This is a genomic window from Clostridium algidicarnis DSM 15099 (genome assembly GCF_002934235.1).
Classification (GTDB): Bacteria; Bacillota; Clostridia; order Clostridiales; family Clostridiaceae; genus Clostridium_L; species Clostridium_L algidicarnis.
This window is the reverse complement of the sequence record NZ_PTIS01000001.1, coordinates 403,700-460,000: the sequence shown is the minus strand read 5'-3', so window position 1 is coordinate 460,000 and position 56,301 is coordinate 403,700. Positions and strand designations below refer to the sequence as shown.

At 28.3% G+C, this 56,301-nt stretch carries 66 protein-coding genes and 1 tRNA gene (1 of these 67 running past the window's edge); 3 read left to right on the top strand and 64 right to left on the bottom strand.

Annotated elements, in window-relative coordinates; all coding sequences use genetic code 11:
* The 38 genes from BD821_RS02285 to dapF form a co-directional block, all read right to left on the bottom strand.
* The coding region (locus BD821_RS02285; protein WP_207655260.1) for a UPF0236 family transposase-like protein at nucleotides 1–207 on the bottom strand (207 nt) is incomplete at its 3' end.
* A gap of 153 nt (nucleotides 208–360) precedes the next feature.
* Complete coding sequence (gene spoIIM, locus BD821_RS02280) at nucleotides 361–987, bottom strand: stage II sporulation protein M (RefSeq protein ID WP_104409097.1); 627 nt, start codon at nucleotides 985–987, stop codon at nucleotides 361–363.
* 236 nt (nucleotides 988–1,223) lie between these two features.
* The gene (gene spo0A, locus BD821_RS02275) at nucleotides 1,224–2,036 is read right to left on the bottom strand and encodes a sporulation transcription factor Spo0A (protein ID WP_104409096.1); all 813 of its coding nucleotides are present in this window, start codon (nucleotides 2,034–2,036) and stop codon (nucleotides 1,224–1,226) included.
* 209 nt (nucleotides 2,037–2,245) lie between these two features.
* Nucleotides 2,246–3,457 carry a SpoIVB peptidase gene (gene spoIVB, locus BD821_RS02270; protein WP_104409095.1) on the bottom strand — a complete coding sequence of 404 codons (1,212 nt, stop codon included), beginning with the start codon at nucleotides 3,455–3,457 and terminating at the stop codon, nucleotides 2,246–2,248.
* Between the two features lie 201 nt (nucleotides 3,458–3,658).
* A complete protein-coding gene (gene recN / locus BD821_RS02265; RefSeq protein WP_104409094.1) occupies nucleotides 3,659–5,350 on the bottom strand; it encodes a DNA repair protein RecN in 1,692 nt (563 codons plus the stop codon).
* A 41-nt stretch (nucleotides 5,351–5,391) separates the two neighbouring features.
* On the bottom strand, nucleotides 5,392–5,838 hold the full coding sequence (locus BD821_RS02260) for an arginine repressor (RefSeq protein WP_029453177.1): 447 nt from the start codon (nucleotides 5,836–5,838) through the stop codon (nucleotides 5,392–5,394).
* Nucleotides 5,835–6,695 carry an NAD(+)/NADH kinase gene (locus BD821_RS02255; RefSeq protein ID WP_207719887.1) on the bottom strand — a complete coding sequence of 287 codons (861 nt, stop codon included), beginning with the start codon at nucleotides 6,693–6,695 and terminating at the stop codon, nucleotides 5,835–5,837. The genes BD821_RS02260 and BD821_RS02255 overlap by 4 nt, the downstream gene beginning before the upstream one ends.
* A 21-nt stretch (nucleotides 6,696–6,716) precedes the next feature.
* A complete protein-coding gene (locus tag BD821_RS02250; RefSeq protein WP_029453179.1) occupies nucleotides 6,717–7,523 on the bottom strand; it encodes a TlyA family RNA methyltransferase in 807 nt (268 codons plus the stop codon).
* A gap of 28 nt (nucleotides 7,524–7,551) precedes the next feature.
* A complete protein-coding gene (gene dxs / locus BD821_RS02245) occupies nucleotides 7,552–9,417 on the bottom strand; it encodes a 1-deoxy-D-xylulose-5-phosphate synthase (protein ID WP_104409120.1) in 1,866 nt (621 codons plus the stop codon).
* A 102-nt stretch (nucleotides 9,418–9,519) separates the two neighbouring features.
* Nucleotides 9,520–10,389, bottom strand: coding sequence for a polyprenyl synthetase family protein (locus BD821_RS02240; RefSeq protein WP_185158485.1), 870 nt, complete (start codon nucleotides 10,387–10,389; stop codon nucleotides 9,520–9,522).
* A 4-nt stretch (nucleotides 10,390–10,393) separates the two neighbouring features.
* Nucleotides 10,394–10,606 carry an exodeoxyribonuclease VII small subunit gene (locus BD821_RS02235; RefSeq protein WP_029453182.1) on the bottom strand — a complete coding sequence of 71 codons (213 nt, stop codon included), beginning with the start codon at nucleotides 10,604–10,606 and terminating at the stop codon, nucleotides 10,394–10,396.
* Between the two features lie 51 nt (nucleotides 10,607–10,657).
* Complete coding sequence (gene xseA / locus BD821_RS02230) at nucleotides 10,658–11,854, bottom strand: exodeoxyribonuclease VII large subunit (RefSeq protein ID WP_104409092.1); 1,197 nt, start codon at nucleotides 11,852–11,854, stop codon at nucleotides 10,658–10,660.
* The gene (locus tag BD821_RS02225) at nucleotides 11,844–12,692 is read right to left on the bottom strand and encodes a bifunctional 5,10-methylenetetrahydrofolate dehydrogenase/5,10-methenyltetrahydrofolate cyclohydrolase (RefSeq protein ID WP_104409091.1); all 849 of its coding nucleotides are present in this window, start codon (nucleotides 12,690–12,692) and stop codon (nucleotides 11,844–11,846) included. Before BD821_RS02225 ends, xseA begins: the two co-directional genes overlap by 11 nt.
* A gap of 22 nt (nucleotides 12,693–12,714) precedes the next feature.
* Nucleotides 12,715–13,119, bottom strand: coding sequence for a transcription antitermination factor NusB (gene nusB / locus BD821_RS02220; RefSeq protein WP_029453185.1), 405 nt, complete (start codon nucleotides 13,117–13,119; stop codon nucleotides 12,715–12,717).
* A gap of 252 nt (nucleotides 13,120–13,371) precedes the next feature.
* Complete coding sequence (locus BD821_RS02215; RefSeq protein ID WP_029453186.1) at nucleotides 13,372–13,761, bottom strand: Asp23/Gls24 family envelope stress response protein; 390 nt, start codon at nucleotides 13,759–13,761, stop codon at nucleotides 13,372–13,374.
* Between the two features lie 80 nt (nucleotides 13,762–13,841).
* Complete coding sequence (locus BD821_RS02210; protein ID WP_029453187.1) at nucleotides 13,842–14,360, bottom strand: SpoIIIAH-like family protein; 519 nt, start codon at nucleotides 14,358–14,360, stop codon at nucleotides 13,842–13,844.
* Between the two features lie 37 nt (nucleotides 14,361–14,397).
* The gene (spoIIIAG, locus tag BD821_RS02205) at nucleotides 14,398–14,982 is read right to left on the bottom strand and encodes a stage III sporulation protein AG (protein WP_029453188.1); all 585 of its coding nucleotides are present in this window, start codon (nucleotides 14,980–14,982) and stop codon (nucleotides 14,398–14,400) included.
* A 93-nt stretch (nucleotides 14,983–15,075) separates the two neighbouring features.
* The gene (spoIIIAF, locus tag BD821_RS02200; RefSeq protein ID WP_104409090.1) at nucleotides 15,076–15,645 is read right to left on the bottom strand and encodes a stage III sporulation protein AF; all 570 of its coding nucleotides are present in this window, start codon (nucleotides 15,643–15,645) and stop codon (nucleotides 15,076–15,078) included.
* A 10-nt stretch (nucleotides 15,646–15,655) separates the two neighbouring features.
* Entirely contained in the window at nucleotides 15,656–16,858 is a 1,203-nt protein-coding gene (gene spoIIIAE, locus BD821_RS02195) for a stage III sporulation protein AE (protein ID WP_029453190.1), read from the bottom strand.
* Nucleotides 16,859–16,866: 8 nt separating this feature from the next.
* Nucleotides 16,867–17,250 carry a stage III sporulation protein AD gene (gene spoIIIAD / locus BD821_RS02190; RefSeq protein WP_029453191.1) on the bottom strand — a complete coding sequence of 128 codons (384 nt, stop codon included), beginning with the start codon at nucleotides 17,248–17,250 and terminating at the stop codon, nucleotides 16,867–16,869.
* Between the two features lie 8 nt (nucleotides 17,251–17,258).
* On the bottom strand, nucleotides 17,259–17,456 hold the full coding sequence (gene spoIIIAC / locus BD821_RS02185) for a stage III sporulation protein AC (RefSeq protein ID WP_104409089.1): 198 nt from the start codon (nucleotides 17,454–17,456) through the stop codon (nucleotides 17,259–17,261).
* 13 nt (nucleotides 17,457–17,469) lie between these two features.
* Nucleotides 17,470–17,988: a stage III sporulation protein SpoIIIAB gene (gene spoIIIAB, locus BD821_RS02180; protein ID WP_169993906.1), complete on the bottom strand. Its 519-nt coding sequence runs from the start codon at nucleotides 17,986–17,988 to the stop codon at nucleotides 17,470–17,472.
* Complete coding sequence (spoIIIAA, locus tag BD821_RS02175) at nucleotides 17,981–18,910, bottom strand: stage III sporulation protein AA (protein WP_104409087.1); 930 nt, start codon at nucleotides 18,908–18,910, stop codon at nucleotides 17,981–17,983. Before spoIIIAA ends, spoIIIAB begins: the two co-directional genes overlap by 8 nt.
* 167 nt (nucleotides 18,911–19,077) lie before the next feature.
* Complete coding sequence (locus BD821_RS02170; RefSeq protein WP_104409086.1) at nucleotides 19,078–19,482, bottom strand: hypothetical protein; 405 nt, start codon at nucleotides 19,480–19,482, stop codon at nucleotides 19,078–19,080.
* Between the two features lie 43 nt (nucleotides 19,483–19,525).
* On the bottom strand, nucleotides 19,526–20,083 hold the full coding sequence (gene efp, locus BD821_RS02165; RefSeq protein ID WP_104409085.1) for an elongation factor P: 558 nt from the start codon (nucleotides 20,081–20,083) through the stop codon (nucleotides 19,526–19,528).
* A 48-nt stretch (nucleotides 20,084–20,131) separates the two neighbouring features.
* Nucleotides 20,132–20,587, bottom strand: a complete 456-nt coding sequence (aroQ, locus tag BD821_RS02160; RefSeq protein ID WP_104409084.1) for a type II 3-dehydroquinate dehydratase — start codon at nucleotides 20,585–20,587, stop codon at nucleotides 20,132–20,134.
* A 126-nt stretch (nucleotides 20,588–20,713) separates the two neighbouring features.
* The gene (locus BD821_RS02155) at nucleotides 20,714–21,232 is read right to left on the bottom strand and encodes a shikimate kinase (protein ID WP_104409083.1); all 519 of its coding nucleotides are present in this window, start codon (nucleotides 21,230–21,232) and stop codon (nucleotides 20,714–20,716) included.
* 13 nt (nucleotides 21,233–21,245) lie between these two features.
* Nucleotides 21,246–21,692, bottom strand: a complete 447-nt coding sequence (locus BD821_RS02150) for a hypothetical protein (RefSeq protein ID WP_104409082.1) — start codon at nucleotides 21,690–21,692, stop codon at nucleotides 21,246–21,248.
* Between the two features lie 9 nt (nucleotides 21,693–21,701).
* Nucleotides 21,702–22,163 carry a hypothetical protein gene (locus tag BD821_RS02145; RefSeq protein ID WP_104409081.1) on the bottom strand — a complete coding sequence of 154 codons (462 nt, stop codon included), beginning with the start codon at nucleotides 22,161–22,163 and terminating at the stop codon, nucleotides 21,702–21,704.
* On the bottom strand, nucleotides 22,153–22,860 hold the full coding sequence (locus BD821_RS02140) for a hypothetical protein (protein ID WP_104409080.1): 708 nt from the start codon (nucleotides 22,858–22,860) through the stop codon (nucleotides 22,153–22,155). The genes BD821_RS02145 and BD821_RS02140 overlap by 11 nt, the downstream gene beginning before the upstream one ends.
* Entirely contained in the window at nucleotides 22,847–23,314 is a 468-nt protein-coding gene (locus tag BD821_RS02135) for a hypothetical protein (protein WP_104409079.1), read from the bottom strand. Before BD821_RS02135 ends, BD821_RS02140 begins: the two co-directional genes overlap by 14 nt.
* Entirely contained in the window at nucleotides 23,290–23,751 is a 462-nt protein-coding gene (locus BD821_RS02130; RefSeq protein ID WP_104409078.1) for a hypothetical protein, read from the bottom strand. The genes BD821_RS02135 and BD821_RS02130 overlap by 25 nt, the downstream gene beginning before the upstream one ends.
* Before the next feature lie 3 nt (nucleotides 23,752–23,754).
* The gene (locus BD821_RS02125) at nucleotides 23,755–24,189 is read right to left on the bottom strand and encodes a hypothetical protein (protein ID WP_104409077.1); all 435 of its coding nucleotides are present in this window, start codon (nucleotides 24,187–24,189) and stop codon (nucleotides 23,755–23,757) included.
* Nucleotides 24,173–24,631 (bottom strand): type II secretion system protein, encoded by a 459-nt coding sequence (locus tag BD821_RS02120; protein ID WP_104409076.1) that lies wholly within the window; start codon nucleotides 24,629–24,631, stop codon nucleotides 24,173–24,175. The genes BD821_RS02125 and BD821_RS02120 overlap by 17 nt, the downstream gene beginning before the upstream one ends.
* A 12-nt stretch (nucleotides 24,632–24,643) precedes the next feature.
* Nucleotides 24,644–25,813, bottom strand: a complete 1,170-nt coding sequence (locus BD821_RS02115) for a type II secretion system F family protein (RefSeq protein WP_104409075.1) — start codon at nucleotides 25,811–25,813, stop codon at nucleotides 24,644–24,646.
* Nucleotides 25,806–27,284, bottom strand: a complete 1,479-nt coding sequence (locus BD821_RS02110) for a GspE/PulE family protein (protein WP_104409074.1) — start codon at nucleotides 27,282–27,284, stop codon at nucleotides 25,806–25,808. The genes BD821_RS02115 and BD821_RS02110 overlap by 8 nt, the downstream gene beginning before the upstream one ends.
* A gap of 127 nt (nucleotides 27,285–27,411) precedes the next feature.
* Nucleotides 27,412–28,473 carry a hypothetical protein gene (locus BD821_RS02105; RefSeq protein WP_146076369.1) on the bottom strand — a complete coding sequence of 354 codons (1,062 nt, stop codon included), beginning with the start codon at nucleotides 28,471–28,473 and terminating at the stop codon, nucleotides 27,412–27,414.
* Between the two features lie 17 nt (nucleotides 28,474–28,490).
* Nucleotides 28,491–29,321, bottom strand: coding sequence for a diaminopimelate epimerase (dapF, locus tag BD821_RS02100; RefSeq protein WP_104409072.1), 831 nt, complete (start codon nucleotides 29,319–29,321; stop codon nucleotides 28,491–28,493).
* Between the two features lie 178 nt (nucleotides 29,322–29,499).
* On the opposite strand from dapF, the gene BD821_RS02095 reads away from it, so the two are divergent.
* On the top strand, nucleotides 29,500–31,221 hold the full coding sequence (locus tag BD821_RS02095) for an Rqc2 family fibronectin-binding protein (RefSeq protein WP_104409071.1): 1,722 nt from the start codon (nucleotides 29,500–29,502) through the stop codon (nucleotides 31,219–31,221).
* 99 nt (nucleotides 31,222–31,320) lie between these two features.
* Here the strand turns inward: BD821_RS02095 and uraA are convergent, their stop codons facing one another.
* From uraA to mraZ, 24 genes are all read right to left on the bottom strand, one after another.
* Nucleotides 31,321–32,586, bottom strand: coding sequence for a uracil permease (gene uraA, locus BD821_RS02090; RefSeq protein ID WP_104409070.1), 1,266 nt, complete (start codon nucleotides 32,584–32,586; stop codon nucleotides 31,321–31,323).
* A gap of 110 nt (nucleotides 32,587–32,696) precedes the next feature.
* Nucleotides 32,697–33,239: a bifunctional pyr operon transcriptional regulator/uracil phosphoribosyltransferase PyrR gene (gene pyrR / locus BD821_RS02085; protein WP_029453212.1), complete on the bottom strand. Its 543-nt coding sequence runs from the start codon at nucleotides 33,237–33,239 to the stop codon at nucleotides 32,697–32,699.
* A gap of 152 nt (nucleotides 33,240–33,391) precedes the next feature.
* Nucleotides 33,392–34,306 carry an RluA family pseudouridine synthase gene (locus BD821_RS02080; protein ID WP_104409069.1) on the bottom strand — a complete coding sequence of 305 codons (915 nt, stop codon included), beginning with the start codon at nucleotides 34,304–34,306 and terminating at the stop codon, nucleotides 33,392–33,394.
* Nucleotides 34,306–34,752 (bottom strand): signal peptidase II, encoded by a 447-nt coding sequence (gene lspA, locus BD821_RS02075; protein ID WP_029453214.1) that lies wholly within the window; start codon nucleotides 34,750–34,752, stop codon nucleotides 34,306–34,308. Before lspA ends, BD821_RS02080 begins: the two co-directional genes overlap by 1 nt.
* 71 nt (nucleotides 34,753–34,823) lie before the next feature.
* Nucleotides 34,824–36,128, bottom strand: coding sequence for a 3-phosphoshikimate 1-carboxyvinyltransferase (gene aroA / locus BD821_RS02070; protein WP_104409068.1), 1,305 nt, complete (start codon nucleotides 36,126–36,128; stop codon nucleotides 34,824–34,826).
* 13 nt (nucleotides 36,129–36,141) lie between these two features.
* Complete coding sequence (gene aroF, locus BD821_RS02065) at nucleotides 36,142–36,933, bottom strand: 3-deoxy-7-phosphoheptulonate synthase (protein WP_104409067.1); 792 nt, start codon at nucleotides 36,931–36,933, stop codon at nucleotides 36,142–36,144.
* Nucleotides 36,926–38,017, bottom strand: coding sequence for a 3-dehydroquinate synthase (gene aroB / locus BD821_RS02060; protein WP_104409066.1), 1,092 nt, complete (start codon nucleotides 38,015–38,017; stop codon nucleotides 36,926–36,928). The genes aroF and aroB overlap by 8 nt, the downstream gene beginning before the upstream one ends.
* 52 nt (nucleotides 38,018–38,069) lie before the next feature.
* On the bottom strand, nucleotides 38,070–38,678 hold the full coding sequence (locus BD821_RS02055; RefSeq protein ID WP_104409065.1) for a DivIVA domain-containing protein: 609 nt from the start codon (nucleotides 38,676–38,678) through the stop codon (nucleotides 38,070–38,072).
* 14 nt (nucleotides 38,679–38,692) lie between these two features.
* The gene (locus BD821_RS02050) at nucleotides 38,693–39,457 is read right to left on the bottom strand and encodes a YlmH family RNA-binding protein (protein ID WP_104409064.1); all 765 of its coding nucleotides are present in this window, start codon (nucleotides 39,455–39,457) and stop codon (nucleotides 38,693–38,695) included.
* Between the two features lie 5 nt (nucleotides 39,458–39,462).
* A complete protein-coding gene (locus BD821_RS13840; RefSeq protein ID WP_226104278.1) occupies nucleotides 39,463–39,687 on the bottom strand; it encodes a YggT family protein in 225 nt (74 codons plus the stop codon).
* Between the two features lie 60 nt (nucleotides 39,688–39,747).
* Complete coding sequence (locus BD821_RS02040; protein WP_029453221.1) at nucleotides 39,748–40,197, bottom strand: cell division protein SepF; 450 nt, start codon at nucleotides 40,195–40,197, stop codon at nucleotides 39,748–39,750.
* A gap of 18 nt (nucleotides 40,198–40,215) precedes the next feature.
* Nucleotides 40,216–40,869 carry a YggS family pyridoxal phosphate-dependent enzyme gene (locus BD821_RS02035; RefSeq protein ID WP_104409062.1) on the bottom strand — a complete coding sequence of 218 codons (654 nt, stop codon included), beginning with the start codon at nucleotides 40,867–40,869 and terminating at the stop codon, nucleotides 40,216–40,218.
* 80 nt (nucleotides 40,870–40,949) lie between these two features.
* Complete coding sequence (locus BD821_RS02030; protein WP_029453223.1) at nucleotides 40,950–41,687, bottom strand: DUF881 domain-containing protein; 738 nt, start codon at nucleotides 41,685–41,687, stop codon at nucleotides 40,950–40,952.
* 59 nt (nucleotides 41,688–41,746) lie between these two features.
* Nucleotides 41,747–42,085 (bottom strand): small basic family protein, encoded by a 339-nt coding sequence (locus BD821_RS02025; protein WP_029453224.1) that lies wholly within the window; start codon nucleotides 42,083–42,085, stop codon nucleotides 41,747–41,749.
* Nucleotides 42,086–42,099: 14 nt separating this feature from the next.
* Nucleotides 42,100–42,822: a DUF881 domain-containing protein gene (locus BD821_RS02020; protein WP_029453225.1), complete on the bottom strand. Its 723-nt coding sequence runs from the start codon at nucleotides 42,820–42,822 to the stop codon at nucleotides 42,100–42,102.
* Between the two features lie 14 nt (nucleotides 42,823–42,836).
* Nucleotides 42,837–43,613, bottom strand: a complete 777-nt coding sequence (locus tag BD821_RS02015) for a cell division protein FtsQ/DivIB (RefSeq protein ID WP_104409061.1) — start codon at nucleotides 43,611–43,613, stop codon at nucleotides 42,837–42,839.
* A 144-nt stretch (nucleotides 43,614–43,757) separates the two neighbouring features.
* A complete protein-coding gene (gene spoVE / locus BD821_RS02010) occupies nucleotides 43,758–44,864 on the bottom strand; it encodes a stage V sporulation protein E (RefSeq protein WP_029453227.1) in 1,107 nt (368 codons plus the stop codon).
* Nucleotides 44,865–44,885: 21 nt separating this feature from the next.
* Nucleotides 44,886–45,848 (bottom strand): phospho-N-acetylmuramoyl-pentapeptide-transferase, encoded by a 963-nt coding sequence (mraY, locus tag BD821_RS02005; RefSeq protein WP_029453228.1) that lies wholly within the window; start codon nucleotides 45,846–45,848, stop codon nucleotides 44,886–44,888.
* Between the two features lie 37 nt (nucleotides 45,849–45,885).
* A complete protein-coding gene (locus BD821_RS02000; RefSeq protein WP_104409060.1) occupies nucleotides 45,886–47,274 on the bottom strand; it encodes a UDP-N-acetylmuramoyl-tripeptide--D-alanyl-D-alanine ligase in 1,389 nt (462 codons plus the stop codon).
* Between the two features lie 8 nt (nucleotides 47,275–47,282).
* Entirely contained in the window at nucleotides 47,283–48,755 is a 1,473-nt protein-coding gene (locus BD821_RS01995) for a UDP-N-acetylmuramoyl-L-alanyl-D-glutamate--2,6-diaminopimelate ligase (protein ID WP_104409059.1), read from the bottom strand.
* A 146-nt stretch (nucleotides 48,756–48,901) separates the two neighbouring features.
* Nucleotides 48,902–51,082, bottom strand: a complete 2,181-nt coding sequence (locus BD821_RS01990) for a stage V sporulation protein D (RefSeq protein ID WP_104409058.1) — start codon at nucleotides 51,080–51,082, stop codon at nucleotides 48,902–48,904.
* Between the two features lie 36 nt (nucleotides 51,083–51,118).
* A complete protein-coding gene (locus tag BD821_RS01985) occupies nucleotides 51,119–51,607 on the bottom strand; it encodes an FtsB/FtsL family cell division protein (RefSeq protein WP_104409057.1) in 489 nt (162 codons plus the stop codon).
* A gap of 16 nt (nucleotides 51,608–51,623) precedes the next feature.
* Nucleotides 51,624–52,565, bottom strand: coding sequence for a 16S rRNA (cytosine(1402)-N(4))-methyltransferase RsmH (rsmH, locus tag BD821_RS01980; RefSeq protein ID WP_104409056.1), 942 nt, complete (start codon nucleotides 52,563–52,565; stop codon nucleotides 51,624–51,626).
* An 11-nt stretch (nucleotides 52,566–52,576) separates the two neighbouring features.
* Nucleotides 52,577–53,005 carry a division/cell wall cluster transcriptional repressor MraZ gene (mraZ, locus tag BD821_RS01975; RefSeq protein ID WP_029453234.1) on the bottom strand — a complete coding sequence of 143 codons (429 nt, stop codon included), beginning with the start codon at nucleotides 53,003–53,005 and terminating at the stop codon, nucleotides 52,577–52,579.
* A gap of 181 nt (nucleotides 53,006–53,186) precedes the next feature.
* Between mraZ and BD821_RS01970 the strand changes: the two genes are divergently transcribed.
* Nucleotides 53,187–53,283: transfer RNA gene (locus BD821_RS01970), tRNA-Sec, on the top strand.
* 139 nt (nucleotides 53,284–53,422) lie between these two features.
* On the opposite strand, the gene ychF is transcribed toward BD821_RS01970, so the two are convergent.
* Nucleotides 53,423–54,520, bottom strand: coding sequence for a redox-regulated ATPase YchF (gene ychF / locus BD821_RS01965; protein ID WP_104409055.1), 1,098 nt, complete (start codon nucleotides 54,518–54,520; stop codon nucleotides 53,423–53,425).
* 291 nt (nucleotides 54,521–54,811) lie between these two features.
* Here ychF and pdaA point away from each other — a divergent pair, with 291 nt between their 5' ends.
* A complete protein-coding gene (pdaA, locus tag BD821_RS01960) occupies nucleotides 54,812–55,651 on the top strand; it encodes a delta-lactam-biosynthetic de-N-acetylase (RefSeq protein WP_104409054.1) in 840 nt (279 codons plus the stop codon).
* Between the two features lie 57 nt (nucleotides 55,652–55,708).
* Here the strand turns inward: pdaA and BD821_RS01955 are convergent, their stop codons facing one another.
* Nucleotides 55,709–56,301, bottom strand: the 3' portion of a protein-coding gene (locus tag BD821_RS01955; RefSeq protein WP_104409053.1) for a CD0519/CD1768 family membrane protein. The gene runs 580 nt beyond the window's last position; 593 of the gene's 1,173 nt are visible here — the last part of the coding sequence; its start codon lies beyond the right edge, outside the window; it ends in the stop codon at nucleotides 55,709–55,711.

Genomic DNA, 56,301 nt, shown 5'->3' with positions numbered 1-56,301 from the left:
AACATCCCCCATAATCGTTCTTAAACAAGTCTTTTTAAGTCCCTTATTTCTATATACTTTAATATCTCTTTCTTTAAGTATCTTTTCATCTAAAGTTTCCAACACACTTTTTAAAACATTGCAGGCTTCATCACAAACCATCTTATAAATTTTTTTCTCTATCTCCTTGAAAGTTAAGCCGTTTTCATTTAAACTAACATTATACATAAATTCAACTCCATTCAGTTTTGTGTTTGCAACTTAATTATAATGGATAATTTATGTATTGGGGAGATGTTTTTGCATCTCCTTTTATTTATATAGTTTTTTATACTAGTTCTGCCTACTAAAATTATACTCTAACGTATTATAGGCATTTTATTATTGTAATAAATATTTTAATATTGAAGGAGTAACATAACTTTCCATTAATATACCTAAACTTACTATAAGTATTATTGTAGCTATACTGACTATCATATTTTTATTTTCGCTAATAGCATAGCTTTTTTTACCAAAGAGGTTGTTTTTAATCTTGTCTAAAGATGTCCTCATAGATATTACCGATGCTCCCATTATACAAGGAATGTATATTATATTTTGCGGTATAACCCCAATTAAAGCTAATACTAAGCCTTTTCCCCCTAACATATCTATGGCAAATGAGATGGTAAATCCTATAGTAAATCCTTTGATTAAATTAATTAAAAGTATTAAAGGCAGTCCCACAAAAGTTATTCCTAAGAAAAATATAAGAAAAATCATAGATACATTATTTTTTATTGCTTCAAAAAATATACTTTTATTATTTATTTCTTTTGAAGTAAGGATTTCAATAAATGAATTAAAATAATTTGATAAATCTAATTTATCTACCTCTGACATATATTTCATTGCATATATTCCGAGTACTATGCCTGTACACAAAAATAACAAGCTTACAATATAAAGCCAAAAGTTGTTTTGAATATGCTGAGTAATAACATTAACGTACTTATTATCTCTCATTACTTTTTCCTCCCTAGATCTTTTTTATTATCATATGTCTTAGATATATATATGTCTATTATGGAGTTCATATTCTTATAACTTTTATATTGCCCTTCACAATAAAAAACCTCCAATATCTTTTTTAAAAATATTGAAGGTTAATATTCTAAATTTAAAATATTCATTGGAATAGTTTTATATCCATTGGTCTATAAATATAAGTCCAAGTTTTCTCACACTGTAGTACCCCTAATTTATACTACTCTATTTTGAAGTCTTAACTTGTCTGCTACCATAGCAATAAATTCAGAATTTGTAGGTTTTCCTTTTTGATTGTGCACAGTATATCCAAAAATTTTATTTATAGTTTCTATTTCTCCTCTTCCCCAAGCTACTTCAATAGCATGCCTTATTGCTCTTTCTACTCTACTTGGAGTAGTATTGTATTTTTTTGCAATGGAAGGATAAAGTTCTTTTGTTACTGCTGATAAAAGCTCCATATCGTTTACTACCATGCTTATAGCATCTCTTAGATACATATATCCTTTTATATGTGCCGGCACTCCTATTTCATGAATTATGTTAGTTATTTCACCTTCTAAATCCATGGGTTCTTTTTTTAGTGGTCTTAATTCTACACTATCTGATATTGAAACAACAGTTTTCTTTGTATCTGTAGCTAATGTATTATTAAACATTTGCCTTATTCTTTTTATGAAAACATCCATATCAAAAGGTTTTACTACATAATAATCTGCTCCCAAACTTATAGCTCGTTGTGTTATTTTATCTTGTCCTACTGCTGATAATACTATCACCCTTGGCATAGGATCTATTTTCATAATATTTAATCTCTCTAGGACACCTAATCCGTCTAAGTGTGGCATTATAATATCTAAAACAACTAAATCAGGTTTTCTTTCTTCTATTAATTTTAATGCCTCTAACCCATCCTTTGCTATACCTGCTACTACAATATCTTTTTGATTAAGTAGATAATCATTTAAAATATTGCAAAATTCTTTATTATCATCCGCAATTAGAACTGAAATCTTTGCTTCTTCCATCTTACCTTTCCCCCTTTAATATCTTATTCCAAATCTTAACAATTACTATTTCGACAAAACTAATGCTTTTCCTTCTTAAACTAAATAATTTATGTTATTTAAATGGAAAATACTAAAAAGTTTTAAATCTCTTTAGTATTTTCCATTTTATTTATATATATGATGGTAAACTTTTAATTATATATAAATTTAACAGTAAATTGTTTTTATTAGTCTAGTATACCAGAATCTTTCAACATCCACTCTATATATATGCCATATCCTGTGTCTGGCTTATTTATTAATACATGTGTTACAGCCCCAACTAGCTTATTATTTTGAATTATAGGACTTCCACTCATGCCTTGCACTATTCCACCGGTTTTCTCCAAAAGTTCTTTATCTGTAACTTTTATTACCATACTCTTAGGTCCCGGTTTATCCTGGTATAATAATTTTTCTATTTCTATTTTATATCTTTTCGGTCCTGAATCATCTATGGTTGTTATTATTTCAGCAGGTCCTTCTTTTAATTCTTCTTTTGAGGCTATCTTTAGGGGCTTATTAAACTTTAAACCTTTTATACTATCTGAAACTTCTCCAAAAATTCCGCATTCAGTGTTATTTATTATATTTCCTAAGGGTAATGTTTCTTCTATAAAGTTTCCTTTAAGTTCTCCAGGACTCCCTTTTTCCCCTCTTTTTACACTTACAATAGATGCCTTTATAATTTCGCCACTTTTTATAGTCATTATATTTCCTGTATCTTCATCTGTTACAGGATGACCTAATGCAGCAAACTTTTTTGTAGTATCATCATAAAAAGTTAGTGTCCCTACACCAGAAGTTGAATCCCTTATCCATAATCCTATTTTGTATCTTCCGCCTTTACCTTTTACAGGCGTAATACTTTTCTCAATAATATTACCCTTTCTATTAATAATAAGTGAAATTTCTTTTCCTTCACAATTATTTATTGCTTTTACCATATCTTCTGCAGTATTTATTTCCACATTATTTATTTTTAATATATTATCGCCAATTTCAATTCCACCTTTTTCAGATATACTAGGTATATTTTCTGATTCATTTTCTATTTGTGAATATGCAACTACTAACACTCCATTTGTATTGAGTTTTATTCCAAGGCTATTTCCACCAGGATAAATCTCTATTTCTGAAATACTTTTTCCATTAGGTTTTATAATACTTTTACTTTGCAAAGGATTTAAAGTGCTTCTATTTGTAAAAAATGTAGGATGGGATTTTAAGGTGTCTTTGTTTATATCATTCTTTTGTAATACTTGTTTTACATTTATGCTTTGACTTTCTTTTACTAATATTAAATTTGGCGTTTCACTAAAGCTAAAAAATATATTAGAAAAAAGAATAAATATAGGAGTTAAAATAAAGCATAACTTATTAGATATATTTTTTCTCATGCCTTTTCCTCCTTTTTTATTTCATTAGTTTTAAATTCCCCTTTTTCTTATACTAATATCCTGTAATAATAATGTTATAAGAGTAAATATATATTTTAAAGCTCTATTTATTGATAAACTTCAAAAAAATAAAACTATAAATTAATTTATAGTTTTATTTTGTGATTATATCTATTAAGTATGTATTAAATTTATGATATTTTATGATAGTGTCTCCTTTGATTTATCTGCTAAATTAATTATTTCTCTTGAATTTTTCAAAGTAACTTCTGTAACTTCAATCCCACCTATCATTTTTGCTACCTCTATTTCTTTTTCTTTAGTGGTAAGACTCGTAAGTTTCGTATAAGTTTTATTATTATTTATAGTTTTATATACTAAAAAGTGATTATCTGACATGCTCGCTATTTGAGGAAGATGAGTTATACAAAAAACTTGATGTGCTTTAGATATTAAATACATCTTTTCTGCTACTCTTTGAGCAATCCTACCGCTTATTCCAGTATCAATTTCATCAAAGATAACTGTAGGAATTTTATCATTATCTACAAATATAGTCTTTAAAGCTAACATTATTCTTGAAAGTTCTCCACCTGAAATTATCTTTTCTAAAGGCTTTAAAGGCTCGCCTGGATTAGTGGAGATTAAAAATTGCACTTTGTCTTTACCATCAATATTAAATGAGTCAGTATATTCGATAGATATATCGAAATTACTCTTTTCAAGACCAATATAATCTAATTCCACTTTAATTTTACTTTTTAATATCTTAGCTGTCTTTTTTCTTAATTCATGTATGATAGCTGCCTTTTTTTCTAATATCTTCATCAAATTTTCTTTTTTTAATTCAAGTTCTTTTAATATCTCTTCACTATTTGTGATCTCTTCAAATTGATTTTTAATATTATCTCTGTATTGAAGAATTTCATCTATAGTTTTCCCATATTTCTTTTTATAATCCGCTATTTTATATAATCTAGCGTTTATTTTTTCAAGTTCATTATCATCATATATGATATCTTCTTTTATGCCTCTAAGCTCAAGTATTATATCTTCCATAGAAAAACCTATACTTTGAAGTTGCTCTGCTAAAGTATTTATTTTTTCTGAATGCTTTTCTATATTTCTTAACTCTTTAAGGGCTGAATTTATTAAATCCTTTGTAGATGTGAAGTTTTCATCACTATCATTTAATACTCCATAGGCTATATTAATACTCTTACTTATCTTTTCTGCATTAGATAATATATTAAATCGTTCCTCTAAATTCTTTTCTTCATCTGGATCTAAATTTGCAGAATCAATATCATTAATTTGATACTCTAAGTAATTAATTAGCTTTTCTCTATCTTCTTTTCCTTTTATATCTTCAATTTTTTTAATTATATCATTTAATTCTCTGTAGCTTTTTTCATAATCCTTTTTCTTTATATCAAAATCTCTATCAGAAAAATCATCTAAATAGTTTATGTGATTGCTAGCCTCTAAAAGATTTTGATTTTCATGTTGACCATGAATATCAATAAGTGTACTTGATATATTTTTTAGTGAGGAAAGGATTACAGATTTTCCATTAACCTTTACTATACTCTTGCCATTTTGAAAGCTTTCTCTACTTATGATTATAATATCATCATACTCTATTTCTAACTCTTGTAATAATAGTAGTGTCTTTGGGTTTTCTAATGAAAAAATAGCTTCGACGTAAGTTTTTTGTTCTCCACTTCTTATTAAGTCCTTATTAAATTTACTGCCAAGAACATAATTAATGGCATCAATAATTATAGATTTACCTGCTCCTGTTTCTCCAGAAAGCACATTAAATCCACCCTTAAATGATATGCTTAGCTTTTCAATTAATGCAAAATTATATATATTTAGTTGAAGAAGCATTTTCTTACCACCTTAAATTCCTATTTAATAATTTTTAATTTTTATATAAGCTTTCTTATCTTTCTTACTAATTCTTCAGCTCTTTCTAAAGATCTTACTAAAATTAATATGGTATTATCACCTGCTATAGTCCCTGCAATTTCTGTGAGTTGTAAATTATCTATAGCTTCTGCTGCGGCTGATGCGGACCCTGAAAGTGTCTTTATAACCACCATCTTATCTATGCTTTCTATGGACAAAACAGTATTAGTTAAAACACTTGCAAGTTTATCTGATATTTGGTTTTGATCTCTAGAAATTACAACATACTTATATCTACCTTCAGAGGACAAAACCTTTGTTAGCTTTAACATTTTAATATCTCTAGATATAGTTGCTTGAGTTACATTAAATCCACTCTCTTTTAGCTCTTCTGCTAATTCTTCTTGGGTTTCGATATCTTTTAAAGATATAATTTCTAATATTTTTGAATGCCTTTTAGATTTCACCATCTATCACCTACAACCTCTTCAGTTCTCCACATTATCTTTTTTCTAAGTATATCAAAATAATCATAGCCATCTAGCCTAACTATATGACATTTATTATGGTCACCAGATATAACAACACTTGCATCATCTGAAAGTCTTAGTGAATTTTGTCCATCCGATGTAAGATAAATTTCTTCATTGTCCATTCTTACAGTAATTTTAATTTTATCTGAAGATTTAAATATCATAGTTCTTATTCCTTGTGTGTGAGGGCATATAGGGGTTACACTTATTAAATCTAATGTGGGATATATTATAGGACCTCCTGCTGATAATGAGTATGCAGTGGATCCTGTGGGTGTGGAAATTATAATACCATCACCTTTAAATGAAGAATAAAAAACATCATTTATTTCTATATCATATATAACTATTCTTGAAAGCACAGCCTTAGATATTACGATATCATTTAATGCTCTTAGTTCTTCCTTATGGTTTTGGTTTACAACACAATTTAACATTAATCTTTTTTCTATAGAATAGTTGTTTTTTGAAATAACATCTATGGCCTGTTCAAATTCTAATATCTCCACTGCTGTTAAAAAACCTAAGGTACCAATATTAACTCCTAGTATAGGCACATTAAATTGTGATACTTCTCTAGCACTACTTAACATTGTTCCATCTCCACCTAGGGATATCAACATTTCTATATTAGGGTCTTCATTTCCACCGAGTCCTTTTGAGTCTTTATATACCTTTATATCTATATGTCCTAATTTCTTTTCTATAATCTTTATTATCTCTTTAAGTGTTTTTTCATCTTTATCCTTAGAGGTATTTACATTTATACCTATGCTCTTAATTCTGCTCAAATCTACAGCTCCCTTTTTAAGTTATAAATTGCTATGAGATTTATTCACTATTAAATCAATTTGTTCCTTATTAAAATTTGTATTTCTTTCGTCTTTGCAAAAATAAACTAAATATTCAATATTACCTTCTGGTCCTTTTATTGGCGAGTAATCTAATCTTATTATAGTTAGATTATGATTAATTAAAAAATTTACTATATTTGTAATAACCTCTTTATGTACTTCAGGATCTCTAACTACGCCTTTTTTACCCACCTTTTCTCTGCCTGCTTCAAATTGTGGTTTAATTAAAGCTACAACCTCGCCCTTATCTTGTAGAAGATCTAATATAGGCGGTATAACTGTTTTAAGTGATATAAATGATACATCTATGCTTGCAAAACCACAAGACTCACCTATATCTTCTGGCTTTACGTATCTTACATTCGTTCTTTCCATGCAAGTAACTCTAGGGTCTACTCTCAATTTCCATGCGAACTGTCCGTATCCTACATCTATAGAAAATACTTTTGAGGCTCCATTTTGAAGCATACAATCTGTGAAACCTCCTGTTGAGGCTCCAATATCTAAACATACCTTATCCTTTAAATTAAGTCCGAAATCTTTTATTGCTTTTTCAAGTTTTAGGCCTCCTCTACTTACATATGGAAGCTTTTCACCTTTAAATTCAATATTAGAATCTACCTTAACTTTTTCTCCACATTTATCTACCCTTATTCCATCTACAAATATTTTACCTGCCATAATACTTGCCCTAGCCTTTTCTCTAGACTCAAATAGGCCTTTATTAACTACTAAAACATCTATTCTTTCCTTTATAACCGACATTGTTTCTCCTTAATTGTTTTATTTATTATTATAACATTTCTATTACTGAATTAACTATACCCTCTGGATCTAAATTATATTTTTTATATAAGGACTTTATATCCCCTTGATTTATAAATTCATCAACAAAGCCCAAACTCTTAAATTTAATAGAACTACCTAGTGTGCTTATGTAATTTAAAATTTCAGATCCCATACCTCCAGATATTACATTATCCTCTAGTGTAATTATTATCTTATTATTATCTACTAAATCTTTTATCATCCTTTTATCTATAGGTTTAATAAAGCATGCATTTATAATTGTTACATTTATATTGCTTTTTTCAAGAATTATTGCTGCCTTTTCTGCCATTTGAACCATTTTGCCAGTGGCTATTATAACAACATCATCACCTAATCTTAACCTTTCCCATCTTCCTTTTTTAATTTTATCTAATGTTAAAGGTTCAAAGCTTATCCCATCCATGTCCCCACCTCTAGGATATCTTATTGCAACAGGTGAATCTTGATTTAATGACCATCTTAACATTGGTCTTAATTCTTCCATGGATTTTGGTGCTAATATAGTCATATTAGGCATACATGAAAGATAAGATATATCAAAGACTCCTTGATGGGTTTCTCCATCCTCTCCAACTATACCTGCTCTATCTATAGCAAATACTACGGGAAGGTTTTGTATACATACATCATGCAGTATTTGATCAAAAGCTCTTTGTAAGAAGGTTGAATATACAGCAAATACTGGTTTAATACCTGATGCTGCCATTCCTGCTGCAAGAGTTACAGCGTGTTGTTCTGCTATTCCAACATCAAAAAATCTTTCAGGGTAAGCTTCAGCAAACTTTTTCAAACCTGTACCATCAGGCATAGCAGCTGTAATTGCTACAACATTTTCATCTTCTTTTGCAATTTTTAACAGTTCATCTCCAAAAACTTTTGAATAGTTGTTTTTACTTAAAGAAGAAAGCTCTCCACTATCTGAGCTAAAAGGTCCTATACCGTGGAATTTATTCGGGTTATCTTCAGCAAAACTATACCCCTTACCTTTTTTTGTTATAGCATGAATTAATACTGGACCTTGTATGTTTTTTGCAAGGTTCATAACTTTGCTCATTTCTTTAATATCATGACCATCTATAGGGCCTAAATATTTTATTCCCATATCTTCAAAGAGCATTTCAGGTACAACCATATGTTTTATACTGCCTTTAAATTTATCTATAGAGTATACTATACCTTTACCTACTGAAGTTCTCTCCATAGTAGAATTAAACTCATCTTTTAATTTATTGTATCTTGGATCTACTCTTAACTTACTTAAGTATGTGGACATCCCACCTACATTTTTATCTATGGACATTTGATTATCATTTAGTATAATAATTAAATTAGTTTTACTATACCCCACATCATTAAGTGCTTCTAAAGCCATTCCACCTGTTAAGGCACCATCACCTATAACAGCTATTATATTGTTTTTCTTATTTTTAAGATCCCTAGCTCTAGCCATGCCTAGTGCTGCAGATATAGACGTACTGCTATGTCCCGTGTCAAAGCAATCATATATGCTTTCATTTCTTTTAGGGAATCCACTTATTCCTCCAAGTTGTCTTAAACTATCAAACTTTTCTTTTCTACCTGTTAATATCTTATATATATAAGATTGGTGGCCTACATCAAAAACAATCTTATCTCTATCTACATCAAATGCATTAAATAAACTCAATGTAAGCTCTACAACTCCTAAATTAGAGGCTAAATGTCCTCCTGTTTTAGAAACTTTATCTATTAAAAATGTTCTAATATCTTTTGCCAAATTATCTAGTTCTTCTAAGGTCATTTTTTTTATGTCTTTATGACCGTTATATTCATCTAACATATTAACCATATTAATCATATCCTTTTTTGTTTTATATATGTTTGAAGATTCTATTATCACTTTTAAATAATTATTTTTATGTACACATAATCCTTCAAACATAAACCCATACTAAGATTTTCTGTTTAAAAGCTCCATAGTAAGCTCTTCAAGATCTTTAGTATCTAAATCTAAGTCTTTTAGACTTTTAATACATTTATGGGTTATATCATCACATAAACTTTCACACTTTTCAAGGCCATAATTGGTTATAAATGTAGACTTTTTATTTTTTATATCTTTATTTAATGATTTACCTAATAGTTTTTCATCACCAATTACATCTAAAATGTCGTCTTTTATTTGGAATGCCAAACCTAAGTTTTGTGCATACTCTTCTAATATAATTAAATGCTCCTTAGGTGCTTTTGCTGCTATAGCAGCTGATATGACTGAGGCTTTAATTAAAGCTCCGGTTTTTTTATCATGCATATATTTTAGTTCTTCGTTACTTATATTTTTCCCTTCACTTAAAATATCTACAACCTGCCCTGCAATCATACCTTCAGCTCCTGAACTTTTTGAAATATAGTAGCTAGCTTCTAAAATTTCAGGTCCCTTAGTTAAGGATAAAGAAAATAATATGCTCATTGCCTCATTAAGTAAGGCATCTCCTGCAAGAACCGCTATAGCATCTCCAAATACTTTATGGTTTGTAGGTTCTCCTCTTCTTAAATCATCATTGTCCATACAAGGTAAATCATCATGTATTAAAGAATATGTGTGTATCATCTCTATTGATGATGATAATGGTATTATTTCATTATAATTCTCTTTATATAATTTATAAATTAATATATTAAGAATAGGTCTAATTCTTTTGCCACCATTTTTAATACTATAATACATAGATTCATATATTTTATTGTTATACCCATGTTTATCTTTAAAATATACTTCCATCCATGATTCAATTTCTTTTTTTATATAATTATAACTTATCATTTTACTGTTCAAACTCCTCTAATCCATCTTTTTTTAGTATAGTTATCTTTCCTTCTATTTCATTGATTAAAGAATATAGCTTGTTACAGATCTTGACACCCTCTTCATAATTTTTCATAGACTTTTCTAAAGTTAATTCTTCACTTTCCATTTCCTCTACTATAATCTCCAATTTACTAATTAAATTTTCATAAGTATCATCTTTTTTAGCCATAAAATAGCCCCCTTACATATTAACTTAATAATATTTTATATAGTTCTAGCATTACTTAGATTCTATTTTAGCTTTTAAGCTTCCATCTCTAAATTTAATCTCAACTTGCTGCTCTCCACTTAAACTTTTACTATCTTTTACTATATTACCGCTTTCATCTTTAACTAAAGTATATCCTTTATTTAATATATTCAAGGGGTTTCTAGAATTTAACAATTCTATCATATATCCTAATTTATTTTTTTCTTCACTAACCTTTTTTTTGATACTAATATTAAGTCTATCATTGATGACTTTGATTTTTTTATGTTCATTTAATATATAAGTCATTGGGCTATTAAATTCTATAGTGTTTTTTAATAAGTTTACTTCGTTCTTTTTCCTTAGTAAGTTATCCTCCATACTCTTTTGCAACCTATTATAATTATAATCTACCTCTTTTTTTATTTCAGAATGGTTTTTAAATACAATTTCCGCTGCTGCTGACGGTGTTGGAGCTCTTAAATCACTTACAAAATCTACTATAGTATAATCCGTTTCATGTCCAACCCCTGTAACTATAGGTGTTTTAGACTCATAGATTCTTCTAGCTAAGGCCTCATCATTAAATGACCATAACTCTTCTATACTTCCCCCACCCCTAGCAATTATAATAACTTCTACCTTCTTATCTTTTTCTAAATATTCGATCCCGCGAATTACGTTACTACTAGATCCAATACCTTGAACTAATGCTGGGTAAATTATAATATCTATATAAGGATTTCTCCTTTTAGCTACGTTTATAACATCCTTTATAGCTGCGCCTGTAGGTGATGTTATTACACCTATCTTTTTAGGATAAAGGGGAAGAGGCTTTTTGTGTTCTAATTTAAAAAGCCCTTCTTTTTCTAAGGTTTCTTTAAGCTTTAAGAAGGCAAGATATAATTCACCTACTCCTTGTTTTTTTATTTCTTCACAATAAAGTTGGTAGCTTCCTTCTTTTTGGTATACCTTTATTTTGCCCCTTATTTCAACCATTAAACCATCTTCCATATTTATATCTAATAAACTTGCATAATCTTTAAACATCACGCAATTAATCTTTGATGAATCATCTTTTAATGAAAAATATAAATGTCCACTAGAATGTTTTTTAAAATTAGACACTTCACCTTTTATTTTTAAGTTATTTAATATAATATCGTTATCTAGCATCTTTTTAACGTAACTATTTACTAAAGTTACAGTTAGTGTTTTAATATACATTTTCCTTAAACGCCTCACATAAATTTTTCATTAATAAGGTAGTAGTCATAGAACCAACTCCACCTGGTACTGGACTTACAAAAGATGCTATTTCTAAAACTTCATCAAATATAACATCTCCTGTAATCTTACCATTTACAGATGAGGTTCCAACGTCTATAACTACAGCACCTTCTTTTATATAGTCTTTTCCTACAGACTGTGGTCTTCCTATAGCTACAACTAAGATATCTGCTTCTTTACATACCGCCTTTAAGTTTTCTGTTTTTGAGTGACAAATAGTAACTGTAGCATTTTCATTTAATAATAATTGTGCTGAAGGTTTACCTACTATATTACTTCTACCTAAAACCACCACTCTTTTACCTTGTATCTTTATACCAGTATTCTTTATAAGTTCTAAGGCACTATTAGCAGTACATGGTACAAATGCCTTCTCACCTTTATAAAATCTACCTAAGTTAATATCAGTTAACCCATCAATATCTTTTTTGTAATTTATTTTAGAAGAAACTTCCTTTTCGTTTATATGTTTGGGCAAAGGTAGTTGAAGCATTATTCCATCTACTGATTTATCATTATTTAACTTTTCAATAAGATTTATTAATTCTTCTTCGGTTATGCTTTCATCTAATGAAAAATGTTTTGGTTCAAGTCCTAAATCTTTACATAATTTAATTTGACTATTTACATAGTAAATAGATCCCCCATCTTGACCCACTGTTATTGTAGCAAGACATGGAACTCTATTTCCTTGGTTTTTCTTATCTTCTGCAAATTTTCTTATGTCATTTTTTAAAAACTTAGCAATTTCTTTCCCATTGATGATATTTCCCATAATCTTCTCTCCCCTTACTAATTTATTTGTTTTTGTTTATATTATCAAGTATACCATTTATAAATGATATTGACTTTTCATCGGAATATTTTCTAGTAAGTTCTAAGGCTTCATTAATTGCAACTTTATAAGGTACATCTTTTAATAAAAGTATTTCATAGCACCCTATTCTTAAGATTGCATGGTCTATTTTTGATATTCTTTGAAGTTTCCAGTTTACCATGTACTTCTCGATTTCCGTATCTAATTTTTCTTTATTTGAATCTATACCTTTTAATATTAATTTTATATAATCAAGGTCTAATTCATTTATATCATAATCAGTATTTTCAATAAAGTTTTCAATGGTCTCCTCTGAGCTTTCTTTATTTATCATCATTTGAAATGTAAGCTCTAATGCTGTTTCTCTTGATCTCTTTCTGTTCATTATATCCTCCTAAATTTAATAATAGAATTTATCCAAAGTTAAGTATTAATTATTATTAATCATTAAATATTATATATCAAAATTGATATCTATACAATTACATATAAATTATAAAAAAAACTCCTGAATTTTCAAGAGCCTTTTTATTCCTATTTATGCTTTATCATACTTCTTTAAGTAAAAAAATAACATCTTAAATTATTAATTATAAATAAATAAAACACCTTATTTATTAAATAAGGTGTTTTATTTCTACTCTGTAACGTCTACAGTAGATACTTCTTTTGGTAATATTATGTTTTGAATATATACGTTAACTGATGATACAGTAAGACCTGTCATAGTTTCAACAGCTTTTTTTACGTTTTGTTGTACTTCGCTTGCTACATCTTGTATTTTAACACCATAATCTACATTCAAAATTATATCAATAGAAGCACTATCTTCTTCTACGTTGACTTTTACACCTTTTGAATTGTTTTTCTTTCCTGTAAAAAGTTCAGTGATACCACCTGTTACTGTATGACTCATATCAGTAGTTCCTTTTATTTCTGTAGCTGCAATACCTGCGATTACACTAACCACTTCATCTGATATTTTTACTATACCAAGGTTCACATCGTCTCTTTTTATATCGTCCATATAAATTAACCTCCTACTTTTGCATAGCAATCTATTAATCTTAGGTACATTATATCAAACAATAATATGTTTTACAATTATTATTGTTTAGTATCTATCTCTACATTCTTTATTTTAGATACACTCATAACTACTTCTTGTATTTGTTTTCTTTGTTTTTCTGTTAATTCTTCTTTAGTCTTAACTATTATTCTTGCCTTGTCACCTTCTATTAAACATAGCACATCTTCAAATCCTTTACCCTTAAGTGCAATTTCTATTCTATTTTCATTATCTTGATTTAATGCAAGGTCTGTATGTTTCTTAGAAATACTATCTTTTTCCTCTTTAGATATATCTTTTTCAGACATAAGCGTCTTTAATGTTTGTACTGTTTCTGAAGTTCGTTGATCTCTAATGGTTCTTGATTCATAAAAATAATCTGACTCTGCTACTTCTTTTTCTTTCTTTTCTTTACCTAGACTTAGTGTGTTTTTACCTGTGTCTAAGTTACCAATGGCTAATTCATCAATATTTCCATTAACCTTAGTAGCCATTACTCCTGCACAAACTATTAATGCCAATAGAGCTAATATTATACCTGCTTGTTTTTTATTCATTTATATTCCCCCTATCCTTTTTCTATTGAATTATATGCTATTTTTTCATTGAATATACATTTACTTTGTTTTCAGGAATGTTATAAAAGTTGGATACTGCTTTAGTTATGTCATATTGTATCCTTTTTTCCTCTGCACCTTCTGCAACTATTATTATTCCGCTAACCTTTGGCTTATATGTTTTAATTATAAGAGGCTCATTGTCATTACCTTTGTTGCTCATAACGACTTTTGTACCATCATTATTTTGTACTATATCTCTGCTGCCTCCAACGGTATCCTTTTCTTTTGTGTTGCTTGTAGAATTATTTTTATCTAAAGCTGGAACATGTTCTTCTCCACTTTCAAAATACATCATCACATCAACCCCACCAACGCCCTCGATTTTGCTTAATATATATTTCAGTTGGTTTTTTTGTTCATCTTCATAAGATGAAATATTTTCACTCATATTTATATTTTTATCTTCCTTTTGTTTTATACTAGTTTTAGCTGATGTGCTTTTAAATAAATCGGATATTATTACTATAAATAAACCTATAAGCAATATTATTAAAATGTTAAACATAGTGTTTTTTGTTCCCTTTTTGCTGAGTCTTTCCACTATCTTTTTTAGGTCCACATTTTATCCCCTCCGTCTTAAAATTTTCTTATAGTATTTTGCCCTATAAAAATTTCTGTACACTTTTCGGTTTTATATAAGACCATTCTTTATTTATCTTATTATTTTAATACTTTTTTCCTCTATGTTTAGAATGGAGCTTAAATAAGTTTTAATTTCCTTATCTTTAGCTGTATCTAAAGAGGATTTGGCATTATCGTCTTTTACACCATTTAATTCTACCTTTTTAACCTTGTTTACATTTTTATCGTAGGCCTTTACTTCTAACCCCTTAATAGAAAACTTTTCTTCATTACTTTCTAAAAGTACTCCAACCTCAAATTTATCTTCGGGATATTTTGTTAATAAGTTTTCAATTATTTTATCTTGTAAATTCTTTTTGAAATTTTCCATGGTAGAGTCCATATTTTTACTCGTATATTCTTTTTTATTTTTTTCGAAATCTACTAAATACTTTTCGCTTTTTTCTATGTTCCATGTTAAATTTTCTTTATTTTTATCTGCAATTTTAAATATGGGATTTATAACCACAGTCATTAATATTAATCCTAAAACAAACTTTGCATATTTCTTTATAGTGTTATTTGGTAAGATAAGTTCTACAGCTGTTATAAATAAAACTGTACTACATATGTTTATAATCCAAGTTTTTAGCATGTCCATATAATCACCCCTAAACTCCTATAATAGCTTTACCGCTTGAGGCTATTATGGCTATCATTATAAAAAACATTACTGAAATACAAATAACACAAGACATTATAAGTATTATAGAATCACCTATAGAGCTAACGCACTCAATTATTCTTTTATCGCTTATAGGTTCTATAAATGCAGCTGTTATCTTATATAACATAGCCATTATAAACAACTTAAGTATAGGAGTAATTATAATAAATACTATAATTACAAGTCCCAAAACACTTACAGCATTTTTTAATAATAAGGAATATCCAGCAACCGTTGCTACTGCATCAGATAAAGCTTTCCCAACTATAGGTACAAAATTATCAACTGCAAATTTAGCTGTTTTTGCAGTTACAGCATCTAATGTACTTGATGTGGCTCCTCTTATAGTAATTATACCTATAAATATTGTCATAATTATGCCTTGCACCCATAATACAATTTGATTTGAAAGCTTAGCTAATTTAGTTATCTTATAATCTTCAGATAAGCTATTTATAAATTGTAGTACAAACCCCATAAGTATAAATGGAATTATAAAATCTACATAAAACCTTGGTATAACATTTATAGCAATTAATGTTATAGGATCCATAGTTGCAACCTGAGCTACGCCTCCAACACTTGTTAGTAGTAGCATTAAAACAGGTATAAGCGCCGCCATAAAATCTGTTAATTCCTTTATAGTACCCTTAGCTAAATTTATAGATATTAGGAAGCTTTTTGATAATATCATTATTAATATTGAGTAGCATGCAAAGTAGGCAATGTTTGTTATGTTATCATTAGTAAAAGCATCTTGAATATTTTTTAATAATGCAGTTATTAATGCAATGACTATCACCATAACTAAAAACTTTGATGAGCTAATTACCTCTTTAAATGTATAACTAAGAAGTCCTTTTAACACTTCCCTATAATTAAGGTTTCCTTTTCCTGTTTTAATATAATTTGATATATAACTTTTAATATCTAAATCATTAGAAACTTCATGATCTAATTTAATATTTCTCATATATTCATATAAATTTTCTAAGTCTTTTTCATCCATAGTATCAATATTCTTTTCTTCTACATTTTCTATCCCTCCCCCTCCATTAATATCCACCTTCTTAATTTGAGTTTCTGCTTTAGTTGTGGTGAAACTTATCATTATTATAAATAAAACCATTATTATTAATTTTTTCATATATCCACCTACATAATCTTTAGTATGGCGTCTAGAACCGCCATCAAAATTGGTATGGCTAAAAATAAAATAAGAATTTTACCTGAAAGTTCTACCTTTGAAGCTATGCTATTAGCCCCTGCATCCTTGCATATTTCAGAACAAAATGATGCTACATAGGCTATTCCTAGTATTTTCATAACTGTACTTAGATAAACTGCATCTATGTTGGCCTTTAGCGCTATAGACTGAAGAAATTGAAATATGAAATTGATTTTACTTAGCAAAAAGAAAATAATTATAACACTAGTGATTAAAGTAATAAATATTGATATATCTTCCCTTTCCTCCTTAAATATAATAAGTAAAAATAATGCTACAAAGGCGAAAGAGGTTATTTTTATTATTTCCATAAAACCACCTAAAATTGAAACATGGTTTTTACAGAATCAAATAACTTGCTTATAAGATTTATTACCATCAAAAGTATTATCACTACCCCTGCTATATTAGCAATAGTAGCTATATCTTCTTTTCCACTAGTTGTAAGGACCTTATCTAATATTACTAGCACTATACCGGCACTTCCTATTTTAAATAACAAACTTATGTCTAGCATGTCCTCTCCTCCTTTATATTAAGAAAATAACTGTCATTAGACCTATGGAGATACCAAGATACCTATATACTTTCATATCCTTTTTACTTTTTTCTAAAGCAATTTCAATTTGATCTTGGAGGTTTTTTAATGTAATTGAAAATATACTCATGTGGGACTCAATGTCAGACTCTCCAATCCCTTTAGCTAGGTCTAAAATTATATTTCTGTCCTCTTCATTAATATTTAAGGATTTCTTATGTTTTTCTAAATTCTTTTGAAAACTTTCACAGACGTCTTTAACTTTATTTTCTTTTAAGTCAGTTGCTACATCTTTAAATAAATCTTTAAATCCATATTTTCCTTTTTTAGATATATTTAAAAGTGCTTCTGGAAGTGGTGTATGTGTATAAAAAATTTCATTTTGAAGATGATTTAATGCTCTTTCTAATTCTTTTAGTTCCAAAACCCTTTTTCTAAGGGACTCTGCATACACAAATCCTGCCAAGGAACAAGAAATAATTATCATAAGAAACCCAAAATATTTAACCATAGTTTTTTTCTCCATAAATCACTTTTTTATCTTTAAAGTCATATATATAGTCTATGGTTCCAACTCCATTTCTATTACTTAATACAACAGCTCTTCTAAAAACTTCTTCTTCTAATATATCTTTGAATACTGATCTTTTTTTCATATCTTCAATACCACTTCCATGAATAGTAGTAATAATATTAACACCTGAATTCATTGCAAGTAATATACTTTCCATATCTTTTAAAGATCCAATTTCATCAGAAATTATTACTTCAGGCCCCATAGACCTGATTGCCATTATTATTCCATAACTTTTCATACAATTATCATAAACGTCCGTTCTAATACCCACATTTAACTGCGGGACACCTTCAAAACAAGCTGCAATTTCACTTCGCTCATCAATTATAACTACCTTTTTACCTTGGAGTCCTTTGTTTATATCACCATCTGATATACTTCTTGTAATATCTCTTAATATAGTGGTTTTACCGCACTTTGGTGGTGAAATAATTATAGTGTTAAGTATCTTACCTTTTTCTATTACATAAGGTAGTATATTTAACCCACATCCCCTCACTTCTTTACATATCCTTATATTTAAAGAAGAAATAGTTCTTATGGTTTTAATTCCTTCTTTTTCTTGAACACAATCCCCTGCTATTCCAACTCTATGACCACCCTTTATTGTTATATATCCTTGCCTTATCTCTTCTTCAAAAGCGTATAAAGAATAATTGCTTATTCTTTGAAGTATAGTTTTTATATCATTTTTAGTAACTAAATATGGTTTTATTATTTCCTTTTGATTTATTTGGATTATAAGTGGTCTATTTGTCCTTAATCTAATTTCCTGAATGCAATTAAAATCTTTAATTTCTTCTAGTTTTAATATAATCTCTTTAGGTAAAATATTTATAATTTCATTAGTATTCATAACATTCCTCTTTCTATCTTTTTATTAAGGTTATGCATCTCCTTGTATATTTAATTTTTATTTATATATACTCATAATTATTACAAAAATAAAAAAAACCTAAGAATAATCTTAGGTTTTTTTTATTTACTATTTAATTTGTTAAACAATAGATTAAAACATTTGTTTTAATCCTCACTTTTTATTGGTTCTAAATACTTTTCTTCTAGTCTCATAGTCTTATTGCAATTTGGACATTTTATCTTAGAGTCACTTTTAAATAGTTGCTCTTCTATAAATAGTACCTCGCCACAAAATGGGCAAGAACTTTCAACATAATCATCTTCATCATATTCATAATCTAAAGGTCCTATAACATCTTCATAATCTTCTAATGGTGAAGACATAAAATCTAGTCTTCTCTCAATATACTCGGCATATTCAGTTAGCTCTAGCATATCTTTTTCCATTGTAGTAACCTTTGCTCCTAAATCCAAAATAACTTGAAGAGCTTTATCTAAAGTTTCCTCTAATAATTTAGATGATTGTAGTTCACTTTTAATACTCTCTATATCTTTTATAATATCGCTCATAGATACACATCCCTTTCTAAAATAAAAGGTTTAATACTATGCTTTAAACTCTTTCCATATAGTCACCATTTCTAGTATCTATTCTAATTACGTCTCCTTCACTTACAAAAAGTGGAACGTTTATTACAGCACCAGTTTCAACTGTAGCTGGCTTTAATGTATTAGTTGCAGTATTTCCCTTTGCTGATGGTTCTGTATGGGTTACGGCTAGTTCAACAAAATTAGGAGCTTCAACAGAGAATGCTTCGCCTTTATAAAATTTTATTATAGCAAACATATTTTCTTTTAAAAACTTTATAGCTGTTTCTACAATTTCTAAGTTCAATGGAATTTGCTCAAAAGTTTCTTGGTCCATAAAATAATATAACTCTCCATCGGAATATAAATATTGCATTTCTTTTCTTTCAATTACGGCTTCTTGTAATTTTAAAGTTGGGTTAAAAGTTGTATCAGTAACTCCACCTGATATTACATTTCTAAGCTTTGTTCTTACAAAAGCTGCTCCCTTACCTGGCTTAACGTGTAAAAAGTCTATTACTGTAAATACTTGTCCATCTAATTCAAAAGTATTACCTTTTCTTAAGTCTCCTGCTGATATCATTAAGTATCCCTCCAAAAATCTTTTAGATTAATTTATATTACAACCTTTTCAGGCAAATATATTGTTTTTATGTATGTCTTTGTACTCGTTTAATAAAAATTCTATGGCTAAAATATAACCCTTCCATCCAAGTCCACTTATTACACCTATTGCTGCATTTGCAGTAACACTTATTTTTCTAAAGTCTTCCCTTTTATAAATATTACTAAGATGGACTTCTACTGACGGTATGCTTATTCCCTTTAATGCATCTAATATAGCAATGCTATAATGAGAATATGCTGCTGGGTTTATTACTATAGCATCGTATTTTTCGTCAGCTTCTCCTATGACACTTATAATTTCACCTTCATCATTGCTTTGAAAAAAACAAATTTCAGCTTGATTTTTAAAATGCTCAGTTATTTTTTTGTTTATTTCACCTAAGCTTAAGTCACCGTAAATGTTCACTTCCCTCTTGCCTAATCTATTAAGATTTGGTCCATTAATAACAAATATCTTCATTTATCTCACCTGTTAAACCTATTAGATTTTAAACTAATTTTTGAAAAAAATCAACCTTTAGTCTGACTATTATTTAAAAACAATATATAATTCTCATTAGTATTTTACCCTTTAATTTATATATTATTATAAATTAATCTCAAATAGTTTAATTTTATTTATAACCTCATTTATTATATCATATTTATTTTTACTTTCACAATCTATTATTATAGTTGCTTTTTTGTATATCTGAGTCCTATCTTTCAATAATGTCTCTAATTCAACTTTTATATGGTTTTGTGAAATCAATGGTCTTTTATTATCTTTTTTAATTCTTTCTACTAATTCATCAATTGGTGTATCTAAAAAGATCGTTAATCCTAATGAATTTAGCTTTTCCATATTATTGTTATATATCGGTAATCCTCCACCTGTGGATATTACCATATTAGATTTATCCTCAAAATCTTTTAATATATTTTTTTCTAAATCTCTAAAATATAATTCTCCTTTTTCTTTGAAAATATTAGAAATACTACTTCCTTCCCTAGACTCTATATACTTATCAGTATCTATAAAACGCCATTCTTTTTCCTTACTAACGGCTTCTCCTATAGTAGTTTTTCCGGCACCAGGCATACCTATAAATATTAATTTACTCATTTTAGATACTCCCCTAAATATCTTTAGATATTTTAATAATTAAATACCCTTTTATAACATTATCCTCTTTAGATAGGATACTCATCTCTTCAATATTAACATATCTTTTCTCGAGTTCTAATAGGTAATTTAAAAATTTATTTATATCCGATGTAAAATTTATAAATATATTTATATTATCTTTGCTATATTCTATTTTTTCAATTTCAAAGTCTAATTCTTCATGAAAAATCAATATGCTAGATATGGTATTTTCATTATTAATTCCTACTTTCCCCTTATCATCATATGTTTCATCTTTATTTTCAGATATTTCATTGAATAGGGGTATAGCTTCTTCATTTATTACCGTAGTATCATTAGAACTTTCTAGTAAACATTTATTTAATATATAAAAAGTTTCACCTAAAGATATAATTACTAATATTATTATAATAATCTTTTTAGTATTATTTGTCATACAATCACCTTAATAAGATAAATTAATATTGAAACTATATTTATTTTCTAAATCTTTTATATATTCCATACTCTTCACCTTTATATGATTATTTTTATTATAGTAATTTATAAATTCATCAATATCTTTATTGTCATAAAAAGTAATCTTTGAAATTACATTATCTTTAGTAATTAAAACACTATCTACTAAAAACATTTTTTCTTCAAACCCAAATAACGTCTCTAAGATATCATGTATATCTTTTGAATTACAACTTACACTCTTTTTGCTAAAATCTTCATTGACTGTGTCAACTTGCTTTTTAGAGCTTATACTTTTATTATAATCTATTATTAACATGCCTACTGATATCATAATAACCAAAGCAAGAATTATGTAATTATTATAAGACATTGATTTTTTTTTTTCTTTGCCACTTACATAGCTAGATGGAAGGTAACTATATTGATTTTTATATCTAATTAACATAAAACAACTCCTCAGTTTTAATATTAAATCTTTTAATATTAAAGTCATTAGTATGTTTCTTATCCAGATTCAAGTTTATTAAATACATATTATTTTCTATAGATAAACTTAAATGTTCTAAAGACTTAGTAATAATATTCAAAGATTCTTCGCACAGATTATTAGTATTTTTTTCATCTGCATCCTTATTAAGGATACAAAAAACTATATCACCGTATTTTAAAATTATAAAATATAAATGTTCTTTTATTAAAGCTATTACTATACCCTCTTTCACTTTAGCTTTATTTTTTATATATTTAGTTAAAACTTCTTGAATTGGTATAATCCTCAATGACTTACAGCCTGCAAAATATCTATCGATAATTTCATATTTATCTGTGTTTATGCATTTAATGCTCGTAATTAAATTTTTATCACTAGACTTTATAACTTCATAATCAAAAAGAATATCATCTTTTTTAAATAAAAGATTTACTTCCTTTTCTATATTTTTCTTTAATGATATATTATTCATCCTAGGTAAATTTAATTTTAAATTATATATTTCCTCTCCCTCTAAAATAATATTTAGTTTTTTGTTTTTAAAATATATAAAATCTATATCCTCATACTTAAATTTTTCATAACACTTTGTTCTTTTATCATAAGTATAAATTTCTCTTCCTATAATCATATAAATATTATTTGAATTCATCATGCACCTCCCCTTCATATCTTATAAGTTTAACTTTATTTTCACTTATCTTGCATTTATAACTTTCGTTACTATAAGATCCGCTAAAATCTTTGATATGTAAGTTTATACACTCTCTTAAATTATCGTATTTTATACTACAATTTTCATAAGTTATAATAGTCTTAAAGCTTTTCAAAAGTTCTACTTCACTTATCTCCTCTTCATGATTTTCACTTATATATTTGTCTAAATAACTTTGCAGTTGAAAACTCAATTTGGTTAAGAGAACTTCCTTCATTTTATTGTTTTCTCTAAATACAGCTTTATTTATTAAACTATTAGTATCTACACGTTTTTTTAATATATTTATTGTGAAGCTACTAATTGTAAATACCATAATCATAGTAATTAATGTTCCTAAAAGGATATTACCTTTTTTATGTCTTTTTATGTTTTTATCATAGGTAAACATTTTTCTATAATTTCTCCCTCCTTTAAAACTATCTTAATGAAGATTAGATCACCCTTTTGTTCTACATAGAATTCTTCTACATTTTTAATAATATTATTAGAAGTTTGAATACTATTGTTTATTTTAACAATAGACACCACCCTATTTTCTTTGTTTTTAGTTATTTCTTTTTCTATTGGATTATTTATTTTGTTTTCTTTTAATATTATAGAATTATTCTTGACCTCTACCATAAATCTTCCTGTAGATATTTCTCTATCTATTATATCTACAGCTTGTTTTAAATAAACATAATTAACATAAGATTTATTCTCTTTTTGGTTATCCTTAACACACATTAATATTAATATAAAAAGGAATGAGGCAATAGTCATAGATATGGCAAAAGAAATAATAAACTCTAAAATAGAAAATGCCTTTTTCTTTCTTTTATTCATTTGTCAGTAGTTTCCTTTATATAGTTTTATTTTCTTACTACTATATTCCTTTATAAATATAATATTCACCTCTAATATATCCTCTGTTTTAATGGTATTTATCTTAATATATGGTTTTTTAATCTGACTTTCTTCCTTCATTATTTCTAATATATTCTTATGTTTTATAAAGTCCATTTTAATATATTCATTTTCAATGTAGTATTCTTTATTACAGGTTAGCTCCCAATCCTCAAAACTTTGATTATAATATATTTCATTTTTTAAAGCCTCTAAGAACAATGTTTCTTTCATAGAATCTTCCTGATTAATTGTTTCTTTAAAATAATAGCTTCTACACATAAAGAATGTATTAATAATTAAAATTAATATAGAAAATGCAATTAATGTTTCAACAAGAATGCTCCCCTTACTATTATTATTATTTAATTTCCGCATAAAAATTACCTACCTGTATTGTAATTGAGTGTTCATTGCCTTTAGAATCTTTAAGGCTTATAGTTCCAGGTTGCACTGTGCCATCTTTGCCAACATTCAATATATTATCCAAGCTACCACCCGTTAATTTATATTCTTTTGGTATTATCATAACTTTAACAATTTTATTATCAACTGAAAAACTTATTTTATTTGCTTTCTTTTCTAATTGTATGTATCCATTTTTTTGATTACCTTTACAATATGCACTAGAGAAAGACACTAATGAAAATATAGATGTCTTGCAATGTTTAACTTCAGCATTAAATATATTATTTTTTACTAAATTTATAGGAATAAATGTTATATATGCAGTTATGCCTATAAGACTTAACGTTATTAATATTTCAATTAAAGTGAATCCTTTTTTTTTCACATAAACTTTATTAAATGCTTTTTTCATATGTCACCTGCTTCAAGATATTGATGTTAATCCATTAATCATGGGTAAAACTAAGGTTATTACAAGGGTTAAAATCATCCCACCTACAATAATTAAGGATACAGGCTGAATAATATTTAGATTTTTTTCTATTTTCTTTTCATAGTTAACTAACATTATTTCTTCTATGTGATTTAAGCTTTCTTCTAGATTACCACTTTCTTCTCCTACCTTTAAAATTGCTAAAGAAATAGAATTAAATAATCCGGATCTTTTAAATGCTTTATATAAACTTCTTCCTTTTTTTATATCTGCTACTATTAAATTTAGATCTTTTTTATAATTATTCTCTTCAAACATATTCGTACATTTTTCTATGCTATTTATAATTGTATTTCCTGATTCTATAAGTACCCTTAAACTCATGATGAATTTAATATTATAAAACTCTTTAACGGTCTTGATTCTTGAAATTAAAAAATTGCTCATGTAGCTCCGCTTATAGTTAAATAATACAATCAATACATTTAATGTAAGTATTATTACTATTAAATACCACTTAGCTGAAATGAAGCTACTAATACTTAAGATTGCCTTTGTGTACAATGGTAGTTCTTGTACATTATTTTCTAATAAAGTCATAAAGTTTGGAATTACTTTAATTGTTATAAAGAAAAACATTATAATAACAGTAATCATAAGTACAACTGGGTATGATAGTGCATTTATTAATTTACTTTTTAGTTTTTGTTGCTTTTTATAATAATCACCTAGTATTTTAAAGCTATCTTCTAACCTTCCACTATCTTCACCGACTTTTATCATTTGTATAAACATCCTTGGATATATGTTCGGATAACTTAAAAAACTTTGACTTAGACTTTTACCATCTTTTAAAGATTTACATATTTCTAAAATACTATTTTTTACTGACATATTTTCTATGCCTTCTTGTATTATATTTAGAGAACTAAGTAAGCTAACACCTGAACCTATCATAAGCTTTAAGTTAAGACATAAAATTTCTAAATCTTTATATGAAGATTTTTTAATGCCTTTCTTTAAATTAATAACCTTACGGTACCTTGATATATAATAACCCTCAGTTTTTAATGATAACCATAATGCATCTTCTCTCCCTTTAAATGTACCCATTTTACGCCTACCATTTAAGTTATATGCAATATAATAATACCTATCCATCTTTCATCATCCTTTGCTTAGTTATAATGGGTACAACTTGTTTATAATCTATTACTCCTTGCAATAGTAACTGTTTGTACTGAAATAATAGGGTATCTTCTTCTTTTATGTTTAATTCTCTTCTAAAATCCCTTATATCCTTGCAATTTTGTAGATTTATTTTCTTATCTTCATCTAAATAAAGTATTTCACTAACTAAAACACGTCCTAAATAACCTGTGTTCCTACAAATCTTACATCCCTTGGCTTCATAAAACCATTCATCTTCTTTAATATCTAAATTTAGACCTTTGTAATGTTTTTCTTTAGATTTTTGTTTGCAATGACAACATAACTTTCTTACAAGACTTTGTGATACTACACCTAATACTGCATCCATCATTATATATCTCTTTATTCCCATTTCAGACAGTCTATAAAGTGCACCTATACAATCATTAGTATGAAGTGTTGATAAAACCTTGTGTCCTGTTATAGCTGCTCTAGAAGCTATTTGAGCTGTTTCCTCATCTCTTATTTCACCAATCATTATAATATCTGGATCTTGACGTAAAATGCTTCTAAGACCTGAAGAAAAGTGTACTCCTCCTTTAGTATCAACGTTTATTTGATTAATACCTTTTATACTATATTCTACAGGGTCTTCTATAGTAGTTATATTTAAATTTTCTTTATTAAAATCATTTATCATGCCATATAAAGTAGTACTTTTGCCACTACCAGTAGGTCCTGTTACAAGTATCATTCCATACTGAGAATCTAACATAGATCGTATAAGTTTTAATTGCTCCTTTTTAAATCCTAGATTGTCTAATGACTTAAAGGCTGAATCCTTATATAAAATCCTAAGAACTAACTTTTCACCATTTATAGTGGGAATAGAAGAAACCCTTATATCATATCCTGTGCCTTTTTTAGCAAATGATATTTTGCCATCCTGTGGTATCCTCTTTTCAGCAATGTTCATATTAGATAAAAGCTTTATTCTTATAACTAGACTAGATAACACGGCCTTTGGAAGTTTTATATATTGAAATAAAACTCCATCCTTCCTAAACCTTATAGTTATTTCATTTTCTTTAGGTTCAATATGAATATCACTAGCATTAGCATCTATGGCCTCATTTATTATATCCTGTACTAACCTAGAAGCAGGAGACTTCTCTTCCCATGATATTTTTTCTCTTTTCTCCACATTATCTTTTATTAATTCTTCAATAGAATTATCCTTAACATTATTTCCATAATAAAGAGATAACTTTTGCAATATCACCTCTTCTTTAAACAGATGTATTCTAACTTCTTTTTTATATAAAAACTTCACATAATTAATTGCAAATAAATTATTTTCATCACTTATTGCTAAATCAATAATTTTATCATTTATATTAAGTGGAACCATAAAATTCTCATAAGCTATGTTTTTAGGTATTAGATTTACTAGGCTAGAGTTTAATTCAGGATTTAGCATATACCCTATTACCCCTTTCTATAGTTTAAACATATATATTTCATGATTTACTTATAATTATTGTCAAACACTAATTTTTTATACACAAAAAAAGGAATATTTCTTTTTAAGAAATATTCCTCTTTTACTATTTATCTTTTTGATATATATGATAGTTTTTTTCTTTGTCTATTATCAAATTAACTGAATTATCCTCTTTTTTTATCATATAAACCTTTGATTTTTCTTTATTAACTTCATATCCTAAAAAATATACATTACCATTTTCATCTACAGCCATTCCACCTGAAGAATTTATATTTTTAGGAAAATTAAATACTGCCTTTTTAAATGTTCTATCCAATTGAAGTTTATATATACAATCTTTTTCACTTTCATCTTTACCCATTACATATATATCTTCTCCAGATTTAAGAGAGTAAAAAACTTTTGATAACTTTAAGTCAAAGGGATTATATGTTTCTTCCTTTAAATTAATAAGAACTAATTCATAATTATCTTTACTATACTTCATAGTTATAATATTATTTTCATCTAAACTTTCTAAATACACGATGAATCCATCATTTATTTGTAAAAGTTTCTTTTCTTCATTATTATTTGTGTCTTTTAAAAATATAGCAGATTCTTTTGAATTATTCATTGCTCCATAGTAAACTATGTTGTTTTCATCTATCCAGTCATAAACATTTCCCGAAATTAAGATATCGCTAGAAACTTCACTTTCTTTATTAGTTGCCATGTTATATACCATAACACCTTTTGCACTGCTAAGACTATCCTCTTCAAATGCCCTGTAAGCTATATTATTTCCATTTTTAGATATCCTAAGATCAATATAGCTATTATATTTATCTAAACTTTGTATTTTTTTATCTTTTTTGATTATACTAATATTTGTACTTGGAAGTTCTTTGTTTTTATTTTTCTCCTTTAAATATATTAAAATATTTTCGGAGTATTTAAAATCCATTATATCTTCTATCTCATCTATATACTCTCTTTTTCCATCTTTTAAACTATATGCCTTTATATTAGTTTCTGATGATTCCATTAATGTAGCCTTTGTAAAATTTGAATAATTGTAATCCTTAATTATATCTTTTTCACTAGGGGCTCCTTTATTGCATGCAACCAAAAATAGCGTAAAAAGTAAAAGTATAAAAGCATTACACTTTTTCTTCATCATTATTCCCACCAGTCATATTAATACTCCATTAAAAGAGTTCCTTTAAATACATTTTCTGCATTTCCAATCATATATATGTTATCACCATCTTCTATTCGAACCTTTAATGTTCCACCCTCCACTGTAACTGAAACTTCATTATCTGTATATCCTAGAATATAAGACATATATGCAGAGGCACAACTTCCAGTTCCACAAGCAAGAGTCGGACCTGCTCCAACTTCCCATGTCTTAATTTTAATACTCTTTCTATCTAATACTTCGCAAAAGTTAACATTTGTTTTCATTTTGAAAAAACTGTTTTCTTCTATAAATTTACCTTCTTCTATTTTATAATTACTAAGTTTATCTATTATAACAGTATGTGTCACCCCAAGATGGAGCGAGTTTATTATATATATCTTGTTATTTATTTCTAATGGCTTATTTATTATAGGTTTTTCTGAAACTTCTGATATATTACTTGGATCTAAAGATGGTTTCCCCATATATACGGTGATTTCTTCTATGTTGTCACCTTTTAGAGTAAGACTTACCTTCTTTATTCCATCTCCTGTTTTTATATTAATTATAGTCTTTTCAACTATCTTTTCTTCATAAACATATTTTGCAAAACATCTTATACCATTACCACACATAGAAGCATAAGATCCATCTGAATTAATAATTACCATTTCTATATCAGCTTCTTTAGAATTTCGTACTATTAAAATACCATCTGCACCTATTCCAAAGTTTCTATTACAAAGTTTTAATGCTATACTACCTTCTTTTCCTAAATATTCATTATTTAAATCCTCAATTATTATAAAGTCATTTCCATTTCCATGCATCTTTTTAAAATTCAAAATTGCTCCTCCTTAACTATTCTTTCTATTACATTATTATTGCATATATATAATACTATATATATATAAATAAATTGTAAAAATTTTATTACATTTAGACAACTATATTAAATATTGGTATAATCAATGTATTATTAACGAAATTCAGTACGTTTTTTTTAAGAAAGGAAGTTTATTTATGGCTTTAGATGGAATATTTTTACACAGTATTGTTAGTGAATTAAAAAGCGAAATATTAAACGCAAAAATAGATAAGGTTAATCAGCCTGAAAAGGATGAGATTATATTAAGTATTAGATGTTCTAGCGGTAACAAAAAATTACTTATAAGTTCTAACTCTAATTATCCAAGGATACATTTTTCAGAAGAATCAAAAGCTAATCCAGCAAGTGCTCCAATGTTTTGTATGATTCTTCGGAAATATATAGTTAGTGGTAGAATAAAAGATATTACACAATTAAACAATGATAGAGTTCTAATCATAGATGTTGAAAATACAGATGATTTAGGCTTTGATAGTATCTACTCTTTAGTAATTGAAATTATGGGAAGACATAGTAATATTACATTAGTTAGAAAAAGAGATGGAATAGTTATGGACTCTATAAAACATATAACCCCTGAGATTAATAGCTATAGAAGTATTTATCCTGGTTTAAAGTTTAAATACCCACCTAGTTTCGATAAATTAAATCCATTAAATTGCAGTAATACTAACATAATAACTTTTATTAAGGAAAATGATTTAGATATTTCTAATAAAACTGCTTCTTTATGTTTTAATGGTGTAAGCAAATTATTATCTGAGGATATATACAAAAGTTACCTTTCTTTAGAAGATGTAGATCAAGATTTAAATTCATATGCTAATATTTGCATGGATTACTTTAGTAATATACGTTCTAATAACTTTGAATTTATAAGTTACTTTGATGAAAATATGCTAAAAGACTTCTACTGTCTAGACCTAATTACAATGAAAAGTTATAATAAAGATATTTATACCTCACCTTCAAAACTTATTGAATCTTTTTATAAACAAAAAGCTAGAAGTCAACATGTTCACGGTAGAAGCACAGAGCTATTAAAATTAATTAATACTAATTTAGATAGGTGTAATAAAAAAATTGATATTTTAAAATCCACCTTAGAAGAATGTAAAAATAAAGATGAGTATAAAATTAAAGGTGAACTTTTAACTGCAAATATATATAGCATTACACAAGGTAAATCTGAAGTGTCTCTTCAAAATTATTATGGTGATGAAGATGAATATATTACTATAAAATTAGATGAAAATAAAACAGTCTCTGAAAATATACAGTCATTCTATAAAAAGTATAATAAATATAAAAAATCTGAAGCAGCCGCTAAAATTCAACTTTCAATAGCTGCTGACGAGATAGAATATTTAAATTCTGTTTTAAATAACTTAGTTAATATAGAACAATACGAAGAAATTGAAGAAATAAGGTCTGAACTTGTTGAATCAGGATATTTAAAACGTAAGATTCTAAAAAAAGGCAAAAAGAAAATTTCAAAACCAATGCATTTTATTTCTAGTGAAGGACTGGATATTTATGTTGGAAAAAATAATATTCAAAATGATTATCTAACGCTTAAATTTGCAAACAAGCAGGATACTTGGCTTCACACAAAGGACATTCCTGGTTCTCATGTAATAATAAAAGGAACTAATATATCTGATACAACCTTGTTAGAGGCTGCTACCCTTGCTGCTTATTATAGTAAATCTAAAGATTCCTCTAATGTTCCTGTGGATTACACTTTAGTTAAAAATGTTAAAAAGCCTTCTGGTGCTAAACCTGGAATGGTTATATATTATACTAATAAAACACTTTATATAAACCCTAAGGACCTTGGACTTAAAAGAGTTTAAAATAAACTCCTATCCGTAGATAAATAGTTGGTAATATGAAAAGAGCTTGAACCAAAGGAACTACTTCCTTTTATCCAAGCTCTTTTCATATTAAACCTTCTACTCTGATTTACTCTTTTCAGGTAACACTAAATTTAGTATTATGCCAACTAAGGTAGCTAGTGCACCTCCTGATAAACTCACACCCTTAAAGTCTATAACCGCTCCACCTATACCTAAAATTATTATTACGGAACATATTATAAGATTCTTTTTCATACCAAAATCTATTTTGTTTTCAACAAAAATTCTAAATCCTGATGAAGCTATTATACCAAATAGTAATATAGACACTCCACCCATTACTGGTAGAGGTATATTGCTTATTACAGCAGATACAGGACCTATGAATGATAACACTATAGCTATAACCGCTGCCCATGCTATAACCCAAACACTATATACCTTAGTTATAGCCATAACTCCTATATTTTCACCATAGGTAGTGTTAGGCGGTCCACCAACTAGTCCTGCAAAAATCGTGGCAACTCCATCTCCTAATATAGATCTATGAAGTCCTGGATCTTTTGTGAAGTCTTTTCCACAAACATTATTTGTTACATATACATGTCCTATATGTTCTGCTAATGTAACAAAAGCCACTGGAGCCATAAGTAGTATGGCATTCCAATTAAATTTTGGTGCCATGAATCTTGGTATTTCAAAAAGTTTAGCTGATTTTATAATTTCTACTGATTCTTGTGGGATTACACCTAAAATTAAGGATAGTATGTATCCTACAACCATGGCTACAAGTATTGGTATTACACCTAAAAATCCTTTAAAGTACATAGTTCCAAAAATACCTATGCCCAAAGTTACTAAGGATACTGCTATCCATGACATTCTAGGGATGCCTTCCATAGATTGAACCATAAAATTCGGATTTAACCCCGCCCAGTCTATAGCTACACCTGCAAGTCCTAAACCAATAACAATAACTACAGATCCTACAACTATTGGCGGTAGTAATTTATCAAGCCACCCCGTACCTGTAAATTTAATTATAGCTGCTACTATAACATAAACAACCCCTGCTGCAACTATACCAGATAGCATTGATGGCCTACCATACTTAGCGGTGGCTGCAACTATAGGTGCTATAAATGCAAAGGATGATCCAAGATACGCTGGAAGCTTTCCCTTAGTGCACAATATATATATAAGGGTTCCAACCCCACTACAAAATAGTGCTAAGGAAGGGTTTGTGTTAGTCAGCATTGGCACTAATATAGTTGCACCTACCATTGCAAATAAATGTTGGAAACTTAAAGGTAATGTCTTAATCATTGGTAGTCTTTCTTCTACATCTACGTAGTTTTTCATATTATTCCTCCTCTTTTTAACCTCACTGGATTATTTTAAAAGACTTATATATAGAAAATCTTTTAATTCATTTTAATTTGGTGTGTTAAAATATAATTTTAAAAAATTTATTATGATTCTAATTCATAAATTTTCACTAAATCTTCTCCATCTATTTCTTTAATTTCAACAGATACCATCTCGTCTTTTGATGTAGGTATATTTTTACCTACATAGTCAGCTCTTATAGGAAGCTCTCTATGTCCTCTATCTATAAGCACAGCCAATTGAATAGACATAGGTCTTCCATTGTCCATAACTGCGTCTATAGCTGCTCTAACTGTCCTTCCTGTGTAAAGTACATCATCTACTAATATCACTTTTTTATCTTTAATTTCAACACCTAGGTTTTTGTTATTTATGGTTGGTGCATCATTTAAATTTGTAAGGTCATCTCTATATAATGTTATATCTACAGATCCTACCGAAACTTTTATTCCCTCTATAGCCTCTATAGTTTCTGCTATCCTTATTGCTAGTGGATATCCTCTTCTTTTTATACCTACTAAAACAATATCTTCTATGCCTTTATTTTTTTCTAATATCTCATGTGATATTCTTATAAGACTTCTTTTTATTGCATTTTCATCTAATAGAGTTGTCTTTAGTTTCATAATTATTCCTCCTTCTATAAAAATAAAGCGTCTTATCAGAAAAGATAAGACGCTTAAAAACAAATTAATAACAAAGTTAACATCTGCGCCTTTGGATCTCTCTTGGATCATTTTAAAGGTATTTTTATTATTATATCATCTAAAATTATTCTTTACAACTGTTTTTTTAATCTAGTAAGTATTTTTGTAAAATACTCTGGAAGTTCAGATTCAAACTCAACATACTGATTTTTAGTTGGATGAATAAAACCTAAAGATTTGGCATGAAGCATTTGCCCCTTTAAGTTGAACTTTTGTTTCTTATATCCATATACCGGATCTCCCACTAAAGGATGACCTATATAGGCCATATGAACTCTTATTTGATGAGTTCTTCCTGTTTCTAGGTTGCACCTTACTAAAGTATTATTTTCATATCTTTCTAAAACCTCATAATGAGTTATAGCACGCTTACCTTCTTCTACTACTGCAAATTTAATCTTTTCTTTAGGATTTCTACCTATTATAGTGTCTATAGTGCCGCTGTCACTTTTTAAAACTCCTTCAACTAGTGCATAGTACTCTCTTTTTATAGTATGTGCTTTAAATTGCTCTGCTAATATGCAATGTGAATTATCATTTTTGGCTATAACAAGTACTCCCGAAGTATCTTTATCTATTCTGTGAACTATCCCAGGTCTTTCACTACCATTAACCTTAGATAAATTCGAAGAGTGATTTACAAGTGCATTTACAAGTGTGCCATCATGATTACCAGATGCAGGATGAACAACTATGCCTTGCTCTTTATTTACAATGATTATATCATCATCTTCATATAATATATCTAAATATATATTTTCGGGCCTCACTTCAATTTCTGTGTTTTCTTTAAGATAAACCTTAATTAAATCTCCTTGTTTTATCTTATATTTGCTTTTTACAGGATTATCATTTACTAGAACATTACTTTCCTCAATTAATTTTTGTATGTAGGATCTTGATAAAGTCTCTGAATTTCTAAATAAATATTTATCTACCCTCTCTTCATCTACACATTCTTCTATTAAAAATACTTCTTCTTTCATTATTCGCCATCCTTTATTATAAATACTGCAAGTAAAAATGTTCCTATAACCACAAGTATATCCGCAATGTTAAATGTCGGAAAACTATAAACATCTTTATAGTGGAAAAAAATAAAATCTACTACATAATTATACTTTATTCTATCTATTAAATTACCTATAGCCCCAGATATAATAAGAGCTAATGATATTTTTAATATAAATGATTTAGGTTTATACCTTATTAAATAAAAAATCATTGCTAATACAACAATAATCGTTAATAATGATAATAAAAAAGCCCTTCCTTGAAAAATACCGAATGCAGCCCCTCTATTTTCTAAGTAAGACAAACTAAAAAAGTTATTAATTATAACTACATCCTTACCCTTAGCTAAATTACTAACTGCCCACATTTTTGTAACCCTGTCAACAAACACACCTAAAATAATTATGATTATTTCCAATTTTCCATCCCCCGTTAAATTAATCTGGTAATGCACTTTTATATTGCTCGAAAGCATCATTTTTTTAATATTTAGGTTTCAACCATATTTAAGAATTCACTAAAAAATTTTATGCTATTTGGAAATGATATATTTGTATACTCCCAATGATTAATATTGGTACTTTTTAAATTTCTAATAGAAAGTACTGCAAAGGCCATAGCTATTCTATGATCTTTTTGACTTTCGATATTTATATCTTTGCTTATATATGAATTTCCACCCTTAATAAATAGGTCTCCATTGTCATAATGTGATTGTATACCACAATTTTTTAAATTATTTATTATACCATCTACTCTATTACTTTCTTTAACCTTTAACTCATCTACTGATTTTATTATAGTAGTACCTTCACTAAAAGCGGCTAAAACACTAATAAGCGGAATTTCATCTATAATACTCGGAGTATATTTTGCTTCAATTTCAATTCCTTTAAGGTTACTACTTTTAACCTTTATATCACCTACAAGTTCTCCATTTCTAGTTTCTTTTATGTCCATATTTATATCAGCACCCATGTCCTTTAATATATCTATAAATTTTCTTCTGCTGGGATTTAGTAGAACATCTTTTAAAGTTACACTTGATTCTTTCGCGAGTATGCATAACCCTATTATAAAAGCTGCAGAAGATATATCTCCCGGAATAAAGATATCCTTAGAAGATAAATTAGACTTTTCAAGTGTTATAGAGTTTTCTTTACACTTGATATCTGCGCCTAGGTATTTCATCATAATTTCAGTATGATCTCTTGTAGATAAAACTTCCTTTACTACTATATCCTTTTTTGCTACTAAAGCCGCTATTAAAAGAGCTGATTTTACCTGTGCTGAGGATACCGTCATCAAATATTCTATACTTTCTAGATTTGATAATTTAGTGGTGTTTATAGGCAATTTGTCTTCTGAGCACTCAAATACTCCTCCCATAAGTCGTAATGGTTCTAATATTCTTTTCATGGGTCTTTTACTTAAAGATTCATCACCTATTAAAACCGCTTTTATGTTAGCCGCACATAAAATACCTAGTAATAATCTAACAGTTGTTCCTGAATTATCACAGTTTAATACACCAACATCCTTTTTAAATTCTTCTATTCCAGGGCTTATAACTTTTAATTTATATTCATCTTCATAAATAACCTTAGCTCCAAGCTTTTCCATATTCTTAAGTGTAACAACACAATCATTACCTTTTGGAAAGTTATATATATTATATGTTCCCTTAGGTATACAGCCTATTATAAGGCTTCTATGTGCAATAGACTTATCACCTGGCAAGTTTTTAATTTCTTTATGAATGTGTTCCTTGGCTTTTAATATCTTTATATCCACTTAAATTCTCCCTTCAATTTAATCTTTTTATGTCATTAATTATATCAGAAAGGGTATTTATTGATATTGTTTGATTTGCATCAGATATTGAAAGATCCGGATTTATGTGGCTTTCTATTATAAGCCCATCTGCCCCTGCAGCAATAGATGCTAAAGACATTGGATGTACTAGTTCTCTAAGTCCTGTTCCATGGCTTGGGTCCACTATAATAGGCAATCTATAGTTGGTTTTAACAAAAGCTACAGCATTTAGATCCAAAGTATTGCGTGTATATGTTTCGAAGGTTCTAATACCTCTTTCACACAATATAACATTTTCATTTCCTTCTCTTAATATATATTCTGCAGCATTTATCCATTCATTTATAGTTGCACTTATGCCCCTTTTAAGTATGATGGGTGTTTTTAACTTTCCTACTTCTTTTAATAAACTGTAATTATACATATTTCTAGATCCTATTTGAATTACGTCAATATAATTAAGAGCTTCTTCTACGTCTCTAGTATCCATAATTTCTGTTGATACAGGTATATTAACTTCTTCTCTTACAGCCTTTAATATTTCAAGTCCTTCTTTACCAAGTCCTTGAAAATCATAAGGTGATGTTCTAGGCTTAAAAGCTCCTCCTCTTAGTATGTTTACACCATATAATTTTAATTGTGTGGCAATGCTAATCATAGTATCATAATCCTCTACTGCACAGGGCCCTGATATTATAACCTTTTTTTTACTACCTATTTCTGTGTCTCCTACTTTAACTATAATTGCATCACCACTATCTTTATCACATAATAATTTACTCATATATTTTTTCACCTTCTATACTCTCTTTGATAACTTTAAGTAGCTGTTCTTCTTTAACTTTAACCGCTATAACAGGTTTTCCTAATGTTGATATTAGTACAAATCTTATATTAGAATCATTTTTTTTATCTCCTCTTATGCTTTTTATAAAATTATCTTTATTATTTATCTTATAATACTTATCTATACCTATATACGTATAAATATCTTTTATTTTATTATATAGAGTTTTATCTAAAGACATAAGAGTTTCTGATAATTTTAATGCAACTAATATTCCAAGAGATACCGATTGTCCATGAGAAACCTTATAATTTGAATCTATTTCTATAGCATGGCCTACAGTATGTCCAAAATTTAATACATTTCTAAGTCCTGTATCCTTAAAATCTTTAGAAACAATGTCTCTTTTTATTAATATACATTTTTGCACTAATAAAATTATCTCATCTTTTTCAAGGTTCACTATAGATTCTATATTTTTTTCAAAATAAATTAACAAATCATCCCTATCTATTATACAATATTTAATTATTTCCCCAAATCCACTCAAAATTTCTTTTCTTTTGAGTGTTTTAAGAAACTCTGGACATACTATGACTTCTAATGGGTTATAAAACATTCCAATATAATTTTTTAGATTATTAAAATTATATCCAACCTTCCCTCCAATGCTACTATCAACTTGAGATATCATTGTAGTTGGAATATTAATGTATCTTATACCCCTCATGTAGGTGCCAGAAACAAATCCCACTAAATCCCCTAGGATGCCACCACCTATACATATTACTATACCATTCCTTTTGGCATTATTATCTACTAAAAATTTATATATCTCATCTACAGTTTCTCTATTTTTATTGCATTCTTTACATTCTATATAAAGTGAGCTTTTGCAAAAGCTCCTAATGTTATTTATATATTTATCGTAATATACGCTTAAATTTTTATCGTATATAAGAAATAAATCAGCCCTATGCTTTACCTTTATATTTTCAATTCTTTTAACAGTTTCATAAATATTATTTACCAAATATATAGGATAGGGTACATTAATATCTTGCTCTATTTTCTTATACATATTTGTCCTCCAATCTTAAATAAAAAAACTCACTCTTAAAGAGTGAGTTCAATTAGCTATTTTTTGCAAAGAAGCTTTTAATAGCACTTAAATCATCTGAGTTTATAGATTCATCCTTTTGTACTTCAATTTCTTTATTTATAATTTGTTCTTTTTCTTCTTCTTCAACTACATCTTCTTCTAAAGGTATTCCTAAATTATAATTTTTAGCAAAGTCTTTTTCAAGATCATCAAAAGTTTCTAACTGAACATTCATAAAACTTCTAAACTTGACTCTAAACCTAATAAAATCTTGTTTTAATCTTTCATACTCATCATTCACTCTTATAACGTCACTATGAGCTTTATCTAATATCTTTTGTGCCGTTTCATTAGAATTTCTAACTATTAAGTCTGCTTCTTTTTGTGCAGATTTTTTAGCTTGTTCTGCGGCATTTTGAGCCAATACTAAAGTATTTTGTATTGTATTTTCTATATTAGAATAATGATCTATCCTATCATCCATTACTGACATTTTCTCTTTTAATATGGCGTTTTCTTTAAATAGCACTTCATACTCTTCTACAATTTTATCTAAAAATTCATCTACCTCTTCTGAATCATATCCTCTAAGTACCTTTTTAAATTCTTTATTACTTATATCCATTGGAGTTATTTTCATAAGTCATCACCCCGTCAAACGTATTTTTTTATTTGTATTTTTAATCTACCACTAGATGTGGTACCTATTATCTCTCCAACCTTATATTTTCCATATCCTCTTATGGTAATAGTATTTGCAGACATTACTTCCTCGCTTTTTTCATAACAAGTGACATAGTCTATAAGTACTTTACCCGATTTTATGTACTGCTGACTTTTTGCTCTTGAAAGATTTGTAATTGAACTAACTATCACATCTATTCTCTTTGATGAAGCTAAATGCACATTTACTTTAAAAGTATAGTCTGGAATACTTTCATTGTCATTTAAAATCTCTACAGTGCATGGACTCTTACCTATAACTTTTAAATTAATAAATATATACTGTAATATATCTTCAGTTACTGGCAAATAGCATTTATTATCTTGTACTATAAGATCACCAAATTTCTCCCTTTTTACTCCTAATGACATTAATGCTCCTAAATAATCTTTATGTAGAAGTTCACAAAATTTCGACTTATTTGTAATCTTAATAATTTGAATAGAATAGTAAGATCCAGAACCATTAAATCTAATTATCCTTCTTTCAGCATCATCAAATCCACCCGAAACATCAGAAACAATATTATTTACGTTGCAATATTTCTGAATCTTATTCCAAATATTAGGTGTTAAGAATTCATTGCTATAGACAGTGTTTAATGTTTTATTCGATAATAAAATCTTATCATAAAGATTTGAACATAAAGATATGTCTTCCTCTCCCATATACTTTAAAAAATCCTTTTTATTCATATTATTTAACTAACAAGAGGCATAATTATGCTCTCTAGCAAATATAATAGTATCAATACAATAACTGGTGAAAAATCTAAGGAGAGGTTTGGCATAAATTTATCTTGTAATAGCTTAGCTGGTTTTAAGATTGGTTCTGTTAGAAATTTTATTATATTTATAAGCTTGTTTTGTTGTTCTCTAAAAATAAATGATAAAACTACATCTATCAATATAGCATATTCTACTATTGAAAATAAGACCTCAAAAAAAACTCTTAAAATAATTATTCATTCCCTTCTATCTAAAAACTATTTAGACCAATTAAACAATCCTTTACTTAATTCAGTCTTTAGTTCGCTCGTAACTTCTATATTAGAAGGTGATACTATATAGACACCATTTTCAACCTCTTGAAGCTCGCCACCTAGAGCATAGCTTGCTCCACCCATAAAATCTAATAATCTTTGAGCTATTTTAGGTTCTAGAGCTGTGGTGTTTACAATAACTATTTTTCGATTTTTTAAATCATCACTTATCTCTGTTACTTCTTCGTAGCTTTGAGGCTTTACTATAGTAACCTTAGCAGAAACTGCAGTATGTATACTTACCACCTTACCTTGATTCTTTTTATTATTTAATTGAGTAGGTTGTTTTACTTCTTCTTCTTCAGCCTCATCATATTCTTCATCATACTCTTCATCATATTCATCCTCTAACCCCAAAAATCCCCATACTTTATTTAACACTTTCGCTGCCATTTATATTCCTCCTCATTTTTATATTCTTTTACCAAAGATGCCTTCCCCGACTCTTATCATGTTAGCTCCACACTTTAAAGCTAATTCGTAGTCTCTACTCATTCCCATAGATAGATAGTCCATAGATATATTAGAAAATTTTCTATAAGAAAGGTTATCCCAAATATCCTTCATCTTCATAAAATAAGATTCAGAAGACTTTTCATCGCCTTTTGGTATTATAGCCATAAGACCTTTAATCTTTACAAAATTACATTTCTCAATTTCAACAATTAGCTCTTCTAAATCTTCTAAGAATATGCCATCCTTACTTTTTTCTTTTCCTATATTAATTTCAATTAAAGCCTCTGCAACTTTGTTTTGCTTCATATATTGTTTTTCTATTTCCGATAAAAGTCTTATGCTATCTAAAGATTGAATAAGATAAACCTTCCCCACTATATACTTTACCTTATTTCTTTGAAGGTGACCTATAAAATGCCATCTTATATCTTTTGGCAATTCTTCGCTTTTTTCTAATAATTCTTGGACCTTATTCTCTCCAAAGTCTATTATACCAAAATCATAAGCCTTTTTTATACTATCCGTAGATTGTTGCTTACTCACAGCTATAAAAGTTGAATCCTTTGGTATTTCATTTGTAATTGATTTTAAGTTACCCAAGACATCCATTAATACCCTCTCCTTTGATAACCCTTATAAAGTAACTATTCTTCACAAATTTAAAAATCCCTTTATTTTTAAATAAATTATTATTTATTTTTTTTACTACTTAAAAAGTTCACTTTCAAATCTCCTATATAAGGTGAAATTACAATAGTCTCTTTCTCTTCTATATCAATATTTATACCTCTACCTTGTAACCTTTTTACATAGCTATCATTGGACTTAAGACTATTTACAAGGTTTTCTGTATTTCCTATAGCTTCTATATGAAAAGGTGCAGGAAGTTTCACTCCATTTATACTTATAAATGCTGAACTACAATACACTTCAGAATTGCTCATTAGTCTTTGCCCATTTATTGAAATAGCTTCAGCTCCAAAAAGTTTTAACTCGTTTATAATTTGAATTAAATCTGTATTATGAAAGGTACGCATATACCTTAAAAGGGGATCTTCTATATCCGGATTAAGCTCATCGAATCCATCTCTTACGGTTATTTCTATACCATTCCCTTGAACCTTATTATACCCTAAAAGTATTTTGTTATTTTCTAGTTCTTCTACTATAGAATCTGCTATATTCTTTTCTTTATCTACGTATCCTGATTTAAAGGAATTAAGTTTTTTATAATTACTTTGGTAATCCTCTCTTACATCGGAAACCTCTCTATATAATTTATTTCTTTTATTGTACATTTCTTGATATTCTTTCGTGCTTACATACTCTCGTTTATTGTCTGTGCTTAAATTTATATTGAAAGATACAAGAATTCCTATCATAATTGCAGCTATAAAAATAAATATTTTTCCTTCATTTAATTTCATAAAATCACCCTTTTTGGATTTAAAAATTAATGTAAAAGTAATTTAATACTACATTAAATTTAACGATGTTTAATCTTTTCTAATAGTAACCTTCTTATTATAGCGAAATTGTCAAAAATTCTTCCACCAAATACTATAACTGCAGCAATATATATTGGTATACCAAGCCTATCTCCCAAATATGCAAGTCCTGCAGCTAAAGCTGCATTTCCGAAAAACCCAGATATAAATATATCAGCTTGAAAGTTTTTAGATAGATATGCTCTTATAGCTCCAAAAACTGAATCTAAGCAAGCAAGTATAGCTACAGATATATAAGGTGAAAACTTATCCGGAATATTTATCTTTAAAAACATTCCCATTAAAACTCCAACTAAAAGTCCAATTAATGCTATCATTTTATCACTCCTACTTATTCTACAGCTTTAATATATTCTTGCTTATAGTTTTTACTAAACTTTGGTATATTTATTGAATCAGACATCTTAATATCAATATTATAATTTTCTAGGTTTTGATAATGAAAAACTCCTGCAAAATTAACTCCTGCATCTAAGGTCTTTTTATTTCCAATTGCTTTTATTTCTATTTTTTCTTTTGGTGATATTTTCTCATCATTTATTAAAATAAAGCTATTATTAGAAGAACTTTTTATTCCCGTTTGTAATGTTACCCTCTTATCATTTATAGATATGGCCTCTGCGCCCGAAAAATTCAATTCATTTATTACATATACCAGCTCATAATCAGTTATAAATGCTGTATATGTATTGCTAGAAAACACAGGATCTTTAGGTGTTAGTGATAATATTACGCCTGGGCCTGTCACATCTAAACTACCTAGTATTAATCTACTATTATCTAATTGTTTTTTTAATTCTTTAGTTACATCTCCACTTTCACTAGCGGATTCCTCATACTTTTTTAATTGTGAAGATACATCATTATTCTTTTTTTCTAATTCCTCTTTTTGTTTTTGCAACATTTCAACTTCAACACTTATTTCTTCTTTATCATAGTTATTTGTCTGAAGCTTTTTATCTTGACCACCTAGAAGCTTAAATTGATAAGCTAGCAAGAATCCAAGAAGTGCACAAATTAAAGCCACAGCTACTTGCGAATTAACCTTTTTCACTCCATCACCTCTTCCTACTCTTCTACAAATATTACGGGGTTTCCTTTAAAGCTTACATTTATATATCCCTTAGATTGACTTAACTCAGGCTTACTAGAAATTATATTTATAGCCTTATTTAATTTTCCTTCTATATCATCACTAGTTCCTATAATTATGCACATATTGTTATGATAAGCCTTTATAGATAAGATATCTTTCATGTCTAAAGATGTTATATCTATTCCTGATGTATTATTTTCTATTAAAAAAGAGAAGTCATTTATAACCTTATTCTTCCTATCTTCTTTAGGCAATATTTCCTCCCCTACTTTTGCATTAGTATAATCTAATCCATCTATATATATTAAATTCATATTAGTAATTTCATCTTTTATTTGTAATAATTTTGAATCCCTATCTATTATAAAGTATTTATTATTGCTTTCTCCATAAAAAAATGCACTTCTTTCCTCTACATTTAATATAATTGTATTTGGTAGCCTCCTACTTATCTTTACGTTTTTTATGTAGGGATTGTCATGTATTTTTTTAATTATCTTTTTAGTATTAATATAAAAGATATTATTTCCCTTTTCTAAAGTAGATGTACTTATAATTTCTTCTGATGAAATTATATTATTTCCCTCTACGATTATAGTTTCAACATCAAAAATTTTTAATTTTAGACTTAACGTAATTAATATAACAATTAAAAATATGAAAATTATAATATTGCGTTTTAAAGCCTTTCTTTTTCTCCTTTTAACTATAAATGAGTTTTCTTCTTTTTTCTTTGCTATTTCGCCCATTTTAATCTCCTTTTAAACTTTAAGGATTCTTATTATTATAATAACATTAATTTAATAATAAGAATACCTAAAAATAAATTAGAGCCTATATTTTTGGAATACACGTTAACTACCCTATGTATTCCAATTAATATAGCCTCTTTTTTAAATACTATCAGTCTGCCTAGATATATTAAGCAGTACCCCCATTGCAATAAGATTTATAACTAACGACGATCCACCATAGCTTATAAAAGGTAGTGGTACTCCTGTTACAGGCATAGAACCTGTTACTACTGCAATATTTATTATGGCTTGAACTGCTATTATCGAAGTTATTCCTGTGGCTAAAAGCGTTCCATAAATATCTTTTGCCTTAGATGCAGTTCTGATTCCTCTCCATATAAAAATTAAAAATAATAGTATTATAAAAAGACAACCTACAAGTCCAAGCTCTTCACCAATTATAGCAAAAATAAAATCATTATGTGGTTCTGGCATATAGTATGCCTTTTGCCGTGACTTACCAAGTCCTAGGCCCAGTATCTTTCCTGAACCCAGTGCAAGTAATGACTGTATTAATTGATAGCCATTTTTAACTGGATCTTTCCAGGGATCTATGAAATTTAAAAGCCTATCCTTTCTATAAGATTCTGAAAATATAAACACTACCCCTAATGCAAAAAGACTTGGTGTCACTATGCCGAAGAGATGAAATGCTCTTCCACCTGCTACAAACAAAATTATAAGGGTAACTATCATTATAACTGATGCTATACTTAGGTTTTTTTCTAAAAGAATCATACCTGCATAAAAGCCTGAAACCAAAAGATAAGGTAATATACCATATAAAAAACTATTAATCTTTTCTCCTTTGTATTCTAAACTTTTAGCCATATAAGCTACTACTACATATTTTACAATTTCAGAAGGTTGAAATGATGCAGGACCTATTCTTATCCATCTTTGAGCCCCATTTACACCTTCGAAAGCAAAAACAAGAAATAACAACGGCACGCAAATAATCATAAGCAAAGTTGTATATTTTTTTAGTTTGTGATAATCATAATTCATGAATACACACATGGTTGTAACTCCTAAAATAGCCCAAAGCGCCTGCCTTTTTAAATAAAACATGCTGTCCTTTTTACCATACAACGCAATATAAGAACTAGCACTATAAACCATTATAACCCCTATAGCAAGAAGAATTAATATAGAAGCAAACATAATAAAATCTATTTGCTTAATATTCTTTTTCTTTTTTTTCATAAATATCCTCCTTAGTCAATTTTAAAAAGCAAGGAATCCTATTAAACATAATATAACTGTTATTATTAAAAAACTAGTAACTATTTTAGTTTCCGGCCACCCAAGTTGTTCAAAATGATGATGTAAAGGTGCCATCTTAAATACCCTTTTACCTGTTAGTTTAAAGGATGTTACTTGAATTATAACTGAAAGCGTTTCTATTACATAAATGCCACCTACTATGAATAGTAATAGCTGCAGTTGAAGTGCCACAGCAACCATTGCTACAGCTCCTCCAAGTGCTAGAGAGCCTGTATCTCCCATAAATATTCTAGCAGGAAATGCATTGAATCTTAAAAATCCAAGTAGTGATCCAGCTAAAATCAAGCAAAATATTGAGAGAGTATAATGCCCCATACCAAAACTTACTAAAGCAAAAAATGTTATAACTAGTAGGGTAACCGATGTGGCAAGTCCATCAAGTCCATCAGTCAAATTTACAGCATTAGTAACTCCAGTAAAATAAACTAACATAAAAGGTATATACAGTATACCTAGATCTATAGTCTTACTAGTAAACGGAATAAATAGTTCAGTTCCAATTTTACCGTAAGCATAATAAGATAAAACTGATGATACAATAATAAGTAATACCATCTTTTGCTTTGCATTAAGTCCTTGATTATCTTTGTGTCTTATTTTCATATAATCATCCAAAAAACCTACAAATCCAAATCCTATAAATGCGTATAATGCAACCATCGCTTCATCACTTGGTTTTCCTATCATTATAATCATAGAAATTAAAGTAGATATAATAAAAATTATTCCTCCCATTGTAGGGGTTCCTGCTTTTTTTTGATGTGATTTAGGTCCATCCGACCTTATATTTTGACCAAATTTAAGTTTTGAAAGTACAGGTATAGCTATAGGTGCTAAAATTGACACTATTATAAACCCTATCAATATTGAAAATATATTATAATAATTTAATAAATTATTCATGCTGTTTATATTCATAACTCTTTAACTTCCCCCCTCTTTAGTTGTATATCCTTTTTAATTCTTCGATTATTGATTCAAACTTCATAGACCTTGAAGCTTTAACCAAAACCAAATCATCTTTTCTTATTATTTTATTAATATTCTTTATGGCTTCATTTGTATTTTTAAATAAAAATACGTTTTTTTCATCATTATAACCTTCTGCCATTTCTGATGAAAATTCACCAACAGCTACTAATATATCTATACCTTTATCTTTCGCATAACCCCCTATTTCTTTATGAGCATTTCTAGAATACTCACCAAGTTCCTTCATAGTACCAAGTATAGCAACCTTTCTCGATTTATCTAAGTTTGCTTGAACATCTATGGCTGCCTTAATTGAATCAGGACTTGAATTATAACAATCATTTATTATATCTATATTTTCCCCCTTTATTATGTCTAACCTCATGGAAGAAACTTCTAAAGCTTTTAAGGATTCCACCATTTGTTTTATATCTATGCCCATTAAATATCCACAACTGATAGCTAAAAGTGCATTTTCAATATTATGTACTCCTGGTACTGGTAAACTTATCCTACCTATATCTTTTCCTTTATAAATCAAAGAAAACTCACTATAACTTTCTTTTAAATTAATGTTAATTGCTTTAAAATCACTTTTATCCTTTGATATAGATGTTCTTACAATCTCAAACTTTTTACTATTTATTTTTGAGAGCATAGAATCTTGCTGATTTATTATTAATACATTATCCTTGGTAAAAAAATCTGTTATTTCCATTTTAGCTTTTAAAATATTATCTTTGCTTTTTAAATTTTCGATGTGGGATAACCCAATATTTGTTATTACTGCAACATCAGGTTTTGAAACCTCTGCTAAGTTATGAATCTCATTTAAATTACTCATACCAAGTTCAAGCACAGCTATTTCATAGCTTTCGTCCATCTGTAATATCATTAAAGGGAGTCCTATATGGTTATTAAAATTCCCTTTAGTTTTAAAAACTTTAAATTTACTACTTAAAACAGCTGACATCATATCTTTAGTTGTAGTTTTACCTGTAGATCCTGTTATACCTATCACTTTTATATTTGATTTTTCTCTTTTATATTGAGCCATTTTTAATAAGGCTTCCTTGCAATTTTCAACTTTTATTATAATAAAGTTATTGTATTTAGATAATAAATCTTCCTTTTTAAAATTTATTTCATCTAATATACATAAACTTGCTCCCTTTTTTAAGGCTTCTTCAATAAAATCATTTCCATTGAAATTATCACCTTTTAATGCTAAAAATATACTCTTTGGCTCTATTTTTCTTGTATCAGTGTTTATATCGCTAAAATTTACTTCACCTTTTTTTAAATAAATATGACCCCTTGTACTCTCTATAATCTCATCTAAGGTTAGACCGATCATCATAATACCTACTTTCCACTAAATTTATTGTTTAATATTTCTTCTACTATTTCTCTTTCATCAAAATGTATTGTTTTTTCCTTTAAGACTTGATAAGTTTCATGTCCCTTACCTGCAATTAATATAACATCATCTTTTTTTGCTATGGAAATAGCTTTTTCAATAGCTTTTTTTCTATCTTCTATTACTATGCAATTTTCTTTATCTTTTATTCCTGATATTATGTCTTCTATTATATTAATAGGATCTTCCGATCTTGGATTGTCTGATGTAATTATTGTAATATCACTAAGTTTTTCTCCTATACTACCCATTATAGGTCTTTTACCTTTATCTCTATCGCCACCACACCCATAAACGCTTATAAGTCTACCTTTTGTGAGCTCCTTTAATGTGGATAGTACATTTTCTAGACCATCTGGGGTATGAGCATAATCTAAAATTATATCAAATCCTAAATTTTTATCCTTAGCTACTGTTTCGCATCTTCCAGGAACTATAGATCTTTCTAATCCTTTTTGTATATATTTCATGTCTATACCGCTTTTAACACATATTGAAATTGCTCCAAGAGCGTTATAAATATTATAATTCCCTGGTATACTAATTTTCATATTATATTTAGTGTTTTGAAGGTCCATATTAAAAGAAATTCCTTTTGGATAGCTTGTTATATTATATGCTTTAAAATCTGATTCTTCTTTTATAGAATATGTACTTTTTATTATATTATCTTCTTTTATATCTCTTAAAACTCTTTTTCCATAAGAATCATCTACATTAATTGCAGCATATTCACTATTTTTAAATAACTTTAGTTTGCATTTATAGTAGTTTTCAAAAGTTTTATGAAAATCTAAATGATCTTGTGTAAGATTTGTAAACATAGATAATTTGAACTTAATTCCATAAACCCTATCTAAAGCTAAAGAATGGGATGAAACTTCCATGACACAATACTCTGTTCCTTCTTTAACCATTTTATCAAGTAAACATTGTAATTCTAAAGATTCTGGAGTAGTTCTTTCAGAAGGTATCGGAGTTTTTCCTATAAAATTTGCTATAGTTCCTATAAGTCCTACTTTATATCCCGCTTCTTCTAATATAGACTTAATCATATATGAAGTTGTAGTCTTACCGTTAGTGCCTGTAATTCCTATTAAGTTTATTTTTCTTGAAGGATTATCATAATAATTAGCTGCAGCTTTAGCTAAAGCTTTCCTTGTATCTGTTACCTTAATAACTGTAATGCCCTTTACCTTCGGTGCAAAATCAACATTTTCTAGAACAATAACTTTTGCGCCTTTTTTTATAGCTTCATCTATATATAAATGCCCATCAACTTTTAAACCCTTTATACAAAAAAACATATCATCAGTAGAAACCTTTTTTGAATTATATTGTATTTTGCTAATTTCACCTTCAAAAGTTTCGGATACAAATGTAAATTCTATTTCTTTAAGGATATTTTTAATTTTCATCTTAGCATCTCCTTATATTAATATGCCTATTTAAATATATAAATTACGATATATTTAAATAGGTTTTGCAAAATTATATTATACTAAAATAATATTGGCATGTGGTATAAGCCTTATTCCACATGCCTAAAGTTTAAATATTTTAACTAATCAAATCCTGTAGGACTTAATAGTATATGAATATTTGTTCCGTACTTTACTATGGTATCTGCTTCTAAGCTCTGTTCTATTACCATGCCTTCGCCTTCTATTGTAGCTTCGAGTCCTATAGAGTTTAATATACTCAAAGCGCCTTCTTTAGAATACCCAGTTAAACTTGGCACTATAACTTCTTTATTATAATTATAACTTTTATCTGCATAAAGCAATATTTTTTTATTTTCCTTTATAGTATACCCTGGCTTAGGACTCATATCGTAAATATTGTCTAATTCCCCACTTACTTCATAACTTAGATTATTGGACTTTAATACTTTTATAGCTTCTGATTTTTTCAGCCCTCTTACATCTGGAACAATAACATCTTTAAGAAGACTTTCTTCAACACTTTTATCATCTGCATCTGGTTTTATTTGAAGATAATTAAAAATATTATTAAAAACTTGCTTAGCTACAGGTGTTGCTATAACCCCTGCGTAATATTCGCCTGAACTTGGTTCATCAATAGAAATAAATACAGTTATTTCTGGATTGTCAGCTGGAGCCATTCCAACAAAGGAAGCTACATATTTACCATGTTCGTAAGTCCCACTTTGTGAATTAACTTTTTGAGCTGTACCGGTTTTTCCTGCTATATGATAACCTTCTATATAAGCTCTTTTACCACTACCTTCTGCTATAACATTTTCTAGATAGCTTCTTAAAAGTTTGGTATTTTCTTCGCTTACTATCCTCTTTTCTCCATAATCTTCATAGGTCTTATAAATACTATTTTCTTCACCATTCATAATTTGCTTCATTACGTGAGGTCTAACCCATACACCATTATTAGCTAGAGTATTAAAGGCTGCTAAAAATTGTATTGGACTTACTGTGTTGGTTTGCCCAAAGGATATTGTTGCAAGATCTACATCACTTATAGTTTCAGTTTTCTTAACTATTCCTTTAGCTTCACCTGGAAGATCTATTCCTGTTTTTTGTCCAAATCCAAAAGCTTTAATATACTTATTAAGTTTTTCTTTTTGAAGTTTTTGACCAACATTTACAAATCCCACATTACAAGAATTTTTTAATATTTCTTGAAAGCTTTGTTCTCCATGCCCGGTTCTCTTCCAACAATGTATAGTTCTGTTTGCAACCTTAATGCTTCCACTACACATAAATTTACTTGAATCATCAATAAGGCCTTCTTCCATTGCTCCAATTGATGTAATAACTTTAAATATAGATCCTGGTTCATAGGTATCATTTACTATTTTATTTCTCCATTTTTTTTGAAGATCTTCCATAGACTCATTTTCTTCCTTAGGCTTATTTGGGTTAAAATCTGGCTTATTAGCTAAAGCATAGACTTCTCCTGTTTTAGGATTCATAACTATTATAGACACACTTTTAGCTTGATTATCCATAAGTGCTTGATCTGCTGCTTGCTCTGCAAATTGCTGTATTTTTTCATCTATAGTTAAAAATATATCCATACCTTCAACAGGTTTTCTATACTCTGATATAGTATGCTCTTTATCTGCACCCCTACTATCTATTTCTAAAATGCTTACCCCAATGGTCCCAGTAAGCTCTTTATTATAAGCTAGTTCTATACCTGTAAGTCCATCTCCATCTATATTTGTAGTACCCAGTACGTGAGCTAAAAAGTTATTGTTTGGATAATATCTTTTAGTATCTGGGGATACTATCATACCACCTATGCCCAATGATTTTAACTTATCTGCACCATCTTTTTCAATTCTTCGAATTAAATTTGCAGATTGCATAACCTTACCATTTGGGAGTTTTTTATTTAAAATTTTTAATACCTCTTCAGGTTTCATTTCTAAAACCTCTGAAATAGAATCCGCTACACCTTCATTAGTTAAATTCTCTTTTTTTAAAAAAGCTCTAAATGCATTCATATCTAGATCCGCCCTATAAACATTTGCACTTATAGCTAATTCCTTTCCATTTCTATCTAATATACTACCCCTTTTAGCAGAAATTTTAACTTCACTAGTCCACTGTTCTTCTGCCCTTGCCGAATATTCCGGGGATTTTATTATCATTATGTATGAAAGCCTAGTAATTAAAATAGTAAGGGATACAACAAAGAATATAAATATTGTTACTATTCTCTTCCGAATTATAACTTGGTCTTTATATTGAATCTTAGACAAGTATATACCTCCACTTAATTGCTAGTAGATGTAAATTTAAAACAATATATCTTTAAGCTTTTCAAACTTACTAAGTTTTTCTTTATCCTTATTAGATTCTTTAAAATTGTTTTTTGAAAGATCAATAATTAGAGCTTTACTATTATCAGGTTCCTTCATATTTAATTGTTTTTCTGCTGTGTTCTTTACACTTTCATAAGAGCTAACTTTTAGTATATCAATTTTTAATGCCTCATTTTCTGAATCAACTTTTTGAATTTGATTTTTTACTGAAGATAAATCCTTTTGTATATTAAATATAATAGCATATCTACTAGTAAGTAGAATTCCTAAAGCAAAAAGAATTAATATATAACGAATGGCTGATTTTTTCTTTTGATTTTTTTCTTTTGATATTCTTATTTCTCTCTCTCTTTTTTCTCTTTGTAATTTTTTATATTTATCTTTTTTTTGTGTATCTTTTTTTAATTCTGGCATTAATGCATTACTACCATTAATATAATTTTTCTGCTTTTCTACTATCAATTTATTCCCCTCCGTTTCACTTTAGAACTATTTTTTCTGCAACTCTAAGTTTTGCACTTCTACTTCTACGGTTAAGTTCTACTTCTTCAATACTAGGTTCTATTGGCTTTTTAGTTAAGATCTTTATAATAGGTTTATTTTCGCAAACACAAATCGGGAATTCCCTTGGGCAAGTGCAAGGATTTGTAAGTGCTTTGAATTTATTTTTTACAATTCTATCTTCTAACGAATGGAATGTTATTATTGCAATTCTTCCATTTCCATTTAAAGAATCCACAGAATCTTCTATGGTTTTTTCTATTATACCAAGTTCATTATTAACTTCAATTCTTATAGCTTGAAAAGTTCTTTTTGCAGGATGAGGTCCTTCTCTCCTAGCCCTAGCTGGTATTGCATTTTTAATTATCTCAACTAGTTTAAATGTAGTTTCTATTTTGCTTTCTTCTCTAGCTTTAACTATAAATTCTGCAATTCTTTTGGCAAACTTTTCTTCACCATAGTCTCTTATAACCCTGTATAATTCATCCATAGAATATTCATTTACAACTTCATATGCAGAAAAGTTCTTTGTTCTATCCATTCTCATATCTAAAGGTGCATCATGCATATAGCTAAATCCTCTTTCGTCGTTATCTAATTGATAAGAAGATACCCCAAGGTCCATTAATATTCCATCGACTTTATCTATATTTAATCTTTTAAGCACTTCTTTTATATCATAAAAATTACTATGTGCATAAATTACATTGTGGTAATCTTTTAATTTTTCCTTTGCTGCTTTTAATGCATCTTCATCTTGATCTATACCTATTAAGGTACCTTTTTTATCCAACCTTTTTAATATCTCTAAAGAGTGTCCAGCTCCACCTAAGGTACAATCTACATAAATTCCTAGAGGATTAATATTTAAGTTATCAATGCACTCCTCCAATAATACAGAAACGTGTTTAAATTCCATAATTTACTCCTTTATATTCCTAATTCGCTCATTTTTTCAGCTACTTCATCATAATCTATATTTGATTCGTTATATTCTTCCCATCTTTCCTTACTCCATATCTCTATTCTGCTCATTACTCCAATACTTATTATTTCTTTGTTTATTTTAGAATATTCTATTAGATTTTGAGGTATTAGTGCCCTTCCTTGTTTATCTAATTGAACTTCATTAGCACCTGAAAAGAAAAACCTTACAAAAGCTCTAGCATCTTTACTTGTTAATGGTAGCTTTTTTAATTTTTCTTGTAGTAAACCCCACTCATCCATATCATAAATGTATAAACATCCATCAAGGCCTTTAGTTATAACAAATTTATCTCCAAGGGCCTCCCTAAACTTTGAGGGTACTATTATTCTATTTTTATTATCTATGGCATGCTGGTATTCTCCCATAAACATTTATTTCCCCTCCACTCTACTCCATTTTAAACCACTTTGCTTATTAATTCTATAAAAATATGAAAAAACCTTCTTAAAACAAAATCTATTTTATTTTTTATTAATATAATTAACTTATAATTTATAAAAAGCTATTGTTGACTTTTTATAAAGTTTATTGTAGAATAACAAATGTGCATATGGGAGTAGATGAGTGCTGGTGTGCTCGCCAGTCTTCAAAACTGTGTTGTGGTGCTAATACCATCATGGGTGGGTTCGATTCCCACATATTCCCGCCAGAAGTTAAAAAATAAGAGTTTCAGATTTAATAATCTGAAACTCTTATTTTTATTTTTAAAAACTTTTTCATATGATTCCTGATAGAAACATTACGCAATTTATAAATAAATTCAACTACAACTCTAGAATTATCACTTACTATACATTAAATCTAAAGTTTACTACATCTCCATCTTTCATTTCATATTCTTTTCCTTCTAGTCTAAAGAACCCTTTTTCCTTAGCGGCACTTTCTGAACCTACTTCTATCAATTTATCATAGTCTATTATTTCTGCTCTTATAAATCCTCTTTCAATATCAGAATGAATTTTCCCAGCAGCTTTAGGAGCCTTTGTTCCTTTTACTATTGTCCATGCCCTTACCTCTTGTTGTCCTGCTGTTAAAAAGCTAATTAAGCCTAAAAGTTTATAGCTTAAAGATACTAATTGATCTAACCCTGTTTCCTCTAATCCATATTCACTTAACATTTCTTTTTTTTCTTCTTCTTCTAGCGTAGATAATTCCTCTTCTAATTTAGCACATATTATAACAACTTCAGAATTTTCTTTTTCTGCATGAGCTTTTACTATTTCAACATACTTATTATTATGATTTCCTGATGTTAAGTCTTCTTCTGAAATATTTGCTGCATATAAAACAGCCTTCGATGTTATTAAAAACATGGCTTTTATAAACTCTTGTTCCTCTTCAGTAGCTTCCATTGTTCTAACAGGCTCGTTGCTTTCAAGGTGAGCTTTGATTCTTTCCATAAGTTCATATTCTTCTTTTGCCTTTTTATCTCCTGATCTTACAAGTTTTACAGTCTTCTCCATTCTTCTTTCTAAAACTTCTAAATCCGAAAATATTAATTCTAGGTTTATTGTTTCTATATCTCTTACTGGATCTACAGACCCATCCACATGTACTACATTAGTATCATCAAAACATCTAACCACATGGATAATTGCAGAAACCTCTCTTATATGGGATAAGAACTTATTACCTAAGCCTTCTCCTTTACTAGCGCCTTTTACAAGACCTGCTATATCATAAAATTCTATATTAGTATAAACTTTCTTTTTAGAGTTGTACATTTTTTCTAGTACTTCTAATCTGTTATCTGGTACATTAACCACTCCTACATTTGGTTCAATGGTGCAAAATGGATAATTAGCTGATTCAGCACCAGCCTTTGTTATCGCATTAAAAAGTGTGCTTTTTCCTATATTAGGTAACCCTACTATTCCAAGTTTCATCGCATGTACAGTCCTTTCCTCAAAATCTTGCTTTTTAAATTATACTCTATGGATAGCTTTATTTCAACTTATTGATTTATTCATTTAAGAATTAAAATATTTCTTTAGAAAAATATTTAAAACTAGAAACTCATATTTTAAATTTAAATCTTAAAGCTTTCTTACAAAAACATAGCATACAAGGTATGTAATTCTATGTTTCCATAACTTTAACACTTATTTATACTTAAACATAGTTAATACTATTATTATGTTCGTATTAATATTATTTAATTATATGGAGGTGATAATATGAATTTAAATATTTGTGCTAGTTATGTTTTTTCTTTAACTATACTAATAAATAGTTTTTCAAATTTCAATTCCATAAGAAACTACACTGATAAGTTATTTCAATATTCTTCTAATGAGGCTTATGAGTCCGAGCAAAAGCCTTTAGATACTAAGGAACTTAATTGGTACTTTAATCCAAGAAGTGATGGTCTTACCCCAGAACCTTCAAAGGAAGGAGCACATCTTTTAAAAAAATATGACGCTTATTATGTAGGTGATACTACAGAAAAGGTTATTTATCTAACTTTTGATGAGGGATATGAAAATGGATATACTAATGAAATATTAGATATACTAAAAAAACATAATGTAAAAGCAGCCTTTTTTGTGGTTAAACCTTATATTGAATCAAATCCTGACATAATAAAAAGAATGATAGAAGAAGGTCACTTAGTATGTAATCACACTTGTAGCCATCCTTCCATGGCTTTAATTAAAGATAAAGATAAGTTTAATAAAGAATTATTAGATCTTGAAATATCCTTTGAAAATCTTACTGGTAAAAAAATGGCTAAATATTTTAGACCTCCTATGGGAAAATATAGTGAGTTATCTTTAAATTACACAAAGGAACTAAATTATAAAACTATATTTTGGAGCTTTGCATACAATGACTGGGATATTAAAAAGCAACCATCTAAAGAAAAAGCTTTAGAAACCATATTAAAAAGAAGTCATAGTGGTGCAATTGTACTTTTACATGCCGTATCTAAAACTAATGCGGATATTCTAGATGAAGTTATAACTAAATGGGAATCAGAAGGTTATACTTTAAAATCTTTAGATGATCTTCCTTGAAAATAAAGGATAAAACCTTTAGGTTTTATCCTTTATTTAAAATTTAATATTTTAAACTTAACATATTAACATGTAAATCAGATGGGCGCTAATTCCGGCACCTAATCCCCCTACAGTATGACTTAAAATAGCCTTCCCCGTTAGGCTTCTACACTTTAAGGCATCCATCATAGCAACGTGAGTGCTTAAATAACCGCTCCAGCACATTCCCATAGCTGTAAACACAGCTATTTCATTTCCACCAATTAATCCTCTTTCTAAAAAATTTGGCACAAGGCTAATTGCTGCGCCTACCGACCCTAAAGAGGTAATTGGAAAGGCTATGGCTTCTGGATTTTTAAACCCAAGTAAAGGTTCAATAATAAAAGATAATTTGCTGCCTATCCATGGCAATACAGCAACACCTTCAAATGCAGCTCCAGTATACTCACCACTTAAGCTTGGACCATTAGTAATCATTAAAACTAGTGTACATATTACAAGCACACCAGGTATTATTGATAACCCCATGTCTACGCCAGTCTTTCCACCTTCAAGCATAGATGAAAGCATCCTAGATCCTGTGCTCCCCTGCCTAATTTCTCTATATTTTAAAGAGTCTATATCACTACCTACATCTTCAGATACCCACTTGTCTTTACCAAAATGTT

What these genes read in the sequence shown, in the direction of transcription:
- BD821_RS02040 (WP_029453221.1), bottom strand. Translation starts at nt 40,197, where the DNA reads ATGGCAGCGAAAGTGTTAAATAAAGTATGGGGATTTTTGGGGTTAGAG.
- BD821_RS02250 (WP_029453179.1), bottom strand. Translation starts at nt 7,523, where the DNA reads ATGTCGGTTATAAAGGAAAGAATAGATGTTTTAGTAGTTAATAAAGGC.
- pyrR (WP_029453212.1), bottom strand. Translation starts at nt 33,239, where the DNA reads ATGAAACTAAAGACAACTCTATTAGATGAAAATGCAATAAAAAGAAGT.
- BD821_RS02095 (WP_104409071.1), top strand. Translation starts at nt 29,500, where the DNA reads ATGGCTTTAGATGGAATATTTTTACACAGTATTGTTAGTGAATTAAAA.
- BD821_RS02210 (WP_029453187.1), bottom strand. Translation starts at nt 14,360, where the DNA reads ATGAATAAAAAACAAGCAGGTATAATATTAGCTCTATTGGCATTAATA.
- BD821_RS02145 (WP_104409081.1), bottom strand. Translation starts at nt 22,163, where the DNA reads ATGTTAATTAGATATAAAAATCAATATAGTTACCTTCCATCTAGCTAT.
- BD821_RS02170 (WP_104409086.1), bottom strand. Translation starts at nt 19,482, where the DNA reads ATGAGCGATATTATAAAAGATATAGAGAGTATTAAAAGTGAACTACAA.
- BD821_RS02110 (WP_104409074.1), bottom strand. Translation starts at nt 27,284, where the DNA reads ATGCTAAATCCTGAATTAAACTCTAGCCTAGTAAATCTAATACCTAAA.
- aroB (WP_104409066.1), bottom strand. Translation starts at nt 38,017, where the DNA reads ATGTATAAGAAAATAGAGCAAGATATTAATGTACCCTATCCTATATAT.
- BD821_RS02235 (WP_029453182.1), bottom strand. Translation starts at nt 10,606, where the DNA reads ATGGCTAAAAAAGATGATACTTATGAAAATTTAATTAGTAAATTGGAG.
- spoIVB (WP_104409095.1), bottom strand. Translation starts at nt 3,457, where the DNA reads ATGAGAAAAAATATATCTAATAAGTTATGCTTTATTTTAACTCCTATA.
- BD821_RS02135 (WP_104409079.1), bottom strand. Translation starts at nt 23,314, where the DNA reads ATGTTTACCTATGATAAAAACATAAAAAGACATAAAAAAGGTAATATC.
- BD821_RS02155 (WP_104409083.1), bottom strand. Translation starts at nt 21,232, where the DNA reads ATGAGTAAATTAATATTTATAGGTATGCCTGGTGCCGGAAAAACTACT.
- BD821_RS02030 (WP_029453223.1), bottom strand. Translation starts at nt 41,687, where the DNA reads ATGAAATTAAATGAAGGAAAAATATTTATTTTTATAGCTGCAATTATG.
- mraZ (WP_029453234.1), bottom strand. Translation starts at nt 53,005, where the DNA reads ATGTTTATGGGAGAATACCAGCATGCCATAGATAATAAAAATAGAATA.
- spoIIIAC (WP_104409089.1), bottom strand. Translation starts at nt 17,456, where the DNA reads ATGCTAGACATAAGTTTGTTATTTAAAATAGGAAGTGCCGGTATAGTG.
- BD821_RS02125 (WP_104409077.1), bottom strand. Translation starts at nt 24,189, where the DNA reads ATGCGGAAATTAAATAATAATAATAGTAAGGGGAGCATTCTTGTTGAA.
- BD821_RS01995 (WP_104409059.1), bottom strand. Translation starts at nt 48,755, where the DNA reads ATGAAAATTAAAAATATCCTTAAAGAAATAGAATTTACATTTGTATCC.
- rsmH (WP_104409056.1), bottom strand. Translation starts at nt 52,565, where the DNA reads ATGGAATTTAAACACGTTTCTGTATTATTGGAGGAGTGCATTGATAAC.
- pdaA (WP_104409054.1), top strand. Translation starts at nt 54,812, where the DNA reads ATGAATTTAAATATTTGTGCTAGTTATGTTTTTTCTTTAACTATACTA.
- BD821_RS02150 (WP_104409082.1), bottom strand. Translation starts at nt 21,692, where the DNA reads ATGACAAATAATACTAAAAAGATTATTATAATAATATTAGTAATTATA.
- aroF (WP_104409067.1), bottom strand. Translation starts at nt 36,933, where the DNA reads ATGAGTAAATTATTATGTGATAAAGATAGTGGTGATGCAATTATAGTT.
- BD821_RS02080 (WP_104409069.1), bottom strand. Translation starts at nt 34,306, where the DNA reads ATGAAAGAAGAAGTATTTTTAATAGAAGAATGTGTAGATGAAGAGAGG.
- recN (WP_104409094.1), bottom strand. Translation starts at nt 5,350, where the DNA reads ATGCTTCTTCAACTAAATATATATAATTTTGCATTAATTGAAAAGCTA.
- spoIIIAA (WP_104409087.1), bottom strand. Translation starts at nt 18,910, where the DNA reads ATGAATACTAATGAAATTATAAATATTTTACCTAAAGAGATTATATTA.
- spoIIM (WP_104409097.1), bottom strand. Translation starts at nt 987, where the DNA reads ATGAGAGATAATAAGTACGTTAATGTTATTACTCAGCATATTCAAAAC.
- BD821_RS02035 (WP_104409062.1), bottom strand. Translation starts at nt 40,869, where the DNA reads ATGGATGTCTTGGGTAACTTAAAATCAATTACAAATGAAATACCAAAG.
- mraY (WP_029453228.1), bottom strand. Translation starts at nt 45,848, where the DNA reads ATGAATAATTTATTAAATTATTATAATATATTTTCAATATTGATAGGG.
- spoVE (WP_029453227.1), bottom strand. Translation starts at nt 44,864, where the DNA reads ATGAAAAAAAAGAAAAAGAATATTAAGCAAATAGATTTTATTATGTTT.
- BD821_RS02215 (WP_029453186.1), bottom strand. Translation starts at nt 13,761, where the DNA reads ATGGACGATATAAAAAGAGACGATGTGAACCTTGGTATAGTAAAAATA.
- ychF (WP_104409055.1), bottom strand. Translation starts at nt 54,520, where the DNA reads ATGAAACTTGGAATAGTAGGGTTACCTAATATAGGAAAAAGCACACTT.
- BD821_RS02120 (WP_104409076.1), bottom strand. Translation starts at nt 24,631, where the DNA reads ATGAAAAAAGCATTTAATAAAGTTTATGTGAAAAAAAAAGGATTCACT.
- spoIIIAD (WP_029453191.1), bottom strand. Translation starts at nt 17,250, where the DNA reads ATGGAAATAATAAAAATAACCTCTTTCGCCTTTGTAGCATTATTTTTA.
- spoIIIAF (WP_104409090.1), bottom strand. Translation starts at nt 15,645, where the DNA reads ATGGACATGCTAAAAACTTGGATTATAAACATATGTAGTACAGTTTTA.
- BD821_RS02055 (WP_104409065.1), bottom strand. Translation starts at nt 38,678, where the DNA reads ATGAAAATAACTCCAATGGATATAAGTAATAAAGAATTTAAAAAGGTA.
- BD821_RS02050 (WP_104409064.1), bottom strand. Translation starts at nt 39,457, where the DNA reads ATGAATAAAAAGGATTTTTTAAAGTATATGGGAGAGGAAGACATATCT.
- efp (WP_104409085.1), bottom strand. Translation starts at nt 20,083, where the DNA reads ATGATATCAGCAGGAGACTTAAGAAAAGGTAATACTTTTGAATTAGAT.
- spo0A (WP_104409096.1), bottom strand. Translation starts at nt 2,036, where the DNA reads ATGGAAGAAGCAAAGATTTCAGTTCTAATTGCGGATGATAATAAAGAA.
- BD821_RS02000 (WP_104409060.1), bottom strand. Translation starts at nt 47,274, where the DNA reads ATGATCGGTCTAACCTTAGATGAGATTATAGAGAGTACAAGGGGTCAT.
- xseA (WP_104409092.1), bottom strand. Translation starts at nt 11,854, where the DNA reads ATGTATATTAAAACACTAACTGTAACTTTAGTAAATAGTTACGTTAAA.
- BD821_RS02025 (WP_029453224.1), bottom strand. Translation starts at nt 42,085, where the DNA reads ATGATAGCATTAATTGGACTTTTAGTTGGAGTTTTAATGGGAATGTTT.
- BD821_RS02115 (WP_104409075.1), bottom strand. Translation starts at nt 25,813, where the DNA reads ATGGATAGGTATTATTATATTGCATATAACTTAAATGGTAGGCGTAAA.
- BD821_RS02015 (WP_104409061.1), bottom strand. Translation starts at nt 43,613, where the DNA reads ATGGGCGAAATAGCAAAGAAAAAAGAAGAAAACTCATTTATAGTTAAA.
- aroQ (WP_104409084.1), bottom strand. Translation starts at nt 20,587, where the DNA reads ATGAAGATATTTGTTATTAATGGACCAAATCTTAATAGATTAGGCAAG.
- uraA (WP_104409070.1), bottom strand. Translation starts at nt 32,586, where the DNA reads ATGAAAAACTACGTAGATGTAGAAGAAAGACTACCAATGATTAAGACA.
- nusB (WP_029453185.1), bottom strand. Translation starts at nt 13,119, where the DNA reads ATGAACAGAAAGAGATCAAGAGAAACAGCATTAGAGCTTACATTTCAA.
- dxs (WP_104409120.1), bottom strand. Translation starts at nt 9,417, where the DNA reads ATGGTTAATATGTTAGATGAATATAACGGTCATAAAGACATAAAAAAA.
- BD821_RS02105 (WP_146076369.1), bottom strand. Translation starts at nt 28,473, where the DNA reads ATGATGAAGAAAAAGTGTAATGCTTTTATACTTTTACTTTTTACGCTA.
- BD821_RS02130 (WP_104409078.1), bottom strand. Translation starts at nt 23,751, where the DNA reads ATGAATAAAAGAAAGAAAAAGGCATTTTCTATTTTAGAGTTTATTATT.
- spoIIIAB (WP_169993906.1), bottom strand. Translation starts at nt 17,988, where the DNA reads ATGGTTAAATATTTTGGGTTTCTTATGATAATTATTTCTTGTTCCTTG.
- spoIIIAE (WP_029453190.1), bottom strand. Translation starts at nt 16,858, where the DNA reads ATGAAAAAATTAATAATAATGGTTTTATTTATAATAATGATAAGTTTC.
- BD821_RS02140 (WP_104409080.1), bottom strand. Translation starts at nt 22,860, where the DNA reads ATGAATTCAAATAATATTTATATGATTATAGGAAGAGAAATTTATACT.
- BD821_RS02225 (WP_104409091.1), bottom strand. Translation starts at nt 12,692, where the DNA reads ATGGGAAATATCATCAATGGGAAAGAAATTGCTAAGTTTTTAAAAAAT.